Consider the following 57026-nt stretch of genomic DNA (forward strand, 5'->3'; position numbering starts at 1 on the left):
GTCTATTACAACGAGAAGTGGGAGCAACAAAAGAATAGCGTGAAGGAGAAGCTTTCAGACGAGAAAACGGGTGAAATCTACGGAAAACGTAAGGTAGACGTAGAGCCAGTTTTTGGATTTTTGAAGGCTAATTTGCGTTTCACTCGAATGTCCGTGAGGGGCAAAGAGTGTGTGGAAAATGAATTAGGATTTGCCTTCCTGGCCGTGAACTTGAGAAAGTACACGGCCAGAAACGGAAACCGTCTAACCAATGATAAGATAAACTCAGTAAAAAAGGGTTCCGGTCATCAAAATTCGATGACCGGAACCCTTTTTTACGTTTTCGACTGGTTATGTCCCAGCCTCTTTTTTATCTATTAGACCCATTTTACTACATCGTCAAGAGAGCGGCGTGATTTCTCAGGCTGTTCTTGGGCACGGTATCCAAAGGCGCACATGACCGAAATGCCGAAGCTCCCGTCTTCGAGAAGACCCTCTTCTTCCAGAAGATTGTTCATCTTCTCCATGTTAAAGCCTTCAATCGGGCAGGAGTCGATGCCGATTTCAGCTGCGGCTGTCATCATGTTGGATAGAGCAATGTACGTTTGTTTTCCAGCCCAGTCATAAAGAGGGCGGTTGCCTTCAAGAAGTTTAAAGTCTTCCTTTTGGAATTCTTCGATCCGGCTCAAATATTTTTCCAGGAAATCATCAGGTAGTTGTTTGACGTTTTTGAAGTGATCTTGCAAGTATTCGGAATCATACTGGGTATCTTTCCTCGTCCTTGCGAGGAAAATAACGAAGTGACTGGCATCCGGAAGTTTCCCATACGCACCCCAGGCTGTGTCTTTGATTTTTTGTCTCAGTTCAGGGTTCTGAACGACGACAAACCGCCATGGTTCGAAACCGAACGAACTCGGAGATAAGCGGCCGACTTCCAGAATGAATTTGAAATCATCTTCTGGAATGGTTTGATTCGGGTCGAATTGCTTGGTCGCATGCCTGAACTTGGCCGCGTCTAAAATTTCCTGCTTTTTCGTTTCTTTGTCACTCATCTTTCTTTCCCTCCTTCTTTGATTTCCAAAATAATATACCACAGGGGAGGGAGAGAATTCATGATTTATGCTTTACACAGCTTCCTGATAAGCGGCTTCTCCACCAGGATGTAAACGATAATAGATCGGATATGCCCTTGTGTAGAAGTATTGAATCACGGGTCCAAGAAAGAGCATCGGTGCAAGGGTTCCTAGTCCGACCGGTCCACCAATGGCAAGAGCAAAGCTTGTCATGACCACCGCGACCAACGTTTGACCTGTCTGAAGACTCAATTGAAACCTGGAACTTACGGCAAGGAACAGCTGATCGACTGGAGCTCTCGGGAACTGAGGGAGGATGTAGATCGCGACTCCCAATCCGATGAACCCGACTCCTGCAAGCAGCGCCAAGACTTGCAAAGCGAAAGGGGCGCTTGATAAGTTGATCGGAGTAAAAACAATTTCCAGCCAGAAGTCCAAGATCAAGCTTTCCAGAAACACAGGTACGACCGCCCTCGATTCAGGGAGTGTATTCATCAACTTGGCATTGATGAAGATGATGATCAATTGAAAAGCTCCGTACCAAAAACCGACGGTATAACCGAAGTGATCGGAGACTCCGATGAAAAACGAAGTCCAAAATCCAGCTCCGAGCGTCGCGTTGATAAGAAGGGCGACCCCGAAGAAATTGATGAACATCCCGACAAGGTAAACCGTGGCACGATAAAGCATGACAAATGCCTCCTTTCCATAAAAAAGTGGTCACGAGTAGAGGATTCCTCTAAATCGTGACCACATTTTATTAGCGATTATTTTATAGGTCAATCAAAAAAATTTGGAAAGAAAATGGACGCCCACCATAGGAGGATTTCCTCTTTTAAAAGACTTTTGTCGTCCAGTCTTCGCAGTTCCACACATCTGTGACGACATCTTCATAAAATTCAGGTTCGTGTGAGATGAGCAGGACGCTTTCTTTGTACTCTTTCAACGCACGCTTCAACTCAGCCTTGGCATCTACATCCAAGTGGTTCGTCGGCTCATCGAGTACGAGCAGGTTCGTTTCTTTGTTGATCAATTTACAGAGGCGCACTTTCGCCTTTTCCCCTCCGCTCAATACTTGGACTTTACTCTCGATATGTTTACGAGTCAATCCGCATTTCGCTAGCGCCGCTCGCACCTCGTATTGGGTGAAGTGACGGAACTCTTCCCATACTTCCTCGATACACGTGTTGTCACCGATTTCCTTCAACTCTTGCTCGAAGTAACCGATGTGCAAATGTTCCCCAAGTTCGACGGATCCTGAAACCGGCTGGATTTCACCGAGAATACTTTTCAGCAAAGTCGTTTTACCGATTCCGTTCGCCCCGGACAAGGCGATTTTCTGACCGCGTTCCATCGATAGGTTCAAAGGCCTGGACAGAGGCTCATCATAACCGATGACAAGGTCTTTCGTTTCAAACAAATATTTTCCGGGTGTCCGGGCTTGTTTAAAGTTGAATTGCGGTTTTGGTTTTTCGGCATCCAGTTCGATGACGTCCATCTTATCAAGTTTCTTCTGACGGCTCATCGCCATTTTACTTGTCGCAGCATTGGCTTTGTTGCGGGCGACGAAATCCTTCAGGTTGGCGATTTCTTTCTGCTGCTTCTTATAAGCGGCTTCCAACTGCTGTTTCTTCATATCATAAACGCGGAGGAATTCATCATAGTCGCCAGGGTAGCGGCTCAGCTCCTGGTTTTCCATGTGATAGATCAAGTTGACGACACTGTTCAGGAACGGAATGTCATGGGAAATGAGGATGAAGGCATTCTCATATTCCTGAAGATACGTTCTCAGCCATTCGATATGCTCGACATCCAAGTAGTTGGTCGGCTCATCGAGAAGCAGAATTTCCGGTTTTTCCAGTAACAGTTTTGCAAGTAAGACTTTCGTACGCTGCCCGCCACTAAGGTCATGCACATCACGCTCGAGTCCGATTTCATTCAGACCGAGTCCGTTCGCCACTTCTTCCACTTTGGCATCAATCGTATAGAAGTCATTATTCGTCAGCATATCCTGAAGGACACCTGTCTCTTCCAATAGATCCTGAAGTTCATCCGGATCGACTTCGCCCATCTTTGCAAAAAGATCGTTCATCTCCTGTTCCATATCGAACAAGTATTGGAATGCTGTACGCAAAACATCACGGATGGTCATGCCCTGTTTTAAATCAGCATGCTGATCGAGGTAACCGATACGGATCCGCTTCGACCAGGTGATCTTCCCGGCATCCGGCTCAAGTTTTCCTGTAATGATATTCATGAATGTCGACTTGCCTTCACCATTCGCTCCGATCAAGCCGATGTGTTCTCCTTTTAACAAACGAAAAGACACGTCATCAAAGATCGCACGATCCCCGAAGCCGTGGCTCAAGTTTTTCACTGTGAGTAAGCTCATTTTAGTTAACACCTTTTCTATCGTTAGATTCGTCCTTCTATATTATAAAGGGGAATGAGGGGAAACGATAGGGGAAAAGTAGGAAGAGTTGAGGAAAGGAGTGGGTGGGTTTGTCTTATGATTGCATCATCATCGGTGGAGGAATCGCAGGTTTGCAGGCAGGAATCATGCTCGGAAGGTACCAGCATAGGGTGTTAATGATCGATAGTGGCCAAGGGCGGTCCAGTCTGTGCCACAGGTATAACAATATCATCGGGTTTCCTGATGGAGTCAGTGGCCAACAGCTCCGTCATGACGGTAAAAAACAAGCGGAATCCTTTGGGGTGGAAACACTGGAAGGGAAAGTCGTCGATGTCCATTCAAATTTCATCGTTGAAACAGAAGAGGGGGAAGCAATCCCGACTCGAACGGTCTTGTTTGCTACAGGGATTGATGAAAAGTTCCCACCTATTCCCGGCATCAAAGAATGCTTAGGCTTATCCATTTATGTTTGTCCGGACTGTGATGGGTATGAAATCACAGGCAAAAAGACCGCAGTTGTGGGGAGTGGAGAAGCGGGGGCGCAACTGGCGCTTACGTTAAAAGACTGGAGCGACGATATCATTTTCTTTAATCATAGCGGGGCGCCTTTATCTCTTGAGATGCAAGGGAAGCTTCGAGACCGCCGAATCCTTGTTCAGCAGGTGGAAGTCAGCAAGTTCGAGCACAACCAAGGCTTACTAGAAGCCGTTCTGACAGCGGACGACCATCGCTGGGAGATCAAAAAAGCTTTTCTTGCTTTCAGTGGGAATCGGGTGCAATCGGATCTAGCGGTCAAACTCGGAGCTGATGCAACAGAGAAAGGACACCTCGTTGTGCATCCAAGGACAAAAATGACCAGTATGGAAGGCGTATGGGCAGCGGGGGATGTGGTAGACCATTCTCAATTCGTGACGACAGCTATGGGGGACGGGGCACAGGCTAGTGTATGGATACACAAATGGTTAAAAGAGAGAAGGTGATTTCTTTGATTTCAACTCATGGATATAGGATAATGATGGATATATCATTTACATTTCCTATCATGAACATTCTACTTTTGTTTCATCTACCCACGCTCCATCTACTGTTTTCAAAGACAGAAACCCAAATCATTCAAATTAAATTGAGTGCATAAGGAGAATCGAAACCTACATGTTTTTTGACGCTTTTGGGACGGATTCATTTTTATTACTTACTGCATTATTATTGTTCAGCGGTGTGCTTGTAGCGAAGTTTTCCAGCCGTTGGGGCATCCCTGCATTGATCTTGTTCATCATGGTCGGCATGGCTTTTGGCAGTGAAGGACTCGGAATCGTTTATTTCAGTGATGCCGGCACGGCCCAGGTCATCGGTGTATTTGCCCTCGTTATCATTTTATTCGAAGGTGGTCTACATACGAAATGGGGGACGGTGCGCTCCGTTGCTGTACCTTCGTTATCCCTCGCTACTTTTGGGGTGTTGATCACTTCGCTTATCGTGGGGCTTGCCGCCTATTTATTGTTCGAATTGAGTTGGTTGGAATCGTTCTTATTCGGTGCCATCGTTGGATCAACCGACGCAGCGGCCGTTTTTGCGGCATTGAAAGAAAGAAACATCAAGGCGAAAATGGGGGCCACCCTCGAGGCGGAGTCTGGAACGAACGACCCGATGGCCGTCTTTTTGACATTGTCTCTCATTGAATTGATTACCTCAGAACAATCATCGTTCTGGATGCTCATCCCGACGTTTTTCATTCAAATGGGCCTTGGCATCATTATTGGTCTAGCATTAGGGAGATTGGCATCTGCATCCATCAATCGCATCAAATTGGATTCAAGTGCCTTGTATCCGATTTTTTCCGTTGCTTTTGCTTTGGCGACCTACAGCATCACCGCTTTTAGTGGAGGTAGTGGATTCTTAGGCGTTTACGTAGCGGCACTTGTAATCGGAAATAGTGAACTGACGTATCGTTATTCGATCTTCCAGTTCAATGAAGGATTTGCCTGGATGGCGCAAATTCTCATGTTCGTTATCCTAGGGCTTTATGTATTCCCAAGTGAATTGTTTACAGCTTCTATCATGGTCAACGGGATATTGCTATCGATCGTGCTTATTTTAATCGCAAGACCGATTGCTGTTTTCTTATCGATGATTAAGATGAACTATTCAACGAAAGAAAAACTGTTCATATCTTGGGCAGGCTTGCGCGGGGCTGTACCGATCGTCCTTGCAACCTTTCCTATTGTGGAGGGGCTGCAGAACAGTCAGGCCTTATTCAATCTCGTCTTCTTCGTTGTGCTGACCTCAGCACTCGTCCAGGGATCTACGATTTCGCTTGTGGCGAAAAAAATGAACCTGGTCGGACCGAAAAAAGACATCCCGCACCACAGCATTGAATTGATTTCCATGGGGAATGCCAAGGCGGAAATGATTCAATATCAAACAAATGACGAATCAGCCGTCGTCGGCAAAAAGCTTCACGAAGTCAGCTTCCCGAATCGCGCCAACATCAGTGCCATTATCCGGAACAATGAAGTCATCACGCCTTATGGAGAAACGGAAATCAAAGCCGGAGACTTCCTGTACATTCTTGTGGAAGATAAGTACAAGGAACAGCTGAAGAAAACGTTGGAGCAGCGTGTACAAAAAAGTGAACAGCTCATGAAAGAAAAAGACGCTTCTTCCTAAAGCGTCTTTTTCTTATGGATGCATCTTTTCCACTAAAGGTCCCTTTTGTGAAGGGTCAGTTTCGAGACTTTTGTTGAGTGGATAGGGGCTGCGGGGAATGGCTCGCTTTCCGCGGGAGCGCGGTGAGCCTCCTCGGACTGCGTCCTGTGGGGTCTCACCAAGCACTTTTTTCCCGCAGGAGTCTCGCCATTCTCCTCCGCCCCTCTGCCAATATAATTATCTCGAAACCACTTCCGGAATAAGCTGCCTTTATACACATGGTATTTGGTGGGGAATGACCTCCTAAGGAAGCTATTCTTCATGCGAAAAGCTTGTTATAGAGCGCTGTACAGGAAAGGGGTTCGTTTCTCACATAAATTGGATGGGGTGGTTGGGAAGCTGCGAGACTCCCGTGGGAGAAGGAGACAGGCGAGATCCCGCAGGACGCAGTCCGAGGAAGCTCGGCGCTCCCCCACAGGAAAGCGAGCTGCTTCCCAGCCACCCCTTATGCTCAACACGGCAAACGAACCCCGGAACATCTCAAAATCGAGTCTTCCACAACCCTGGGATTTTGTTGAATATGTGATGAATTTAAGGCTTTAGGACATATGTCCTTTCCGAAATCGCCTTCATCCTTTTAAATGGATTTCAGAACAGGAGGATGAACGATGAAAGGTGCTTTATTTTCACTACTCGGAGGCTTGTGCATCACGATGCAGGGCATCTTCAATGCGAGGATGAGTGATTCTATAGGAGGCTGGCATACCACTTCGATGGTCCATCTGGTCGCCTTCACGATATCCATTCTCGTTTATTTTTATGTCAGAGATGGAAAAGGGAAAAGCTTTAAAAGAGTGCCCTTCCTTTATTTGATTGGAGGGACGTTTGGAGTTGTCGTCGTTTTTGCAGAATTGACGGCAATCAAAATGATCGGCCCGGCGAGTGCCATCGCCATTCTACTCGTGGCACAAATCGGCACGGCTTTTGTCATCGAATCCAAAGGCTGGTTCGGTGAGAACAAAATTCCTGTGACGAAAAGGCAGGGAATCGGTATCGCTATGATGCTCGTGGGTGTCATCCTTTTCCAGTTGTAAAAAGGAGTTCGTTTTTTATGAAAGAAAACAAAAAAATCAATCCACATCCATATATCGAAAAGTACGATCTGGCACGGATCTTTCCTGAAGAATTCGTTCCAAAAATCAACGTGTTCACATTTACAAAAGGTGATGTTCTTTTTGCACCTGGGGAAACGTTGAATGACATGTATCTACTCGTTGAGGGGAAGATCAAAATTTTCACCCTGACGCCGGAAGGGAAGTCTTTAATCAACCGGTTCAAACGTCCGCTTGGAGTCATCGGTGATGTCGAATATGTAAAAGGTAGCTCGGTCATCAATTCTGTCGAGGCTGTATCTGATGGAGTGATGATTGCTGCATCCTTTGAGGACTTGAAGGATCTCGAAAGGAATCATCCTCCATTCATTCGGTTTTTACTGGAGACGGTGGCGCACAAGTTTTATTCCGAATCCCAAGCGTCTAGCCTGCATATGCTCTATCCTGTCGAAGTGCGGCTGGCCAGTTATTTCTTATCGATTTCTTCAGATGGGGAAGGGACACTTTTTCATCAGGAGATGCGGACGGCGAATCTGACAGAACTCGCCGAATGGGTGGGGACGAGTTACCGCCATTTGAACAGAGTGCTGAAAAAAATGGTCTCAGATGAGATTATCGTACGAGCGAATGGGTCGATTAAGATTAAAGATTTGGAAAAACTCCGAAACTTGGCAAACGGAAATATCTATGAATAAGGAGGGATATAATGCTTGGCGTATTATTTTCTGTCGTGGCAGGTATTTTGATCAGTATGCAGAATGTGTTCAATGCGCGCGTCAGTGAAAAAACAGGAGCGTGGGCGACGACATCACTTGTACTCGGTTTAGGGCTTGTCTGTTCTCTGCCCGTCTTTTATGCTATGGAACAAAGGAGCTTGTTTGAATTCGGAGATGTGAACAAAATCTTTCTGTTCAGTGGCGTTTTCGGAGTAGGGATCGTGTTCTGCCTCATGCGCGGGGTTACACTGATCGGCCCTGCCTATGCGATTTCTATAGCTCTCATATCACAAATCGTCATCGCTTTTGCCGTCAATACGGGAGGATGGTTTGGCTTCGATGCTGCTCCTCTTTCGGTGACGAAGCTTGTGGGAATCGCTTTGTTGATCGGTGGGGTGCTAGTGTATAAATTGGAAAAACCACCTGTGGAAGAAGAAGAGGAAATGGAACAAATGAGAGCGTGACCTCAAATGGAGGATCACGCTTTTTTTTCGTTACATATTCTCCATCAGTTTCTTGGCAATCCGCTCATAATCATCCCGGTCGATGCCAGGTGCGAATTCTTCCGGCAGGTCATCGAGATCCGGAATCGGAGCGCCTTTTGGAGTACCTTGAATGACTTGAAGCGGCTCACCGTTCTCAGGGTTCGTCCCTTTCCATATCTTTTTGATTTCCTGGTAATCATAGTCGCTCCATGTGTACAGGATGTTATCCAGTCCCTGGTCGATGTAGGGGCGGGCATAATCGAACTTAGAGTTGTCGAGATCAGGAACAGGGAGCATTTTTTTTACATCGACACCTGTGGCGATCTCTAAAGCTTTCGCATAAGCAAGGGCATGCGTACCTCCTCGGACAAGTAAGTAGCCGATCATTTCACGTGCCGTCGGGTGATCGGTCATTTCATAGACACGCATCTTATGTGTTCGTGCACCGAGCTCGAGAAAAAAGTTGTGTAATAGATCCAGCACCAGGTTACCACTTGAAAAAACATTGTCTCCTGTCCAGGCCCGTCCCATTGAATCGCCTGGGAGGGCCGTTTGTGCTGTAGCAATGAATTGATACGAATTCCTTTTGTTCAAGCCGTTTTGAAGGGGAGCGATATTAGGATCCCCGGTAAAAGTCACTCCGCGAGTGAGCAGGTTGATGGAATTGTTTACGAGTTCGACATGCCCGAATTCTTCCGCTGTAATACTTGCAACTAGATCGTAAAATGGACGGTGTTTTTTCTTTTGGCGAAAAGCGAAGGACTGGAACATGTAGTTATTCAACGTAGACATTTCGCCGAACTTTCCACCTAAAAGTTCTTGAACAGCAGCCGCCGCATTCGCGTCGCCGTGTTCAGGAATGGTTAGAGCAATCTGCATCCGGTCGAGTCGCTTAAACATGACATCCTCCTTTTACTTGTAGCGTTGATCAGGAAACACCCAGACGATCTGCTGGGTCCGTACGAAAAATGGGGTCCCACTCACCTCGACGACAATATGATCCGGCATGACCGTCTTCAATCCTCCGCGTACTGACCCTTGCGTCGTCTGGACGACGACAGGGGTGCCTTGAATGGACATGAGCGTCTGGTACACATATGGATCAATGGCGGAATTCATAGACACGTTTTGAGAATTCATTCATTCTGCTCCCTTCGCAGGTAGTCTCACTTAATGATGTATATGTACAAACCTCCGTTTTAGGCATCATTCGTTGGAAAAAGAGGCGAAGGTTTGTATGCCCAATAATGGTTTGCGGTATATTAGCAACTTTTCTGAATCGCTCACCTCCCAGTAACTAAGGACTGAGCGATAAGTATTTCTTCAATACGAGGAGCGGCCAAATATAGTTGTAGCTGTGATAGTAGATGTAAAAGTTTCCTGGAAGACCTGCTCCTGTGGGGTATTCATACGTCCAATCCTGCTCTTCCAGTTTTCGAAGCAAACGAGCGATTCCTCTATCAATGCTCGGTACCCGTCTTTCGTACACCGCCATCAGGACATCCAGAGCCCAGGAGGTTTGCGAAAGGGTACTATCTCCTAAAGGAATGTAGATTTTCTCCTGATCACTTTTACACGATTCTCCCCATCCACCGTCTTCATTCTGAATGCTTTCAATAAACTGAACGCCTCTTTTGATGGAACGGTCATCCTTGCTTACTCCGACGGCACGCATACCCGTGAGGGCGGCCCAGGTTCCGTAAATGTAAGTGATTCCCCAGCGTCCATACCAGGACCCATCATTTTCCTGATGGGAGCGCAGCCAGTTCAGAGCTTTTTGCACACGAGGTTCCGTTAGAGGGAAACGTGCGTCGGTACCGAGAAATTCGAGTGTCCGTCCCGTCAAGTCCGCTGTCGAAGGGTCGATGCTTGCGTACTCCGCCCCGTCCATGGGAACAAACGTCATGAGAGGGTTCGTCTTCCCTCTCTCAAAAGCAGGCCAACCGCCGTCATCATTCTGCATCGCGAGTACCCACTTCAAGCCTCTCGTGTAGTGGCTCTGGAGGGATGGGTCTTTACTAAGGGCTCGTAAAGCTGCTGTGGTGTCATCGACATCCGGATGAATCCTGTTGCTTTTAGAAAATCCCCATCCGCCGGGTTCTGTATGACTGGTCGTTACCATCCAGTCTCCGAATTTGGTCTGTTGGTGCTTCAAAAGAAATTGTTCTGCTTCATGTAAAGGGACATCGGATGCGGGAGGCCCTTGAAGGGCATGGCTCAACAATGCCGTATCCCATATATCAGAAGGTGAGTTTTGAATATGGAGACCACGCTCCGTGGAACAAGCATGATGGATCAGCCCCTGGATGGCTTGTTTGATTATAGGGTCATGCTTTTGATAACCACAACTCACCAAAGCATAAATCATATAAAAAGTCGAAGAGAAATAGCTGTATAGTGTTCCGTCCGACTCGATGCGCTGCAGCATGTAGGTGAGCAGGCGCTGCCTTGAGAGCAGATAGAGTTTATGAGGAAGTCCAGCCAGGGATTTGACGGCATCCTGGACACTTGTCAATAACGACCGGCTTTCCTCAGGAAGCAGCTCTTGATCCTCCCGAATGAAGCAGTCACTCATATCAGGGATTTGTTTGTTTTTCATCACAAAGGGTTGATCGGATAAGAGGAGAATCGGTGCCATGTGAATGCGAGCGTAACTACTGAAATCAAAGAAAGAAATGGGAGAAGAAGGAGGTAGTAAAATGATGTGAACAGGCAAATGGAATAGATTCGGCCATGGATACTGTCCGTGGATGGCCAATGTGATTTTGGTCAAAGAATGAGCACGGTTCAGCCCGCCGTGCTTCCGGATAAATGCTTTGGCTTTCTTGATCTGGAGGTCATCACTTGTATAGTATCCAGCGTAAAGAAGAGCGAAAACCGCTTCAATCGTTGCGGAAAGGTTCCCTTCATCGTCCGCATAGAGCTTCCAGTACCCTTCTTCGTTTTGAAGAGAAGAGAGACGTGCGCACAACCGTTTGATGAGCTCTTTTTCTTTCGTAAACGTTTGGAGCAGAAGAATCATATTGGCATCGGTCATCAGACTGTTTTCAAAACAAAAATGAAAAATCCCGTCGTCCGTCTGGTGTGCATGAATCTCAGCAGTCAGTTGAGCAATTGCTTCATGGATCCTTTCGTCCACAATGATTCACCCTCTTTTATTCCATCCTACTTTTTTATATGAAGCGGATGCTTGATTCAGAAGGAGCTCTTTACGCATAAAAAACGAGCTTCCAAGATAGAAGCTCGCTCTTCATTATTTCATATTCTCTCGGATATACTTGATGATCTTTCTGATTTCATCCGGATGCGGACGGCCGAACGGACTTGTCTGTCGCTGCTGGTAAAGGACGCGCCCTTGTTCATCTGTTAAAAAGTAAGCAGGCTCTCCATGCGTTCCGTGATCTTCATAGGGTGCATGCTCATCATGGTAATGAACCTGGTAGTTGGAGAGAAACTCAAGGTTCTCATCCATTAGAATCGGAAAGGTGAAGTCATGTTCACTCACCATTTTTTCCAAACTATCCTTGCTTTCATGTGTAATCGCGGCGAATTTGATGTCGTGTTCTTCAAAGTAACTTAACGTATTCTGGAACTCGTCCAGCTCACTCATGCACACAGGGCACCACGAACCGCGAAAATATACGAATAAGTACCAATGGTTATTTCCTTTTAAGTCCTCGGAAAAATGGAACTCTTCTCCCTGGACGGAAGACAGTTTGAAGTCCGGGGCATGCTGATATAATTTAAAGCTCATGGAATGACACTCCCTTTTCATTTTTATCGCTCATACATCCCCATACCCTTTTCTAGTTAAAAGTAATTATTTTTTTCGACATCCAATGATATGGTTTCGTTCATCTAGTGTACTTAGGAGAGACATGTAGGAGTAATGGGTTGTTTTCTTATTAAAGGATTTACAAGTGTTGTATTGAATTCATTAGGAAGGGCGTGACATACCTAATGGATTTGTTGTAACGAAAAAACTGACATACCCTTTCTTTCCTTGAAAATGCAAAAGGAGCTCAGCCTTTCATTCTATGAAAAGGAGCAAGGTGGATAACCGTTTAGATGAATAAGAGAAAAAGATACCCATATTTTGGTATAATTGAGAAAGGGTGGTGAGAAGGTGAAAGCAATTCTTTGGATCATCGGGAGTATCGGAACCATCGTAATAGCGATCATCTTACTTTTCATTTATGAAATGGCCCCAAATGCGAGTATGGAAACGAAGGCGAAAGAGCTTGGAGAAGATTATATACAAAAACATTTTGATGGACAGGCGGAAGTCTACGACGTGCTCTATGACAATATGGGAAATCACGAATTCGATTACGCTGCAAAAGTAACGCATAAGAAAACAGGGGTCAATTTTCTAATCTATGAAACAAGGGATTCCCAAGTCATGAAGGATACCTATGCAAGTAGTTATTATGAAGAACAACTAGAGAGGGATCTTCAACCATTTGTTAAGGATATGGAAGATGTGGTGTCCCATTTGGTACATATCTCTGATGTACCTGGCAAGTACCAGGGGGAGGATTCGCTGCCTGATTTCAAAGACTTGAACCTTGTTCCAAATGTCATTATAGACTTGGACCGGGCTGCATTGGATGATGATGAAGAAAAGATGGAAGAACTCTTCGTTTTTATGAAAGAGAACCTGCGGATTGAACGAGGGGGTGGGCGTTTTGTGTACAGTCCGTCTTCTGGGGATGAGATGCTTCAAATGAGTTATTGAATGGCAGTTAAGAAAAGAAGGCCTTTGATTAGAGTCCTTTAAAATTCCTTCTTCGGGGGTCACTTCAGTCATTAAGAAAGAGTTTCCTTTCTTAGGGAATATTGCAGAGGAGGATGTTATGAAAAAAATTATATGGATGGCTTTATTCATGATGTTTGTAGGCTGTCAGCAGACCGGAAATGAAGAGTCTCCCGTTACCACAAAAACCGAAGAGTTCGAAGCCGGATCCTACACGATGAGAGGAATTCCTGACAGAGTCGCTTTCATCGATGCCCCATGGATCGAAGGTGAAACGCAAAAGTACATGTGGCACTTTTGGGGAAGTGAAGAAGAACTAGAGGGTGCATTCAAAGTAACAGGCACACATACGGAAACGGGGAAAACAGTCACCGTTCTGGAAGCTTCAGAAATCGCGGGGCCGGTGAATGGAGCAGATGCGTCTCTTCCATCGAATATGTCTCTACCAAAGAGCGGAGAATGGAAGTTGAATACGAGAATTGACGGGGAGTCGTTCGGGACAATCCTTGTGCATGTGAAGGAATAAAGGAGGGTTTCATGTGGAAACGGCAGGGTTCGTAATCATTTTAGCGATCGCCATTCTTCTAGATTACCTTTGGTTCGATCATGATCGGAAGCGGTGGGGATGGATGAAAAATTGGACACGCATCCAAAGAGGATTGTTCCTGGCAAGCTTTTTCGTCGCGGCGATGGTCATCTACATCGGTATGAGTCTTTAAGTTTATTTAGAAAGGTTTTTATTTTATGAGAGTCTTATTAGAGTTGGTGCGGATCGTTTTCCTGTTCATTTTCGGAGGTGCGCTGGTCTGGGTCGTTCTTGGTCCTTTCTATAACGTCCATCCTTTATCCGGAGAGTACCAATGGCTTGGCGCCGTCGGTGTGTATGGAATTCTATTCGTGCTTTACAGAAACCGCTGGCAGTTTTCTGGTTGGTACAAGGGGAAAGGAAAAAAGAAACTCTCCAGAAGTATGACTAGAATCATTGTGTTCGGATCGGTGCTGCTTCTAGCATCTCCATGGGTAATAGCCATCATCAATCATTGAGGAGGGAAAAGGTATGACAGGTAGTGAAGTGATCGAGTTGAAGACTACAGAAGAAATTAAATCTGCGTATCCGGTAATGAAGGAATTGAGGTCACATTTAAGTGAAGAGCAGTATGTGGAATTGGTGGAAGAGGCGATGGACGTGGACCGCTATCATCTTTTTGCTCTATATGCGGGGGAAGAGGTGGTTGCCGTTACGGGTTTCAAAGAGATGACCACCTTATATTATGGTCGTTTCGTCTGGGTTTGTGATTTAGTTACATCTTCTGCGCATCGTTCTCAAGGATACGGGGAGGAGTTGCTGACTTTCGTTGAAGATTGGGCACAAGAACATGGACTGGGAAGTGTCGCTCTTTCTTCTGGGATCAGCAGGCTGATGGCTCATCGGTTTTATGAAGGAAAAGTGGATTACGACCGGGTCAGTTATGTTTATAAAAAGTCCTTTCCTGAAGGATGAGATAGATGAAAGGTGAGGAGTTTGATCGAAGATGGCGGTGGTGGAGAGTAAGAGAGAACGGGATGGGGGTTTTCTTGTTGTGCGGCTTGATCGCCAACTATCCTTTGTTATACGGCATCGAACACATATGGGAAATACAGGTGCCGCTGGTGCTTATGATCTTTTGGCTGGCGTTGCTCTGTGCACCTGTTGTGATTTACATAAGAAGGGCCGTGAAACATGGGAGGGCCACCGTGGTTTTTTCCTTAGCTACTTTCATGCTTTATTTGTTCTTCGGTTCGCTTCAATATGTGTACGGATAGGGAGTTTTATCCTGTGCAAACCATAACGACATTCCCGTCCGGGTCTTGAATGTTAAAAAAAGAAATGTCGTCAAACCTTTGAATATCACTCTTGATGATGTAACCAAGCTGCTCGACGAAGCGGTAGGATGCATCGATATCATCTGTATGAAGATTGAAAAGGGGATGCGGCGATGGTTCAACATTTTCTGACCCTGCATCAAGGATGACGCCTGTATGAGTCGTCATCGGGAGATGGTAAACAGGGGGATGGACATTTTCCTCAGTATAAGGTTCTCCAATCAATGCACTGTACCATTGAGCGGAGTGTTTGATGTCAGTGACAGGGATGAATGTCGTATTGAGGCGGTTGTCGATCGGACTTTTCAAATCGATCCCTCCTATAAAAAGTTTATATTACTACCATACCATGAAAGGATGTCATTTTTTTGAAAATGAATAACAAGGTGGAAGAAAAAGAAGCCTTCACTCTCATAGGTTACAGAGTTGTGTGTGATGGAGAAGATTACATTTTAGAAATTCCAAAAGCAGCTGAAAAACTTCGCCGGCGTTTTCCTGATGCGGACGTCCAAGTGGGAGCTTTTATCCCGGGAGAGTGTAAGGAAGAGGATGATGGGTATTGGATCGGAGTCCCTATGGATCAGGACGCAACCATTCCAGATGATATGGACCATTTGAAAATAGAAAAACAAACGTATGTTATGACTACATATAAAGGTTCAAACGATGGAATACGAGAAGCTTATGCCTCGCTGCACGAATGGATGGAGCGGGAGGGATATCCCCGAGACCTGGAGGCTTGGCATGTGGAAGTTTACCATTCATGGCAGGACAAGGAACAGCTCCACATGGAACTTTGGGAAACGGTACGGACTTGACTCTGTGGTGCACCCCACGGTTTACTATAGGAAGTGGGAGGGCACACCGTGTATAAAATCAGCGAATTCTCAGAACTGACCGGGCTCAGTAAAGAAACGCTCCGGTACTATGCAGAGGTCGGATTGCTTGAGCCTGCGTACATTCATCCAGATAACCGTTACAGGTATTATGATGATGGCAGTTACTTTTTAGCGCTCATGCTCGGGAAGCTCCGGGCGCTTGGTTTCACCATTCAGGAAATGGTAAAAGTGATGGAGGATGAATCCTTTTTACACATGGAAGAACTTCTGCTCGAAAAACGCAGAAAGATCCATGAAGAGATTCATGATCTCCAAGAAAGACTTGCTGATATTGATGCATTTTTAGAATCTGGCAGGGAGGAAGATGAATGATCCAATGGGAAAATGATAGAGTGATTGCATCACCCATCGATGAAGTGTGGGAGCTTTTCAGAGACTACAACATCAAACGAATCATGCCAAAAGTGGAAGAGCATGAACTGATTGAAAAAACGGAAACAGAAGTAGGGGCCAAACACCGCCAAACGTATCGGGAAGGAAAGCGCCTGGAAACCTATACGGTAGAGACGCTTGCCTATGAAGAATCTCCTGAGAGCAAGCATAAGAAAATCGCTTTCGTCATCGGACGAGCTTTTGAAGTGACCGCCTCTTTTTTACTGGAGAAAGTGGATGAAGAACATACAAGGCTCACTTATTCCGGCCAAAACAAAGGTGTAAACTTCGTCGGAAAGGCCATGATGAAACTGGCGAATAAAAAGGGGAATGAGCGTGTCGTAGAAGAATTTCTCGATCGTGTTGAAAAAGAAGCGACGCATACGAACGTTTAAGAACCCGTGTGAGGACGGGTTTTGTTATGCCTTGTCCATGATATGGAAATGTGTACACGTATGATTTCCTCTTTCCCTGCATAGAAATGTTTATAGTTTGGAGAAGGGGATGAGGTGTATGAGTCACATTCCGTATGGGTATGGATACCCGAATGCTGGGTCGTTTAGAAGTGCTGAGCAAAACACCGAAGATATTTTAGAAGGAATCAAAAAGAAAGATTCTGCCATTCAAATCTTCAGTCAATTGGTTGATGTAGCACCAGATGAGTCGTATAAAAGCGAAATCCGTCAAGCATTAGAGAATGAGAAAAGGCACTTGGACCATTTTAAGAATTTATATACATCATTCACTGGCGAGCAACCGGAATATGAAAGAGAAGAAGCGAACTTCCGCACGTTTGAAGAAGGGTTGAGAGCCGGGTATGACCAAGGGGTCGAAGAATTTGAAAAGTATCAAAAAGCGTATATGGAAAACCAGGGGAATCAGCTGGGGGATGTATTCTACAGAGCCTGTCACGATAAGGCTGTTACGACCAACCGAATCGTAGCACTGTCTCGGGGAGAAGGCCGGATTGTAATCAAAGATTATGGCGGGCAGCCATTCGTCCTCGATATCGAAGAAGCGACGACACAAAATCGTACATTCCGGACAGCTCTATGGACGGGAGACCATTTACAGGTGACGTTGATGAGTATCGCGGTGGGGGATGATATCGGTTTAGAACTCCATCCTGACGTGGATCAGTTTTTGAGGATTGAAGAAGGGCAAGGACTCGTCCAAATGGGGGATACCAAAGATCAGTTGAATTTCCAGCAGCAAGTGTCTGATGATTTCGCTATCATGGTACCTGCAGGTAAGTGGCATAATCTGACAAATACAGGTCAACAGCCGTTGAAACTTTATTCCATCTATGCACCGCCTGAGCATCCTTTCGGCACGGTTCATAAAACGAAAGCCGACGCTATGGCTGCTGAAGAGTAAAAAGAAGGACCTTCTGTAACGGAGGTCCTTCTTTTATGTTTTAAGGAATAGATAGAAAGATGGGTATAGGAGGTTCATCGCAAGACTCTTAGGTCCCGCATTGCCTTGGAATCTTTCAATCAAATACTTTTAAGTTACACAGGTTTCTGGAGGAAATGGCTTCAGGCATGGAGAATCTAATGAATAAAGGAGGTCATGTCGTGGAAGTCAACATTGTTGCTTTACCTGCGTTCAAGGTAAGAGGACGTAAATGGGAAGGAAGTTATGAACAAATCCCTGGATTAAAAGAAGTGATTAAAAAGGTGGGGAGCGAAAAAGAAGAAATAAAACCTGTGGATCCGGATTACCAATGGGGGTTATCTTTTCATACGATTGAAAATGGCTTTGTCCATTTTAGCGGTTTCGAGGTGGAAAATGAGAAGAGTCATGCAGAGTATGAGGAAATGAACGTACCGCATCATACATATATGAACGTTCATCATCCCAAAGGCAGAGAGATCGGTGAAACCTATGCATCGATTTACCAATGGTTCCGAGATGGAAATGGGGAGCCGTACCTTGAATCTGACACGGAATATTACGATGGGCTGCCATTGAAATTCGAAAAGTATCCGATTGACCGGGATTTTGATGACCCTCATTTTGAAATTTATATTCCGATCAAAACTTAAAGAGCCCTGGGAGGGCTCTTTTTTAATAGACTTTATCTCCATTGAAAATGGAATTTTTGACGATGACATAATCGACGTGGCGGATGCTGTCAAGATCAGTTCCGCCTGCGTAACTGATGGCGGATTGCAGGTCCTGCTCCATTTCCGTCAACGTATCTTGGAGGGCCCCTTTATGTTCCACAAACATTTTCTTACCTTCCACGTTCTTCTTTTCCCCTTTTTGGTACTCAGAAGCGGAGCCGAAGTATTCCTTGTAAAGCTTACCGTCTCTTTCAACCGTATCACCAGGGGACTCTTCGTGGCCTGCGAAAAGAGATCCGATCATGACCATCCTCGCTCCAAAACGGATGGATTTGGCGATGTCTCCATGTGTGCGGATGCCTCCATCAGCGATGACGGGTTTGCTTGCTGCTTTTGCACACCAGCGCAACGCTGCCAGCTGCCAGCCACCTGTACCAAAGCCGGTTTTAATTTTTGTGATGCATACTTTCCCCGGGCCGATTCCGACCTTTGTGGCATCGGCGCCTGCATTTTCAAGTTCACGCACAGCTTCAGGTGTTCCGACATTTCCGGCGATCACAAACGTTTCCGGTAACTGTTGTTTGATGTGTTGAATCATATCAATAACAGCCGTCGAATGTCCGTGAGCGATATCGATCGTGATGTATTCCGGCGCCAGTTCCTTCGCTGCTAACATCTGGACTAACTCGTATTCCTCTGGCTTCACACCGACACTGATGGAAGCAATCAATCCTTGTGCATGCATCTTTTCGACGAAAGACAAACGAGTTTCCGGCTCAAAGCGGTGCATGACATAGAAATAACCGTCCTGTGCTAATTGAGTAGCGATCGTTTCATCAATGATCGTCTGCATGTTCGCTGGTACGACAGGAAGTTTGAATGTATGGTTGCCGAGCTTTACGGATGGATCACAAGCCGAACGGCTGTTTACGACACATTTTGCGGGAATCAGTTGAATATCTTCATAATCAAATACATTTTCCATGGATGTCACTCCTAAAACCGAATATTTTTATGGTTAATTAATTTTATTGTTCGTACATTTGTAATTTACCTTATCTTTGTTCCGTTGTCAAAGGTTCATGGTAAAATGATGAAAAAGGGGGAGAAAGTATGTTTGTACATAAGGTTGATCGTGAGCTTTCACTCAAACTTGCAGGTCCAGAAGATGCGGATGCATTATTTCAACTGACAGATGGATCTCGCGAGTATTTGCGTGAGTGGCTGCCATGGCTTGATTTTACGAAAACAGTGGAAGACACGAAATCATTTATTGAATCTGGAAGGCGAGGCTTTTCAGAAAACAAAAGCATGACAACTATGGTAATCTATAATGGTGACATTGCTGGTACGGCAGGGTTCAATGAAATCGACCACACCAATAAAATCGTGAAAATCGGTTACTGGCTCGGGCAAGAGTTCCAGGGAAAGGGAATCATGACACGAGTGGCCAAAGCGTTGACTGATTACGCCTTATTGGAATTGAACATGAACCGAGTGGAGATTCGTGTGGCAAGTGGAAATGAAAAAAGCGCTGCGATCCCCAAACGGCTTGGGTTCAAGGAGGAAGGCACAATCAGGTGTGCAGAATGGTTGTATGACCATTATGTCGACCACACGATCTATGGAATTCTAGCAGACGAATGGAAGAAGTAGAATGTTCGGATTTTAAATAAAGAGAAGTAGAGGGATAGAGATGGAAAAGCACTACAATAGAAAAATCATACTCGCTACATTCATGATCGGCGCATTTTTTGCCGTTTTGAATGAGACGTTACTTAATATTGCACTCACAGAACTAATGGAAGTTTTCGGGCTGGAAGCGCCCACGGTCCAATGGATGGCCACCGGCTTCATGCTGGTCATGGGTGTGTTGATGCCGGTTTCTGCATTACTCATCCAATGGTTCACGACGAGACAAATGTTCATCGGTGTCATGACGGTTTTCTTAGCAGGGACGATCATTGCAGCATCTGCCTTTAATTTTCCGATGCTGTTGACAGGACGGATGATTCAGGCGGTAGGAACAGGGTTATTGATTCCTGTCATCATGAACGCATTGTTACTGCTTTATGAACCGGAAGTACGTGGTCGGATCATGGGGACGTTCGGTCTTGTCATCATGTTCGCCCCAGCCATTGGGCCAACACTTTCCGGTGTTATCGTAGACGTGCTGGGTTGGAGATGGTTGTTCATTACCGTCATTCCGTTTGCATTGTTTTCGATTCTGTTCGCCATCAAGTATTTGGAAAATGTAGGTGAAGTGACGCGTCCGAAAGCGGATGTCCTTTCGATCGTCTTGTCCTCCATTGGAATTGGTGGGATCGTCTATGGGTTCAGCAGCGCCGGGGAAAGTGGAGAAGGGTTCTCTTCTGTTAATATCCTTATCATTTTAGGCGTCGCCTTTCTTAGTTTGATTCTATTTGTTCTGAGACAATTGAAATTGGAAGAACCTTTGTTGGATGTGCGCGTATTTACGTATAAAAGCTATGCGAGAGGCATCACCATTTTCGTTATCGTGATTATGGCGATGTTCGCGTCAGAAATCGTCATGCCGATGTATCTGCAGGGCCCATTAGGGTTTTCAGCCAAGACCGCCGGGTTGTTGCTGCTTCCTGGAGCTCTATTAAATGGTTTGATGTCGCCGGTGATGGGGACACTTTTTGATAAATTCGGTCCAAGGAAATTAATTATTCCGGGTACATTAGTCCTTGTAGGTGTCATGATTTTCTTCAGCAATATCGGACCTTCCATTCCTGTTTGGTCCTTTATTCTTGCCTATGTGTTATTGATGCTGGCGGTTTCAGCGGTGCTTATGCCTTCTCAAACCAATGCTTTGAATGAGCTTCCAAAGCATTTGTACCCTCACGGAACGGCTATTGCCAATACATTGCAGCCAATCGGTGGGGCCCTCGGTGTTTCTATTTTCGTAAGCATCATGAGTCAGGGAGAAAGAAGCTATTTGAACAACGTATCAGGAGAAGTGACAGGTGAAGTCATGGACCAGGCTATGACAGCAGGGGTGCACCAGGCGTATTGGTTCGCTTTAGGTCTTGCCGTCCTCACATTTATCGTTTCTTTGTTCATTAGAAAAGCCGTGGCTCCGGATTATTCCCCGGAACAGCAATCATAAAGAAGCAGAACCTTTCCAAGAGGAAAGGTTCTGCTTCTTTTTATGCTTTCATTCGTTTTATAAAGGATTCGAGAGGTTCACGGGACTGGATGTTTTCATTGCATTTCTTACTGTCATGGCAAATATAGTTGCCGCGGCTGATCGTTTCTTCATTGTTTTTTCCCTTGAAGGTAGCGGTGAACATGCCTACTTTTTCATGCTCGTGGCAAATCGAGCAAATGCTTTTTTGCTGGAGCGGTTTGTAATGACCGTACAACCCTGTAAGGTTACCATCCACTGTCGTTATGATGTATTTTCGATTCGCTGACGCATCGTTCCATCCGATATAGGAAAGCTCCGTCCATTCTTCATCAGGGATGGTAGGGACTCTCAGTTTCTTCACTTTCGGAAACAACGTTTGGATATCAGCTTCTGTGAGTTTAGGAAAAGGAACCACATATTGCTTCAATCTGGAGAAGTAAAGAATCGCATCGGTTTCATCTTTGACTTCACTCGCTTGGGCTATCAATTGTTCCTGATTTGGTGAAAGATCCGTAAATAATTCCAACACTTTTTCGTTCGTGATCGATTTGAGTGCCTGTGTCACAGAGGCATCGTTCGTTGTCATATGGCCATTCAGCAGGTTGTGAGCCTGATTTTTTATGAAATGATACTGATCAGTGCGGATGAATCGTTCCATGATCGAACCCCCGTTCAATGGTTTTCATCTTATTATTTCAGAGCATGTCTTTTCTATCAAACGTTTCGCCTTCCATGTTCATGACTGAGCAGCAAACCTGGCACCTGGACTCTTCGGGGTGGTTCCAGGTACACATCCCTTACGTTGGTGTACCGGGTACAATTATTGGGAAGTGGGTACCTGGTACCCGCTCTCGGATTTCTGTACCCGGTACCAAAAAATCGGTCAAAAAAAGCATTCCATCAAAAAATGAAACGCTTACATGTATGGTATCGTAAAGGTACTTGTAAAGTCGGGGAGGGATAGGAAAATGACTTGGAAACGAACAATGGTAGAAACAAGCCGCGGTACCTTCGAAGTTTTTGAAAAAGGACAAGGTTCCCCGCTTGCTGTCACCCATTTATATTCAGAGTTCAACGAAACGGGAGATTATTTTGCAGAAGCTTTCGTGGAGACTCACAAGGTCTATTTAATCAATTTGAAAGAGTGTGGCAGGTCTGAGAAGGTATCATCCCCTCATGAACTGACAATGCTTGAGAGCGTCCTTGACCTTGAAGCCATCCGGATAGAGTTAGGGTATGAATGTTGGAATTTTGCCGGTCATTCTACGGGAGGAATGCTTGCCGTCGTTTACGGGATCTATATTTCGGAAAGCCTTGATACACTAGTCATTGCGAATGCCGCGGCGCGGGAGTATATGACTTTTTCAAAGGATTGCATCTATAATGAGTCGCACCCGAAATTCGATAGGATGCAATCACTGATCGAGCAGTTAAAAAAGCAGGACCTGTCTGATGAAGAAAGAAAGGAATTAACGGTCGAACGGACAAAGCTTTCTTTATGGAATCCTCAAAATTATGACCACTATTTTCATACATCGATTGAAAAGAAGATGTCAGCCGTCCGGATGAACTTCTTTGCACGGGAGCTTCACACCTTTGATGTGACGAGGAAGCTAGCTCTCATAACTGCAAAAACGATAGTCATATCCGGTTCATATGATGTTCAATGCCCGCCTACTTATTCTGAGGAAATCGCCGAAGGAATCTCAGGTGCTGTTCTTCACAGGTTCCTTCAAAGCAATCACTACCCTCATCTGGAAGAGGGGCAGAAGTTTAAACAAGTAATCAAAGCCCACTTTGACTAGCATAAACTGGAAGTGGTAAAGTTACTCATGATGACAGCGTTTTAACAAGGAAGGAGATTACTGATGCAGCAGGAAAAACAACAGAGAAAAAGTGACTTTACGAAGTTCAAAGAACTATGGTTTCTTTTGTTCATGCTTTTGTTCACCCTTTTTCATAACACGATGGTCATCCTCATCGGTGAGGGCTGGAGCTTTATTGGCTACAGCATCTTGTTTCTGGTGATGTATGCCTTGTTCCGGTGGTTACGGAAAGTCGTTGATTTCATGAGAAAACCATTATCCTGGGGGTCGCTGATCGGTTTTTACATTGCAGGTGTCTTCGTGCTCGGCGCGTTATTGATTCCATGAACGAAAAGGGAGAGGGGATCATATCACCATTCTCTACCCTTCGAAAAGATGATTATGTACAATATGGCCCAGTTTATATATTGGGTGGGGCAAATCTACATAAACGATGATTCGCTTTGAATAATGAAACGATATAGGGGGAGTTGGAAAGTAACGAAATCAAGACTTCCTAATTAGTAGGGGGGCTGGACCTAGATTAGAATGATTCATTAAGGAGAGGGAATTTAGATGAATTATGTCAAAGAGCTCAGAAAAGAAGTCGGAACAAGACCGTTAATTCTGCCCGGGGCTGTCGTGATCATCGAGAATGAACAGCGGAAAATTCTTCTTCAACACCGCAAGGACGGCGGGTGGGGACTTCCTGGTGGTTTAATGGAACTCGGAGAAAGTTTGGAGGAAACAGCGCGGCGTGAAGTGAAAGAAGAAACAGGTCTCCAGTTAGGTGAACTTAGGCTCTTGGATATCTTTTCAGGTGAGGACTACTTCTTTAAAGTTTCCAATGGGGATGAATTGTACTCAGTTACGGCGGTCTATAGGGCGGATGATTACGAAGGGAAAGTAGAAGTTGATGGGGATGAATCTCGTGAAGTCACTTTCTTTTCTATGAACCAACTCCCCGCCGGTTTAACGAAGGAATATCGTGATTATCTACAACCATTTTTGAAAAAACATGAGTGACGGGGGATTCGATGCTGGAATTTTTCATGCTGACCATAACGGCAGTCTTAGTAGCAGGATATATTTATGTGATCTATACGAAGAGGAAAAAGTTAAAAAAAGATTATGGATGGAAGAGTTATGTGACGCCAGGGGCTTTTGTTGTGGCACCATTAGTGGCCTTGTTTTCCTATCTATTTGAGTTTGGTGGCATGATCACCTGGTTCATCCTTGGTATTTGCTTTATCACAGGAGCATTTTTCACAAAATATTTGCCTGAGCCAAGAGAAGGCTGAGTCATAGAGAGCAGTAACCATTCAAGGGTTACTGTTTTTTTATTGGTACAGCGGAAGCGTTTCAATTAAGTTTTCCATTTCAACATAAATGTGACTGGAAAAGAAATAATAAGAGGAGAGGAGGCGGGAGCTTATGGATGAGTGGTTGGAGTTCGTTGGAACAGGAGTCACCGTTTTTATTCTATTGTATGTTTTAGCAAGGATTCTAAGCAAAAAGCTGATTTCACAAATGACGCTTTTCGACTTTATCGCTGGCATCACGCTTGGATCAATGACAGCAACGACTTTCCTTTCCGATAATGTTACGCTCTCAAAAGGGGCTCTTGGATTACTTACCTTCGCTGCCCTTGTGCTTCTCATCGACTATCTTACACTCAAGAGTTTGACGATAAGAAAACTTGTGAACAGCCAGCCCACTCTATTAATGGACAATGGGAAAATTCTTATAACAAATATGAAAAAAGTTCGTTTTAACGTCGACGAACTGATTGCTGAATTAAGGAAAGCGGGGGTGTTCCAGTTCAGTGATGTACAGACAGCGATTTTGGAAACGGACGGAACGGTAAGCGTTTTAAGAAAGTCAGATGCTTCTCCTGTTACCACCCGTGATATGAAGCTCGAAACCGCTCCTGTTTCGTATTCGCATGTGGTTATGGTGCAGGGGAAAATTCTACAGAAACAGTTGAATGCCAGTGGTTACAGTGAAGCCTGGTTGCTGGATCGATTGCAGTCGTATGGAGTGTCAAATCTGAAAGATGTCCTCGTTGCACAAGTCAATCATGACGGGACTTTATTTGTCGAAAAAACGGAATAGGTAGAAAATTGGAGAAATACGTCGAAATATGGAGTTTACCATATGGTGAAAGCGTTTTATTGAACTTTGTACAGGTTATTCTGTACAAAGTTTTATTTGTGTATAAACTTTTTTATGTGTAACATAGATAGCGTTTGCTAAAGAATGACTGATGAAACGTCATAGATTTAGGAGGTGCTCATCACATATGACCGATTTTTTAAATTATGTCCAACGAGAGTGGGGAACCATTTTTTCCTATACGTTGGAACACTTGCAGCTCGTAGGAATTGCAATCGTCATCGCGATTTTGATTGGTGTTCCACTAGGAATTTATCTGACAACGAATAAGTATTTGGCAGAAACCATTTTGCAAGTGGCATCCATCATCATCACGATTCCGAGTATCGCTCTTTTTGGGATCATGATTCCTGTCCTTTCTATGATCGGACAAGGGATAGGATTTTTACCGGCGTTGATCGCTTTAGTCTTATATTCCCAATTGCCGATTATCAGAAACACATATACAGCCATTCAAAACGTAGACCCGAATATCAGAGATGCAGCGAAGGGAATCGGAATGACGACATTCCAACGTTTGACGAAGGTCGAAATCCCGAACGCTCTGCCATTGATCATGGCTGGTGTACGAACAGCTACGGTTTTGAATATTGGGATTGGTGCCATTGCAGCCTTTATCGGCTCTGGTGGCCTAGGGGTATTGATCAACTCCGGAATCAGCCGTGGGAATAGCAACATGGTGTTGGCTGGTGCGGTTTTCGTATCGTTACTCGCCTTAGTCGCTGATTTCATACTTAAATTTATTCAAGCGCGGATTACGCCAAAAGGAATCAAATAAAAGAAAGAGGTGGACGTATGATTGAATTCAATGATGTAACGAAAATTTACGGTGGCGATGTAAAAGCCATCGATGACATTTCGATGACCGTGGAGGACGGAGAATTCGTCATCCTGCTTGGGCCTTCCGGTTGTGGAAAAACGACATTGCTTCGAATGGTCAACCAGTTGGAGTCGATTTCCCAAGGAGATATTAAAATTCAAGGTCAGAATGTACGAGAGATGGACAAAATCAAAATGCGCCGGAATACAGGCTATGTCATTCAAAGCAATGGTCTGTTTCCAAACATGACGATTGAAGACAATACGATGATCGTTCCTGATCTGCTCGGCTGGGACCGGAAAAAGAAAAAAGATCGCTTCAATTACTTAATGGACCTTGTTGGTCTGAACCCTGATGATTACCGCAAACGATTTCCTCATGAACTCTCCGGTGGTCAGCAGCAGCGTGTAGGTGTCGCCCGTGCGATGGCTGCCGACCCACCAGTCATGCTTATGGACGAACCATTCGGAGCTCTGGATCCGATCATCCGTGAAAAAGTCCAGGACGAATTTTTAGCGATTCAGAAAGAAGTGAAGAAGACGATTTTATTCGTCAGTCATGACATTGATGAAGCGGTTCGTATGGGGGATAAAATCGCGCTTCTTCGTGACGGAAAGGTGCAGCAATTCGATCGTCCATCTGAGCTGTTGATCCGTCCAAATAATGATTTCGTATCCGACTTCGTAGGGAAAGATCGTGTTCTTCGCAGCATGTCCCTTTACAGCGTAGAAGATCTTGTCACGACTTTCGGACTGAAAAATAAGGAAGACACGATTACGGATACGAAAGAGATTTCCATTGATACTTCCCTTAGGATTGCGATCAGCATGCTGCTCAATCAGGAAGCGGATCAATTGGTGATCGTCGACCGCCAGGGGCAGGCGAAAGGGAGCCTGACTTTCGATTTGATTGAGAAATTTCTGCACCAAGAAGTGAAAGGCGCATAAAGGAGGAAAAAAGATGAACGCAAAAAAAGTGACATCCTATGTCATCCGGCTCATCCTTTGGACCCTCGTCATCGCCTTCTTCTTTTGGGCGATCAGTGAGAACATGTTCGGCAAAATTTTCGAAGAGCCCGGCAAGTTCATGGAGCTGCTTGGCAGACACTTGGAGCTCGTATCCATTTCCGCAGGGCTTGCGATTTTGACATCCGTGCCGCTCGGAATATTGATTACACGACCTTCGTTCCGTCGCTCAGAATGGCTCATCGTAAACATTGCCAACTTGGGCCAGACGATTCCGAGTCTGGCCGTTCTTGCCCTTGCTATGGGTTTCTTAGGAATTGGACTGAAAGCTGCCATCGTGGCGCTTTATATTTATTCATTATTGCCGATTCTGCAAAACACGATTGCCGGACTTGATTCCGTCCGTCCGGAAATGAAGGATGCAGCCAAAGGGATGGGGCTGACACCGGCACAGGTTTTATTCAAAATCGAATTGCCGGCGGCCGCTTCATCCATCATTGCAGGCATCCGTACGGCCGTCGTCTTGAACATAGGTACGGCCGCTCTCGCTTATTTGATCGGTGGCGGCGGTCTAGGTGTCTGGATTTTTACAGGAATCCAATTGTTCGATAACCAGACACTGATCAGTGGAGCTGTCCCTGTAACGCTGCTCGCCGTCTTAGTTGACCTATTGTTCAGAGGTATCGAGTACTTGCTCGTTCCAAAAGGAATTCGCTTAGCACGTAAATCAGCAATGGAATCTGTTTAATCAGGAGGAATATTATATGAAAAAATTATGGATCGTTGTGACCGCACTCATTCTAAGTGCATTCGTTTTGACAGCTTGTGGTGGAGATGAGAAAAAAGTGACAGTAGGTGCGAAGAACTTCACAGAGCAATTCCTACTTGCTCAAATGTCTACCATCATGCTTGAAGACAATGGATATACCGTTGAAGAAAAAAGTAATCTAGGAAGCTCAGCTTTACGTCAGGCGCTGACAAATGGGCAGGTTGACGTCTCTTGGGATTACACAGGGACAGGTCTTGTCACGTACTTAGGAGAAGAGCCGATTGCAGATAAGCAGGAAGCCTTTGAAACTGTGAAAAAAATGGACATGGAACGTAACGACGTTTATTGGACGAACCTATCTGATGTCAACAATACCTATACACTCGTCATGCAGCAAGATCAGGCAGAAGAGTTGGGCATTCAGTCCATCAGTGACCTCGCCACATACATCAATGAAAATCCAGGAGAATTGAAATTCGGTACGGATGCAGAGTTCGCTGAGCGTGAAGACGGTCTCCCAGGCGTCGAAGAACTTTACGGATTTGAATTCGGGGACGAAAACGTTTCAGAAATGACATACGGTTTGCAGTACGATGCCATTGCCAATGATGAAGTGGATGTCGCTGTCGGTTTCTCTACAGACAGCCGTATCGAAGAATTGGACTTGATGAACTTGGAAGATGATAAGAGCTTTTTCCCTTCTTATAATGCCGCTCTTGTCATGACGAACGAAACGCACGAAAACAAATCAGAAATTGAAGAAATCCTTGCACCTTTGACAGAACTCGATAGTGAAACGATGCGTAAATTGAACTATCAAGTAGATGTTGAGGAACGTTCGGTGAGAGAAGTGGCTGAGACGTTCCTAAGCGAGAATGGTTACTTGAGTGGAGAATAATGGGAAGAAAGCAGACAACGATGCGTTGTCTGTTTTTTTTGTATGGGAAACTTATTTCTTTTATTGTAAAGTTTCACAAATCCTTTGATGTAATTTGGAAAAATGTGTTTATTTTTGTAGGAGAAAGGTTATAGAAGCCTAGGTGGAAAATAGTGGGATGTACAAGTCAGCTTCTGTCTCTACATAAACCAGCCTCTTTTTTTACCGAATACAATTCGGGAGTGTTTGGATGTTAAAAAAGTGTAACCTGCTGTTTTTGAGTCTTTTGGTGTTGTTCCTGTTTCCGCTTCAAGTATTCGCGGCGGACATGTCGGCAGAGGAAGTGTTGAAGAAATCGAATGAAGCGATGAAGAATCTGGATAGCTATTCTATGAAACAAGTATCAAAATCGAAAATGCCGATGATGAATGAAGGAGAGGGAATGGAAACAAAAACCATGGCCGATGTTACTATGGATCCCTTCGCCTTTTATTTGAAGACAGAATTGGCGGGTGAGACGACGGAGTCTTATTTTACAGAAGAAGGGTACTATAGTGAACTTTCAGGGCAAGGCTGGGTTCAGCTATCCGATGACTCCAGCCAGGAAATGATGATGTCGATGCTTGCTGAAGGTCAAATGGCGCAGGCGCTACCTCTAGCCAAGGATATGAGTGTGGAAGAAAGTGATGGTTCCTATGTTCTTCAATATGAAGGAGATGGAGAGCAGCTTTTGGAAATGTCGATGAAGATGCTTCAGCAGGGAATGGGTTCTAGTGAAGGTGAAAGTGGTCTAAAGGAATTGGGTGAAGAACTGCTTGATAAAATCACAATCAATGACGTGACCTATAAAATGACGATAGACAAAGAGAACCACTATTTAACGTCCACCCACGTTCAATTGGAAATGGAAATAGAAACGGAAGAAGGACCGCCGATGCCTGTCACTCAAGAGACAGAAATGACATTGGATAATTTTAATGGCGTCGGAGAAATCGAAATCCCTCAAGAAGTGTTGGATAAGGCTCAACCGATTGAAGATGCAATCGGAGGCGAACTTCCTGATACAGCAAGCCCGCATTCAATGTATGCATTACTTGGCGCAACACTGGTGCTGTTTGCTGGAAGTGTTTTATTCATGAGAAAAAGATCTGTACAATAAAATAAGAGCTGGGCTTAGGCCTGGCTCTTTCATCCTTCAATTGACAAGGAGGCCATTATGCTAAATAAAGTTCTGTTCATGCTTGTCGTTATAGGGTTTTCTTGTGCCGCTTACTTCACATTTCAATGGTGGGACTCCACCCAGGCTGTTGAAAAGGTGACAGAAGAGGAAATAAATGAATGGGAATCCCATGATCAGGGAGAGGAACCGCCTCAAGTGGTGGTGAAAAATCATGACAAACCGAAACAACCTAGATATTCAAATGAACTACATAAGTTTGACAATGGGGAGAAAGTGGGGCGATTGATTATTCCACTTTTGAATAAAGGCTATTCCACCTATTGGGGCACGGATGAACAGTCGCTTCATCAAGGGGTCGGAATGTTCATTAGTAAATGGACGACGACACCTGATGAAAAGCGTCATACGGTCCTTAGCGGTCACCGGGAGACCGTTTTTACACAGCTTGGGGAAATTGAGAAAGGAGCACCGCTTTTTTATGAATATGAGGGAAAACGGTACAAGTATGAAGTTGAGAAAACCTGGGTCACGGACGAAGACGATCGATCCGTCATCGTCGACCACGAGGACCCGACTCTTACACTTACTACATGTTACCCTTTCGATTTCATAGGAAGTGCCCCGGAAAGGTTTATTGTACAGTCAAGGTTAGTCGATGTGCAGGAAATAGAATGAAACAGTGTTGAACGGAAGAACTTTGGCTCCTCTGTTCTTACTGAATCCTGCACAGGCACGGATCCAGGCTCTTTTACTGGTGAATCCCCACCCTTTAAATGTCAAAGGGCATAAAACCTTTTATACTACTGGTGAAGAAAGAGGGTCTGTGAATGTCTGCTTTATTTCTTTTAGTAGGAATTCTAGGGTTGATTGTTTACGTATATTTCACAAGAAAAAGCTTTTTTTCTGATGAGCGGAATGTGAAATTGTGGATCATGTTGTTTGTTTTTTTGCCTCTGTTAGTTATGGGGTTGTGTATCTCCTTATCATTTAATTGAATCTTTATCTTGTCATCATTCTTATAGGACAGATGCGATTTTACTCTGGCACCGACTGAAAAATGATACGTGGATGAGAGAGTTGGAAAAAGGAGTTTCTACATAAGGAAGTGCTTTTTGTGCAAACTAAGGGAAAACAGGGAGTAGGTGGAAACGATGACGTTGTACCGGCTCGGTTATGTAGCGATGAGTGTGAATCTGCAGAACGCTTCACCATCTCAAACGATGACCTACAAACGATTTTCCGAAATTCGTGATGTTGAGGCAGCCAAGCGGAAGCTGGAACGGATTGCGAAATCAAACCTTCACAACTGTCTACGGTTATTAAAACATAATAAAGCTCATGATATTCATTTTTTCAGACTGAGTTCCCGACTTGTCCCCCTTGCTACGCATGAAGAGTTGCAAGGATGGGATTATTTGAATCCGATCAAGGAAGAACTTGCAGAATTAGGTGCTTTTGCGAAAGAAAACAAAATGAGGTTGGATTTTCACCCCGATCACTTTGTGGTCATCAATTCTCCGACTCAAGGAATTTTTAAGACCTCGATGGGAGTGCTCAAATATCATTATCTGCTCCTCCATCATATGGGACTTGATCCGACTCATCGATGTGTTTTCCACCTTGGAGGAAGGTATAAGGACAAAGAAAAGTCGCTGGAGCGGTTCATCGAAAATTGGGCAATGGTCCCATCCGGCATTCAAAAAACTGTAATGATTGAAAATGATGATACGTCCTACACGTTAGCAGATGGTCTTTATGTCTGTGAAAAATTGAACATTCCGCTTGTCTTTGACCTCCACCATCATTATGCGAACAATGAGGGAGAGAACTGGGAAGAACACTGGCCGCGGGTTGTCGGTACGTGGAGCCATTCCCCCCATCCTGTGAAAATGCATATTTCAAGCCCCAAGAGCGAAAAGGACTTTAAAAGTCATGCCGATTTCGTCGAGCTTGATATGTTTCTTGAATTTGTAAAGAAAACGAATGGCTCAACAGAGCAAATCGATTGCATGATTGAAGCGAAACAAAAAGATGAAGCCCTGTTCCGTCTTGTAGAAGAGCTGAAGCAGCACCCGAACGTAGAGATGCAGGATGACAGTTCGTTTATTTGGAAAGATTAGGTATCTATTGGAGCAGGCTCACTTATGAAAATCTCCTTGTTTCGCACGTTCAAGGCCTCTTTTGATCAATTTTTTCAGACGACGTTTGATTCTTAGAAAAGGGATGAGTCTGTCTTCTTTCATCAGTTCATAAGTCAGATGAGCGAATTCCTGTCTTTCTTCTGGCGTCAGAACGATGACTTCTGCAGGTTCTTTTTTAGGAAAAGGAATTAAATCTCCCACACGCATCGCCTCCTTCTTAAACATTTATGCAGAAGGCTACATAAAATGCTCCAAATTAAATGTGGACAGAAAGGAAAGATGCCCCACTTCTACTGAGTATGCGCTTGGTAGGAGGTGGGGCATTTTTTTATGGGAGTAAGAGTGTAGAATGCTCATTCCATCTAAGAGAATACGGTTATAGAGAACGGGTTGCCGGACATGGTGTCATAGATTCAGCATGGTATAATGGAAAGGAATGGTTATTGTATCGGAATTTATCAACTAGGTTCTAAGGGAGGTTGCTATGTCTGATTTTAGGTTAACCATAGAGATCCGAAAGCCTTCTTATGCGCAGAATAAAACGGTAAGGGATTCAATTCCTCGTTCCTTATGGAATTCTGTACGGTACCATGTCCTTAAGAAAAGCGATTTTAAATGCCGAATATGTGGCTTTCATGATGAAGAGAAACTGCATGCGCATGAAGTCTGGGAATATGACGAAGAAAAGTTCCTGCTGATTCTAAAAGATATACAGTCTTTGTGCAGGTCCTGCCATGATTTAAAGCATATTCACCATGTTGGACATAGAAGTAAGAAAAATAACTTTGTCATGCGAAATTTAAAGAAACATTTTATAAAGGTCAATGAATGTACAGAGAAAGATTTTCGAAGGCATTATCGAAATCAGTTAGCAAAGAGTACGGCGGAACCAGTGAAAAGGTCTGTGGAAGACTTAATAGAAGTAAGGGAAATAAGGGAAAGAGAAGCGTTTCTGAAGGAACAAGATTGGAAATTTATGATTGGAAGAGATGTTCCATTAGCTAACGAGATTGAGTCGAAACTCGATAAAAAAGGGTTACTCTATGTGAGAGAAAGTCAATAGCTCGAATTTAATTCATACACGATAGAGAACGATACAACAACAAGCAAAACAAACGTGCGTTGATATACGCACGTTTGTTTTTTTAGTGAGACTTACCCTTCCCAAGCCGGAAGCATTTGACTAAGCGGTTTATCTTTCCTATAACCGAGCACATATTCCGCCTGCATAATCGTGTGGATCTCACGAGTTCCTTCATAGATGACAGGAGCTTTGGAATTCCTTAAATAACGCTCGACCGGATATTCATTGGAATACCCATACGCGCCGTGAATCTGCACAGCATCGTCTGCCGCCTGATTGGCAAAATCACACGCCTGCCATTTAGCTAGTGAGGTTTCCCTCGTGTTTCTCACGCCTTTGTTTTTCAACGCACCTGCCCGGTACACGAGGAGGCGGCTCATGTGGAGGCCTGCTTCCATTTTCGCAATCATCTGCTGGACGAGCTGGTGTTTACCGATTTCTTTTCCAAACGTTTCTCTTTCTTGACAATAGTCCACACTCGCTTCAAGACAAGCCATGATCTGCCCGCAGGCTCCTGCAGCCACCGTGAACCGTCCGCTATCCAGGGCTGACATGGCGATCTTGAAGCCGTCTCCTTCGTTTCCGAGCAGGTTTTCTTTCGGTACCTTCATCCCGTCAAAAAACAACTCGCCCGTGTTACCTGCACGGATCCCCAGCTTTCCTTTCGTCGCTTTCGATGAGAATCCTTCATAAGTTCTTTCAACAATAAAACAGGAGATGCCGTGGTGTTTCTTGCTTTTATCCGTATAAGCAAATACTAAAAAGTGATCGGCCACATCACATAGGGAAATCCATGTTTTCTGTCCGTTCAAGACATAATGATCACCGTCGAGTGTCGCGGTCGTCTGCAATGCCGCAACGTCAGATCCGGCCGCAGGTTCCGTCAGGCCGAAAGCTCCGATTTTTTCTCCTTTCGCCTGCGGAACTAAGTATTTCTGCTTCTGTGATTCTGTCGCCCACTGAAGGAGTGTCATGCTGTTCAAGCCGGTATGGACGGAAACGGCTGTCCGGAAAGCGGTGTCTCCACGTTCGAGTTCTTCACAAACAATCGCAAGGGAATTGTAATCCATTCCACTCCCGCCATAAGTTTCAGGAATGCACACACCCATAAGCCCAAGCTCCGCAAGCTTCTTCAACGTCTGCTGATCGAAGTGTCCTTTCGCGTCCCATTCTCCGATATAGGGCATGATTTCATGGTCGACGAAACTTCGGACCGCTTTCCTTAACATCACTTGCTCATCACTGAAATCAAAGTTCATTTCGTTCACTCCTTAAACCTTGTGATCCTTTTTCCATTCTTGGATCGTAGTTTTGTCATACCCGAGTCTCGTAAGGATTTCTTCTGTATGTTCACCTGCCTCCGGTGGGTGCTGCTTGTAATCTACCGGCGTGCGGGATAATTTCAATGGACTGCCGATCATTCCAACATCACCTGCTTTTGGATGTTTGCAGGTGAGGAACATTTCGCGGGCTTTCAGCTGCTCATCTTTACAAACCTCTTCGAGCGATTGAATCGGGCCGAAGGGGATTTGTTTTTCCTGACACCGGCTTTGCCAGTAAGCGGTATCTTCTTTTAAAAGCAGCTCCTGTAAAATCCTCGAGAGTTCTGCTCTGTTTTCCACCCTTCCTGCATTCGTAGAAAATAGAGGATCCGCAGCAAGCGAAGGTTGTCCGACGATCGCGCATAGTTGAGCGAATTGACGGTCATTCCCGACAGCGATGACCATTTCACCGTCAAGGGAGCGGAACGTTTGGTATGGCACGATGTTGGCGTGATGATTTCCGAGCCGCTCAGGTACTTTTCCGGTCATTAAAAAATTGCTCCCGATGTTGATGAGGGAACTGACGGCAGAATCATATAGAGATAGATCGATTTTCTGACCTTTTCCGGATCGTTCCCGTTCTAAGAGAGCTGTTTGAATTCCGATACAGGCATACAGCCCTGTGAGGATATCCGTGATCGCCACACCAAGTTTCTGCGGACCGGACTGGTCATCCCCCGTAATGCTCATCAAGCCGCTCATCGCCTGAATGATGAAGTCATAGCCGGGAAGGTGCTGGTAAGGGCCTGTCTCTCCGAAACCCGTAATCGAGCAGAACACGATTTGTGGGTTAATCTCTTTCAAATGGTCATACCCGAATCCGAGCCGCTCCATCGTTCCTGTCTTGAAATTGTTGATGACGACATCACTATCTTTAACGAGTTTTTCCATCACTTCTTTTCCTTCAGGAGATTTCAAATCCAGCGTCAAGCTCTTCTTATTCCGGTTGGCACATAAATAATAGGCACTCATCCCTTCTTTGAAGGGAGGTCCCCACGTACGGGTTTCGTCACTGCCCCCGGGGGCTTCGACTTTAATGATGTCAGCTCCGAGATCTCCGAGGATCATCGAACAATAAGGTCCCGCGAGAACCCGGGTCAAATCGAGGACGCGGATGCCTTCCAATGCGGCGGTCACCACTCATCACACCCTTTCACGATAGAAAAAGCCAGAAGAACCCATACGACGTATGAATCCAACTGGCTTGGGAAACACGGATCAATTCAGATAGGGGAGTTGTCCTTGACGGGCTATATCACACTATATGCAGCGATTTGGAAAAGATGACCTGGAAACTTTGTATCATAGAATGAGAAATGAATTAATAGGATAGAGCGATGGGACAACCAGAACGTTTGAAGGGGGTCTTTCTATGATCCAAAGCTCGAAGCAGGTGCGAAGCCTGCCACCTTATCTGTTTTCGATTTTTCATAAAAAGAAACTCGCGTTGACCGCTCAAGGGGTCGATGTCATCGATCTTGGCATCGGGGCCCCGGATTTGCCGACCCCGCCATTCATCATCGATCGTTTGACAGAAGAAGTGCGCAAACCGAAGAATCACAAATATTCCCCGTACGGCGGCTGCCGGGAGTTCAGAGAAGCCGTTGCGGATTTCTATAGATCTCACTATGACGTGGATGTGGACCCAGAGACGGAAGTCCTGACACTGATCGGATCGAAAGAGGGCATCGCCCATTTGATCAGTGCCGTCCTCGACCCGGGTGACGGGGTACTTGCTCCGGATCCGGGCTATCCGGTCTATCAATCGGGGATCCACCTTGCCCATGGCGTCACGGTCCGCTTTCCGCTCGATGAGGAAAACAGCTATGCACCACTTTTTGATCAAATCTCTCCAAGGGATGTTTCCAGGTCGAAAATGATGCTGCTCAACTATCCGAACAATCCGACAGGCGGAACAGTCGAATTAGACACGTTCGAGGAAGCCGTCCGCTTTGCTAAAGAACATAAACTCTCACTCATCCATGATGCCGCATATGATCTAGTGACTTTTGGAGATTACAAAGCTCCTAGTCTACTGCAGGTGCCGGGGGCGAAAGAAATAGGCGTCGAATTTGGTTCGCTGTCAAAAACGTTCAACATGTCTGGCTGGCGGCTTGGCTACATCGTCGGCAATAAAGAATTGATCCGCTCGCTCAGCGTGTACAAGAGCAATATGGATACAAGTCAGTTTTTACCGATTCAATTAGCAGGTGTCACAGCGTTGCGAAGTGATTTTTCATCGGTCAGAGCGAAAAACCGCACCTACGAACAGCGGCTCGATCTTATGATGAATGCTTTCAACGGAATGAATATCCACGCTGAAAAACCGAAGGGTACTTTTTTCATTTGGGCTGAAGTTCCTGAAGGATATACGTCTCAAGGATTCTCTGAAAAAATGCTCGACGAAGCTGGCATCATCTTGACTCCTGGAACAGCCTTCGGTCAAAAAGGAGAGGGCTATTTCCGGATGAGCCTTTCTGTTCCGATCGAGCGGCTGCATGAAGCTTCGATCCGTATGAAAAAAGCGATGAAAGGAGGCTGAATTCCATGGACGAACGTCATATGACGAGCGCGGAAGCCATCGTATCCTGTCTTCAAAGACAAGGCATCTCCAAAGTGTTTTGTGTCCCAGGGGAGAGCTATCTTCCCGTGATGGATGCCATTTTGAAAGAACCGGACATTGAGCTCATTTCGGCCAGACACGAAGGCGGTGCCGCTTTCATGGCGGAAGGGTACGCCAAAGCGAGCGGCACCCCGGGTGTTGTGATGGCGACGAGGGGCGTCGGTGCGGGCAACCTTGCGATCGGTGTTCATACGGCGTACCAGGACTCCACACCCATGGTCGTCCTCCTCGGGCAGGTGCACACGAACTTCAGTGGACGTGAAGGCTTCCAGGAAGTCGATCTTGAAGCTTTCTTCCGACCGATCGCTAAATGGGTGGCTGAAATCCGTGAACCGCCCCGGACGCCGGAACTCATCCAACGGGCGATCAGGATCGCCATGTCAGGAAGACCGGGGCCTGTCGTCATTGCTCTGCCCGAAGATGTTTTGAAAAAAGAAGCACTCATGTCATTCGGTCCTGTAATAAAAAGGCCGGCACCAAAGCCTTCGGATCAAGAAGTCATCGAGGTGGTCGACCGTCTCCGTTTAGCTGAGCGTCCGCTGATTTTAGCAGGTGGGGGAGTGAAGCTTGCGGGTGCAGAAATGGCTTTGAAAAGGCTCGCTTATAAATGGGGCGCGCCGATTGTGAGTGCATTCAGACGTCATGATGTTTTTCCGAACGATGATATCCACTATTGCGGACACCTAGGTTTGGGAATCCATCCGAACATTCTCGAGACGGTAGCTAAAGCGGATACGGTGCTCGCTGTCGGGACAAGACTTTCTGAAGTGACGACACAGGACTATTCGCTCTTCAAAGGGCAGACGCTGATCCACTGTGATATCGATGACAGCGTCCTTGGCAAAGTCTACCCTCCGGATGTGGGTATCGTAGCGGATGCCAACGAAATGCTGGAAGCTTTAGCTGATGCCGCCTACGGAAGAGATTTGACTTCATGGACAAGCGCGAGACGGAAAGCCTACGAGGCGACGCTCGTGACAGAAGGTCGCAAAACATTGAACGGGGAAGTGATTTCACTTCTTCAGGAAAACCTGCCGGAAGACAGTATTTTGACGAATGATGCTGGAAACTTCGCCGGCTGGCTGCACACGTATTTTCAATTTAAGAAACATCGATATATAGGACCAACTTCAGGGGCGATGGGGTACGGTATGCCGGCAGCGTTGGGAGCGAAACTTGCGAATCCTGATAAGAGTGTCGTCTCTCTATCTGGCGATGGTGGTTTCATGATGACTCTGCAGGAGCTAGAGACGGCGGTCCGATATGACATTCCGGTCATTAGCATCGTTTTCAACAACCGCATGTACGGAACGATCCGCATGCATCAGGAAATCCATTATCCGGGCGAAGTCATCGGTACGGATTTAGGGGAAGTCGCTTTTTGGAAAGTGGCAGAGAACCTAGGTGCTGCAGGTTTTCATGTGAAAACGGCAGAAGAGTTCAGACATGCTCTGGATCAGTCGCTGGTTTTGGACAAGCCTGTGGTGATTGAAGTGGAAACAGATCCTGAACGAATATCATTATCAAAAACGATCACTCAATTAAGAAAAAAAGGGGGAGAATCAAAGTGACATTGATTCATGAGGAGCAGTTAAAGAATTTCATTGATGGAAAATGGGTGGAGCCTTCTTCTGGCAAGGCGACAGCCGTCATTAATCCGGCGACATCTGAAACGTTGGTAAACGTCCCGTTATCGGCGGCTTCTGATGTGGAGGAAGCGACAAGTGCCGCAAAAAAAGCGCAGAAAACCTGGGCCCTCGTTCCAGCACCGCAAAGAGCAGAAGTGTTGTACCGCGTCGGTTTGATCATGAAAGAACGTAAAGAAAGACTCTCGCAGCTTTTGACGATGGAAAACGGGAAAGTCATTGAAGAAGCGCGTGGTGAAGTACAGGAAGGCATCGACATGGCTTTCTATATGGCAGGGGAAGGGCGCCGATTATTCGGGCAGACGACACCTTCAGAGCTGAAGGATAAATTTGCGATGAGCGTCCGCGCACCGGTCGGCGTCGTCGGCATCATCACTCCGTGGAATTTTCCGATTGCGATTGCGACATGGAAGTCTTTCCCTGCGATCGTTGCCGGAAACGCTGTCGTTTGGAAGCCCGCAACAGAAACCCCGATCATGGCGTATGAACTGGCGAAAATTTTTGAAGAAGCCGGGTTGCCAAAAGGGGTCATCAATGTCGTGTTCGGCTCAGGTTCCACGGTTGGAGAAGCAATGATCGAGCAAGAAGATATCCGCGTCATTTCTTTTACAGGATCGAATGAAGTCGGTCGCGGTATTGCAGGTAAATGCGGCCAACGCCTGAAAAAAGTTTCACTCGAAATGGGTGGAAAGAACGGCGTAATCGTCATGGATGATGCTGACTTGTCTCTCGCCGTCGAAGGTATTCTTTGGAGTGCCTATGGAACGAGTGGCCAGCGCTGCACCGCCTGCAGCCGTGTCATGGTCCACGAAAAGGTCAAAGATGAACTGGAAGAACGCCTTCAGAAGGAAATCGCCAAACTTTCAATCGGAAACGGACTGGATGAATCGATCAAAGTCGGTCCGATCATCAATCGTGCGGGTCTTGAAAAAGTGAAAAGCTATATCAGCATCGGCAAAGAAGAAGGAGCCAAACTTCTGACCGGCGGTTATATCATGGAAAACGGGAATCACAAAAAGGGAAATTACTTCGCTCCGACTTTGTTTACGGATGTGAAACCGGACATGCGCATCGCCCAGGAAGAAATTTTCGGTCCGGTCGTTTCCTTGATCCCTGTGAAAAGTTTTGAGGAAGCTGTTGAAATCAACAATAGTGTGGAATTCGGCTTGTCGAGTTCGATTTTCACACAGAACGTGAACCAAGTATTCGCCGCTCAGCGGGATTTAGATACAGGCATCGTATATGTGAATGCAGGGACGACAGGGGCTGAAATTCACCTTCCTTTCGGCGGTACGAAGGGGACCGGAAATGGCCACAGAGATTCTGGAGTGGCTGCCCTTGATGTGTTCACCGAATGGAAAGCCGTGTACGTCGATTTCAGTGGGAAACTGCAGCGTGCACAAATCGATGTCGAGTAATTTTATAGAGAAAAAGGAGTGCGGACTATGAAAGTAGCTGTTCTAGGGTCTGGATTGATGGGAAAAGAAGCCGCGCGCGATCTCGTCCACAGTTCGGGGGTCGAGAAAGTCGGTCTCGCAGACATCGACCTCGACCGTTCACAGCGCGTCTCTGATTCATTGAACTCTTCAAAAATACAGGGATTCAAAGTGGATGCCGGAAACCAGACCGAACTTGCTGAGTTCATCCAACAATATGATGTCGTCATCAATGCCCTTTTCTACTCTTTCAATGAAATCGTCGCGAAAACAGCGATTGAAGTCGGGGTCCATTCCGTCGATTTGGGCGGACACATCGGTCACATTACCGATAAAGTGTTAGAGCTCGATGAACAGGCGAAAGCAGCAGGAGTCACGGTCATCCCGGATCTCGGTGTCGCTCCCGGCATGATCAACATTTTGTCAGGATACGGTGCAGGGAAACTGGATAAACTTGAATCGATCCGCCTGTTTGTGGGCGGCATTCCGGTAAGGCCGGATCCGCCACTTGAGTACAATCACGTCTTTTCTATGGAAGGATTGCTGGACCATTACTCCGATCCTTCTACAATTATCAGAGATGGAAAACTACGTGAAGTCGAGTCATTGACGGAAATTGAAAACATCTATTTTGAACGATTCGGTCCACTTGAGGCTTTTCATACCTCCGGCGGGACGTCGACGCTGCTGAAATCGTACCCGCACATTGATAGTCTGGAATACAAGACGATCCGTTATCCCGGACATGCAGAGAAAATGAAGCTGCTCGTTGATCTCAACCTGACCGGAGCGAATCAAGTCGTAAATATCCGAGGAACGGAAATCAAGACGAGGGAAGTGCTGCTGAAGAGCATCGATCCTCTTCTTGAGCTGAAGGATAAAGACGATGCTGTCCTGCTCCGCGTCATCGTCGGCGGAGAGAAAGCGGGGGTGCGGAAAACATGTGAATATGAAATGGTCACCTATAAAGACAGGGCGACCAACGTCACAGCGATGGCCCGCGCAACAGCCAACACCATCTCTGTCGTCGCACAATTGATCGGCGGAGGAACGATTACGAAACGAGGGGTATGCCCACCGGAAACGATCGTCCCAGGTGATGTTTATATTGATGAAATGATGAGGCGTGGGGTTGTGATAAGAGAACAGGCGTAGGTTTTTGGAGAAGGCCGGACATTTGTCTGGTCTTTTTTGTTTTTGTGGTTCCTCTCTTTGTGGTTCCAGGTACAGTTTCCTGTTTGTTGGGTACCGGGTACGAAAAATAACTTTGCCGTACCCGGTACCCACACACGAGCGCCTCGTGCCGGGTTTGATGCTCAGTGTTTCACATGGATGTAGAAATTTTTACATGTAGTTTAGGAACTAACGAATGAAAACGGTTATCCTAGGTGTAAGCTGGACGGTTTGTTAAAGCTTTGTGAAAAAAGCAACAAACGACAGATAATGGGTTTAAAAGAACGTATGATTAGGTATGTATAATGAAAAACGGGGAGTGCGGTATATTTGCATATAAAAGGGATCGAACATTTGAAGTTTCATAGTCAGTTAAGCTTGAAGCAAGTGGAAGATCGTATCATCATAACGGCAGACTTTCCGAAAGAATTACGGGTAGCATTAGGGATGAGAGAGCCATTTTTGTACGTCACCCTTTATGTCAGGGGAGGCGCACGAATCAAAATCATTGATGAAGACAATGCTACGTTACACATTCCATCCAAAAAGGATTTTGAACAGAAAACCTATAATAAGATCATCAATTTTGCCAAGGAGCATGCGAAGCAATTCCGTTCTTAATGGAAGGAAGTGCACAGCATGACATGCTAAGGACAAAACCCTGATTTTTCAACAATTGCAGCATAAAAACAAAGAGGACCTTTCCATTTATTATGGAAAAGTTGAAACCAGTAACGTTCTCTTCTAAAGAGGGGAAAATGTTACTGGTTATTTAATTTATCTCGAAACTGAGTCTTCCACTAAAGGGCAGGTTTGTGGAAGACTCAGTTTCGAAATAATTTTAGATTTGAAACTAAATTTGATTAGTATCGTATACGTAATAAAAGATTGTTAAGTAACATTAGAGTTGAAGAAGAAAATATGAGTAGCATATGGGTGGGGAGATATATTGAGTACAGTGGTTTATATGGTGAGGCATGGTGAATCGCCGAAAGAGGGAAATGAAAGAACAAGAGGTTTGACAGAAAAAGGTTATATGGATGCTCAACGAGTAACTGATATTTTGAAGAAAGATGAAAGAATTGACGTAGTTGTTTCAAGTCCATACATACGTTCAATTTCTACTGTTAAAGAGATAGCAAAACAGATAGGGCAGGAAGTTTTAGTTTTTGAGGATTTACGAGAGAGGAATTTTTCATCTAAAGACAGAAGATTAACTGATTCGGAACTACGACCAATATTGGAAGAGTCGTTTCTAGATACGAATTATTTTTTCGAAGGAGGAGAATCAAATGCTGATTGTCAAAAAAGATCAATAAAAGTTTTAAAAGAACTATTAGACACTTATAGAGAAAAGGAAATAGTGATAGGTACCCACGGTGCTGTTATGACCCTGATGATGAGGTATTTCGACAGCACTTATGACTTGGATTTTTTACATAGTACGTCCAAACCTGATATTTATAGAATGGAATTCAACGAACAGCAATTGGTGAATGTTGAAAGAATATGGGGGAAAGTTTAAATCACAAAAAGAATGAGCAGTTACTGTGAAATAAGATCAGACGTATTAATGGTCTAATAAATTGTCACTTCATTTAAATAATATGCAATTATTAAGTTGAACTTCATGTATAACTAACGGGGGTTTTAGCTGCACATTGGCTATCGCTCATTGTATTAAGTTTAAAAAAGAACTGTTTTTATTTCGCAAACCAGACTAGTAGGAGGAAGTTTGATGTGAAGAAGTTGTTACTGTTATTTCATTTAGCTTTTTGTAGTATTACCTTAATTGCTTGTCAGTCTCATATGGAAGAGAGTACTTTATTAGATAGTGTATCTGATATTTCAATTTCCAAATCTAATGGTTATGGGGGATTAAATGAAAATTATTCTGTTTCCATTAACCAATCAAAAGATATATCGACTTTTAATGGTATTTTAAAAAATGCAAAAAGAGTAAATAGGAAGGTTGATGTGAATAACGAAAAACCTGACTACGACATATTAGTTCGTTATGAAAATGGGGAAACTCATGGATTACATCTTGTGCTTGGAAACGAAGGGGAAGAAAGTATAGTTATGCATATTGGACACGAAAAGAATGGATTCAATGTTTCTTCAGAAGATACAAAAGTGCTAAAAAGCATAATTGATATTCAATAAACCTTATTCAACAAACAGTTGAGGTAGTTTAAGATCTACTTCAAGATATCTCGAATTCAAGTCTTACATAAACGGGGGCGTTTGCTTAATACGGACGCTCTAAATACATAAGCTTTAGGGACTATGGTGTGGTATTTAGCTGGCATGGCAAATTAGTGCAATGAAAATTGAAAGAGAGGTGTTTATCTTTGTGGGAGATTATTAGAGGTAATGAAAATTTTTATATTCTTACGTACTCCCTAATTGCATTGATAATTAACCTTGATTACTTAAGGGATTTTAAAAATATCAAAAAAGGACTTAGCGATATTTCCTCTGATGAAGAGTTGGAAGTCGACACCAAATCTATGTCCTTACTTATTATTGTATTGATATTTAACTTCTTTCGAAGATGGTTCATTTATTTACTGCGCGGTAAAATCCCTTGTACCTGGCTGTTATTGATGTAATTTACATCTCCATTTTTGTTATTTATCTATTTAGCTTCTAAATTTTTATTGTAATAAGGAAAAGTGAAAGATTTGCTTCAATACATCTCGAATTCGAGTCTTCAAGTAACAGGGGCTTTCACGAAATACAGAAGGCGCCTATTATTGCTTTCTGAGGCAACATTGAGAATATTGTGGCTGTTACAAGAAAACAGGATGAGTAACTAAGGAAATTATTATTTACATTTTTCTACGGGGGTACTTATGAAAATTCACTATTATTTAGGTTGGTTTAGAAACTTTTTTCCAGAGAATCTAGAAAGGGTTTTACAGGAGGACATAACAGATAGAAAATCAATTGTTATGATTAGCTCAAATCCATCTCTGTATGAAGATGATGGTGCTACTGAACGGTCGTGGCTTGATCAGGCTGGCATTATGTTTGATGAATATCATTTAATTAATTATCGCGTCCAGAAGGAAGATGCCCAAAGGTTAATTCACAATGCTTCAGTTATTTTCTTATTGGGTGGAAATATTCTTAAACAAAATGATTTTTTGATGGAATATGAATTATCGGATTGGATTAAAAAAAGCAGAGCAGTTGTGATGGGGGCAAGTGCTGGTGCAATCAACATGTCCGCTAAATGGTTATGCTCGAAAAACTTCGGAGATGAAGTTGAAGTAAGCTCTGTTTACGAAGGAATCGGCCTTGACGAGTTTTCCGTCTTATCTCATTTTGATCTTGAAAATAACATGGAGCTTGTTCAAAGAGAACTGTCTCCCTTGTCAGAAGAAATAAATATTTATGCATCGAACAAAGATTGCGCTGTTCGTATAAAGGGGGACAAAATTGACATTATTGGCAATGTATATTTAATTTCTAAATCAAAAATTCAGAAATTGGATAAGACGCTCTAGTTAAGATGAATGGCTAAAGATTATTTGTATTAATTTCTTTTAGCAGATCTCTATTTTTGCATTTAGTGAAGGAAAACACGCAAATGTACTACATATGCTACGGCAACTGAGTAGGTTGAAAGTATAAGAGTATCTCGGAATCAAGTTTTATAAAAACGGGGGCAATTCCTCAATAAAGGAAATCGTCATTGAGAAAGCTCGGTTATTAGCTGGTTATTAAGTTTGTACTATTTGAGGAGGTATAAATTAGTTGGATATTTGGGTTACACATTATGATGCTGATCCTTATAAATTAGAGGATATTGATGAACAAACAATTAATGCTTATGAGAGAAATCTTAACCTTAAGTTGCCACTTAGCTATAAGAGGATACTACAAAATTAAAACGGCGGAATTATTAAATATAACTCAATTCATGCAAGTGGCTTTCCAGAAGAGGACGTTTACTTAGAAATTAACCACATTTATGGAATTTGCCATCCTGGGTTATTAGACAGTCCATATTTGATTAAGGAGTGGGACCTTCTTCAAAATATTTTAGTCTTTAATGGAGAAGGAAACGCTTGGTTTGTTTTAGATTATTCCTCTGAACCACCCCATGTCATATATATTGAAGCAGATAGTAAAGAAGTAATAAAAGTAGCTGCCAGCTTTGAAGAGTTTCTGAAAAAACTTACTTATAAAGAATTGAGCCAAGAATATGAGAAAGACAGTTGGTCGAAGGAAGAAGCTGAAACAATATTTTTAGGTCAAGAGGAATTTCTGATAGAAGAGGTGCTTCTTAGCTATCAGGACACGGAAGATATTGAGTGGTATTTAGCCAAGCTATTGCAACTTACTGAGCATTCAAGTTTATTAGTTAGGGAAGCAGTGGCAAGTGTCATAGGAGTTAAAACAGAATATTTCCTTTATGAATCTCCAGAGCCTTCTTTGAAAATTCTTAACGGGATTATAAACAATTTGTCTAGGGATAAAAGCAAAGATATAAGGAGGGAGATGAAGGAAGTAAAAGAACAGTATGACCTATAGATTATCTTGAAACTGAGTCTTATGTAAACGGGGACGATTGTTAAGATAGGGGCATAGAGTATATACCCCGCATTCAGGGAGAAAAGTCTCTCTGAATGCGGTTTCTCTTATATGTTTTAGGATTGGTAAGAAGGAAAAATGTTTACCTGTAAGATTTTATCTTAAGTACAGTAAATGAAAAAAATGTCTTTCAAGTAAATGCAGCCACTTTAAAATACCTTCAGCAACTTACTGGCCAGGTCATCTGAAAAAAATCCAAAATCATTAATTTTTTGCTTTTTAGATATGTAATGAAACAGACTTCAAAAACATTTAAGATTAAAAAGGACCCTGCTATGTTATAAAATTCATAAAAAAAGGGGCATATAGCCCCTTATCAATCCTGTGTTTATGGTGATGTACCCTTTATACAAAAATATAAACATAAATTTTGTATATTTTGAATTGATACCAAAAATATCCTCTTTGGCTTTAAATATTTTTAAGAATAATGGACCTAATCAATTTTCCAAACACTATTCCAATAGGTAAGAATAGTATAGGTAGCCACATTGAACCCAAAAGAACACCACCAATTTCAAACGTTGATGAATAGATCAAACCAATTGTTATAAAAAATGCAGAAAAGGCAAAGGGAATAAATGCATATGGTTCCTTTCCGCCCCCAGCATCATTAAATGCATCCCACATAACAAATATATACAAACAAGGATAAAACATTAACCACTGATAATTTGTTTGTACAATAGCTTCCTCTATTTTTCCATGAAAGCTTAAATAAATAACTTCATTAAAGTTTGATTTAACATTAATGAAAATTTCTAAAACAATAAATATAAAACCCTTTATTATCTTTCCGTTTAGGATTTGTGCAATGCCAGGCAATGCAATACTCCAAAAAATTACTTCAAGAACTTTGCTTTTATCCTCTACTATTTCATTTTTTGGATAGTTCATCACGGTCTAATGCCCGTGGCGGTTCTTCCATCCACCCATTTTTAATCATGATTTTAGCCCCGTCATCAGCATATTTTAATATTTCCGCAACTAACCTGCTATACATAACGCCAATATCCCTTCTTGGACTCATGGACATGCTTCCTCCGTAATATCCTATACTAAGTGCAATTAAACTTGTTGTATAAAACATCATTTTCCTGTCAGAAAAAGTGTACGTAATAGAATCAGTAACCTCTGTATCCCATGTCATAGGACAAGGTAAATCACTTTCTTTTAGAAATGAACCAAATATTTCACAATGCTTATTTGCGATTTGCTTTCCTCTTAATAGGAATTGTGTTACTTCTTCATCCTGGGCAACTTGGCTATAACCAATTAAGGTGGCTGCCCCTAATGCGTTCCTTTGAAAGTTGGTATATAGGTTTGTGATTTCGGTACCTATAAGGGGTCTTTTTTCTCCAAAAAAGCCTGCCAAAAAACTTTTCTGTTTTACAAAATCATATGATTCAGGTTTCGGGAGGTAGGGTGACCTGATATACAGTCCTTTCGCCAATAATATATCATTCGTTTGTTTGATAAGGTTATCTGATTCACTTATACATTGACTAAAAAAGCTATAAACATCTTCCCTTACTGCAACAGGTAAAGCAGTGCTATATGCATTTAAACCAATCTTACCCATTTGATTAACATTATTTAAATAATATGTATCAGAAAACAACCTTGGTGCATTCACATCAACGTCTTCATTTAATTTAAAACCATGAGGAACAGGGTAACCTTCCCGAGTAAATATCTCTGTTATTGTGTTAACGTGCGATTGTGAAATGTCTAATGCATATTGAATAACAGATTTAATTTCAGTATCTTCTACTGTATTGAGATAATATTTTAAATGGCAAAGGGAACCACTGTCATTCATGTATGTAGCCCATAAATTTGTTATCTCGGCCGATGTTAACTTGACGTTTTGTTGAATGAACTCCATTGTCTTCACTCCAAATCAAATGTTGTCTAACCTTCAGTTTATCCATTATGTAACTATATATGTATAGTCGTCTTATGAGAATATGGAGAAGATTAGGAATTTAATAAAAAGTATCCATCCATTTGAGGAGCCTGTAATAAATGTTGTGCCATTAATTACGTAGCTTATGAAATAATATCTTGATTTCGAATCTTCTTGTATCAGGGGCGATTACTCAATATGAGTGGTCGCTCTTTCTTTACTTATGAAATAAACAGTTAAAGCGGGTAACCAAAATAATTAATGACTTTAAAATAGGGGATACTAGCCAAAACAAATTGGTTGAGGTGTTTTATGAGACGATTTATTTTGGTTCCAATGATTATTTGTTTACTTATTATATCTCCAAGTCAAGTAAATGCAATTTCTATGCCCTGCAGTATGGTTTTAGAACCTGTTGATCAAAATTTAATAAATGCAAAGGGAACGGCATTAGTATACAAAGTCCAGCTATTCCCACCAAGTTTTGCTCGCACTAATATCAGCATTCTTGCTGTACATCTTCCAGAACCCTCAAACTATGGGGCTTTTGATAGTTACGAAGGATTTGCCTATATTCGCGAAGAAATAAGTTGGAGGTTTAGACTATTCCCTACTCCTGAAGAAATTAGTCCAACATGGGCAGGAAGATTTGATCTAATTACAGCGGAAATGAAAAACGTGGAGGTACAAGTGAGACTCTCGAATACCAAAACCAAAAAGTTAGGTCCAATTGTATTAAAAAATAATATCGATCAGTGCAAATAGGGTAATTAGAGTTATATAACGTTTCAAGAATACCTTAAAACTGAGTCTTAAACAAATTGGGGCGGTTGTTACATAAGGTACTGTTTTAATAAGTCGGAATTATTGTATAAGCTCTATAAGAATTCAGAAAAAGAATAAAGTTTTCTTCAATGTGGACATACACTCACAGTACAGGGGTGTTTACATTGAAAAAAATTTGGACGGGAATTCTGTTAATTGGTATCGTCACTGCTGGTTTTTTGGTTTCTTTATCTGTTTTCGAAAATGAGGAAAATCAAGTGTCAAAAAATCCCCAAAGTGAAGTAACCGGAGAAGACTCAGAAGAAGTTGCTGAAATCATTAGCTATATTAAAGATGGATTTTCAAATCACGACAAAATAAAGAATGTTTATTTTGACAAAGATCAAAAGGCTATTTCTATTGAATCAACCTTGACAAAAGACGATCTTCAGGAAGGCTTGCGATTTGAAAAAGAACTTGTGAAACAACTTCAATTGTACAATCAATCAGGTGATAGAATTTCATATCTGGTTGTAATTAATTTTAGTGACGGAACGGCATTTTCAAGTTCAGCCTTTATGAATTAATTACGTTATTAAGAAAAATAGTTCGGTCATTTTTATTTACTAATTTTATCTTGAATTCGAGTATTAATGAAACGGTGGCTAATCTTGAACAATAGTTGGTTTTTTAAAAAAATTGAACTAAACAAGGTTGGTGTAATAGGTATATAAGGGGTGATTAGTTGAAGAATTGGTGGAGATGGTTTTACATTTCTTTTGTGATGTTGATTACATTTACGATATTGCAGTATAGATTTTTAATTTGGATTACTCAAGAAAAACCAGATACCATTTATTTAATAGGGTGGGGGATATCTTTATTAGTCGTAGTTGGGTTACTAATTTACAAAAGGAAACAAGAGAGTAACATACAAGAACTTAAGCAGGAAAATGAACGATTGAGAGAAGCGGTAGAGTATTACCGTAGTAATGCTAGTATTTGAACGGATGTAAAAATGCTCTAATACATATTGTATGGTGCTAAATAAAAAAAGAGTAAAAGATATCTCGAATCTGTGTCTGACAGAAACGGGGGCGATTATTCAATAAGAATGGTCGCCTTTTTTAGTGAAGAGTTGGAAAGGATTGTGGAGGAATCAACTACAAAATAATTAGTATGAAACGAGATAGGGTCTTCTTTCGTAGATATATTAGAAACGAAATGAAAATATCGAAGTAGGACTGTTAACGAATCTTCGTGTAAAGATTAGAGGTGGTCAAAGTGATAAGTTATATTAAATTCTTCCTCTGCATGATTGTCGGCCTTTTGCTATGGAATGTATTGTCCTCATCTGATAACCAGACACTCGTTGACATTATTGGGATCTCTTTTTTTACTACATTTTTCAAATGGTTATATGAGGTGTCTTTCGAAGGGGCAGAGGGTACTGAAAAAATTTAAATTAAGGTCATTAATGGAGATGGATATAATATGAGATGTTTATGTAAACAAAAAGAAACGAATGAATTAAAAGTTGAAGGAGATGTGGGCGCAGAACCTATCTGGTGTAATCGCTGTAATTGTAACCTTGACATAGAAGAAATTCCAATAAAACTCGATTTGAAGCTGGAGTTATTTGAATGGGTTAAGAAGTATGGGGAATGGATTGATTGGGATAAAGATGGAATAGTTCCTAACGGCGTTGAACTTGAAGAAGAGCATAATAAAGAAGGATTGAAATTAACAGAAAAAGTACAGAAAGAACTTGAAGGAAAATATAAAGTTTCATTTTCACCTTCAACATTTGCGAAAACATAATACATAGGGAAAAGTCATCTTTACTGTATTAACGGGTGCTAAAGTAAATGATTCCACAAGATATATCTCGAACTTGAGTCTTCACGAAACGGAGGCGTCTGTTCAATATAGAATATGTTCACTAATAGAACAGGAGAGAGGGAGGAGAGTTTTTTATGAAAAGAATCGTAATTGGCGGATTCATAATGTTAGGTGGATTATTAATAACACTAACAATTATTTTATCTGGAGCTATATATGCAACCCAAATTACGTCATGGTCTGGAAAGTCAAAGTTATGGCACGCAATTTTTGGTGATAAACAATATGGTGATGAAGTCGTACAGTCATTATTCTTAGGGTTTCCATTCATATTAGGAGTAATCATTACAGTCTTGGGTTTAGTTATTTTAGGTATTGAATATTACAAAACTATTGAAAAGAAGATTAAGTGAACTTTTGATCAACTAAAGTGGGAGTTAGTGTGAGATCTACTTCAAGATATCTTTAAAGCAAGTCTTCAACAATCGGAGACGATTATTCAATAAGAATGATCGCCTTTTTTTATTAAAGAGTTGGGCAGGATGGTGGAAGACTTAGTTTCGAGATAAATTAGAAAACACTCTATAATGAAAGCTTGCTATCAAAGCAGAGGATTAATAGCAAGATTCCAAATACATAGAAGAAAAATTTCATATTAATCCATCTCTTCATCCGTATTTTTGTTGCAAATACAACAAAAGTAAGTTAAGTTGAGTATATGATGATAAATGTTGCATTTGCAACAAAAATAATCACAGAGGGGTTCAATATGAAGGAAATACTACGTGAAATTGGAATGATAGCGAGGGCGTTAGATTCAATAAGTAATATAGAATTCAAAGAATATGACCTCACAAGAGGGCAGTATTTATATCTTGTGCGAATCTGTGAAAACCCAGGAAGCATTCAAGAAAAAGTAGCTGAGCTGATAAAAGTAGATCGTACCACAGCAGCCCGCTCTATTAAGAAACTTGAAATGAATGGGTTTATTGTGAAGAAAGAAGACGAACATAACAAAAAAATCAAAAAGCTTTATCCAACCGAGAAAGGGAAAAAGATTTTTCCTATTATAAAAAGAGAAAATGACTATTCCAATGCTGTAGCCCTAGATGGGTTGTCCGAAGAAGAAATAGAAATCCTTTTCGACCTTCTTCAAAGAGTAAGAAGAAATATAGAAAAAGACTGGGAATTTGTTAAAAAAGGAAACAAGAGAAGTTATTGAGTATAGAGAGGAGCGAAAGGTTTAAATGAATATAAATATGACAAGGTGTACTTTGGAAGATGCAGAAACACTTCAAGAAATTGGTTCTAAAACATTTAAAGAAACGTTTGAGGACCAAAATTCAAATAAAAATATGAAGGCCTATTTGGAAGAGGCATTCAACATAAAGCAAGTAGAAAAAGAGTTATCCAATCCTTCATCGCAATTCTTTTTTGTAACTTTTCATGATGAGATCGCTGGATATTTAAAGGTTAATACTGGCGATGCTCAGTCTGAAGAAATGGATGATGACTCTCTTGAAATCGAACGGATTTATATTCTCAATAAATTTCAAAAGCATGGACTTGGTAAATATCTGTTTAATAAAGCTGTGGAAATGGCTATGGAACAGAATAATAATAAAATCTGGCTGGGCGTGTGGGAAAAGAATGAAAATGCCATTTCTTTCTACAAGAGATTGGGGTTTGTTCAAACTGGAGCGCACTCTTTTTTTATGGGCGATGAAGAACAAACGGACTTAATAATGGTTAAAAGACTCCAATACTAAGGAAAGAGGTGATTGATGATGTATATCCCTAAGCATTTTAAAGTCACAGACTTCGATGAAATCAAAGATTTTATTCAGAGGAACTCTTTTGGAACGATCGTAACGACCAACCAAGGAAAACCTATAGCGACTCACTTACCTTTGGAGTTACATAAACAAAAGGATGATTACTATCTTACTGGACATTTGGCTTATGCGAATCCGCAGTGGAAAACTTTCGGGGATGACCCTGTTCTTGTTATGTATCAAGGACCTCATGCTTACATTTCATCCTCATGGTATAAGACTGAAAATGTGCCTACATGGAATTATCAGGCTGTCCATGTATATGGAACGGCTAGTCTTATGAGTGAACAAGAATTACAGGATGACCTGAAAGCTCTACTGCAAAAATATGAGCAAAACCGTGAAAATGCAGCGTTATGGGAGAACTTCTCTCCAAAAACGAAAAACCAAACCAAAGGCATTGTTGGATTTAAAGTAAAAGTGCAAGAGGTTCAAGCCGCATATAAATTGAGTCAAAATCGAAATGAAGAGGATTATGACAACATTATTCATAAACTATATAAGGAGAAAGATTTAAACTCTCAACAATTGGCTGAAGTGATGAAAGCTAGAAAAAACAAGTGATGCATTCTTTGTATAAAGATATTTAAAGTTTGAAATCGATTCTTAAATAATCGGGGCTTTAGTTTAATAAGCCCAATACTAAAAACGAACTTCCAATCGCATGGAAGTTCGTTACTTTATAAGATAATATCATCACTATTAGGGGGGATCATTTGGTTACTCACCTAATACTCTTATATTATGTGCCTAAGTTTACTGTATCCCTTATAAAAAAAGCGTATGAAATCAAGAATGTAAAATCTGATTTCATACGCTTTTTCATTTTAGTTTAGAACCGTGAACAGTTTATACTTATATCCGAGCTGCAGTTGAGTATTATTGAACAGCAGCCTGTACGTCGATCACTCCGTTTCCATAATAGAAGGAATCACCAAGAGGAACAGCTGTGTCAATTAATGTTTGACGGATCTGATCATTCGTCAATGCAGGATCATCGGCTAATAGTAAAGCAGCTGCCCCTGCGACATGCGGGCTTGCCATGGAAGTACCGTTAAAGCGCTCATAATCATTGCCTGGTACAGAACTTAAAATATCAACACCAGGAGCCATTACTTCAAGTTCATCCCCGACACTGGAAAATGATGCTCTATTATTGGCACTATCTACAGCACCAACAGCCATGGCTGCTTCATATTTTGCAGGATAACCGATGGTGTTTTTCTTCCCTCTAGATCCTTCATTTCCAGCAGCAGCTACGACTAATAGACCCTGAGCATCAGCATTGTTTACCGCTTGTTCTAGAGTGGCCGAACCGCGGCTTCCGCCGAGACTCATATTAATAATGTCCATGTCATTGCTAATGGCCCACTCAATTCCTTGAGCAATTCCACTGTAAGAACCGCTGCCTTCGCTGCTTAATACTTTAACGGCGTAGAGCTCAGTAGATGGTGCTACACCAAGCACACCTAGTGTATTATTTACACCTGCAACCGTTCCAGCTACGTGGGTACCATGACCATTTCCATCCACTAAGGCGTTCGGTTCACCGCTAACAAAACTCTCTCCGCCAGCTACGTTCAAGTCTTCATGTGTTCCATCAATACCAGAGTCAAGAATAGCTACCTTTACGCCATGTCCAGTCGTTCCTTGAGCTTGGACATCATCCGCATTAATTTGGGAGATTCCATAGGGCGTCGTTTGACTTGTTGCTTGTGCGGTATGATCTTTCTCTACATAAGCTACATTAGGGTTGTTGGATAAGGCTTTTACTGCTTGTTCCGGCAGCTTGGCATGTACAACATTCATATATTTATATTCATGAAGTACTTTCCCTCCTGCGCCTTTGACGGCATTCTGGTTCACTTTTGATTTAAAGCCAATTAAGTATTCTTCCACCTGTGCCTTTTGCTCAGCCGCTTTTTCAACGGAAGCTTGGGCTATGTTATTGAATGAAAAGACTAAAGCTAAAGCAAACACTAACATAAACCCGGCTACTTTCCACATGTGTTTATGCATCCAATTCCTCCTTTAATTTTTATCCAGAATTAATTTTAAATTCTGAATAGTGTTAACATTATGATAACATGTGTGGTGTGACTGGTGTTTGGGAAATGGATAGGTGAAAAAGGCCGCTTAAAGGCTGATTGAAGGATCAACTTGGGCAAGTTTAATCATGGGATTGTACTTGCATCGGCATTGCCTGGAAATAGAGTTTTGCCCTCCACAAACTATGTGTAAGTCTATTAATAAAGTATTCTAATTCATTGCCGAATTCTAAATAATGGACATCGAATATGAGTTGATTTGGTACGTCTGCTTATGTATAGGGGGAGAGACTAATGAATCTTTCAAAAGTCCTATTTTTACTGTGTTTTTTATTCTTACTTTTAGCTGGCTGTAATAGCAGCATTAATGAGAGCGAGACTCTAGGCAATCCAACACCAAAAGATTTCTTGAAGAATGAAAATGCAGATATTTTTCTTCTTGGGGGGATTGTTTATTCAAATGCTCAGGATGTGGAATGGGTTGGAGAACTAGATTATAGATTAGGTGAACAAATAGGAGAAGTAACTAAGCAAACAGATAAGGCTAGTAGTTTTTCTAACGGTACAGCAAATAAATTACCAGTTGGAGTTAAAATATACGACACAAACACACCAGTAAGCATAGCAATTGTGGATGACAAGCATATACCATATCTTAAAATGATTGAAGGGTAATCCAGAGTTGGGTCGGTCTTTAATGAAAAAACGGTATAATTTCGAGATCATGTTTTCAGGTATAGAGGGCGATAATTCCATAAAAACTGTGTCCTTTTCATTACTTAAGAATTGGCAGGAGAGCCAAGGACTCGATTTAGTGATCGTACATAACTAATATTGAGTTAATCGATTCAATTTGAAATAATTGGTATGTGAACATTTTTGACTATTTAGGAGGATTATATGGAAGAAAAGTTTTTTGACACTTCTTTCTTTGAAAGAGAAACTTTGCAGGAAGTTGCTAATTTGTATTGTCGTACTTTTATGGGTAATGAGTATTCTAATGTAGAATTAGCTGCTGCAGAAGAGAATATTCAAAAGCATACGAAGTATGAAGGATTTATTGGTTTAACAGCAAAAGATTTAAAAGGTAAATTGATAGGCTTTTCTTATGGCTATAAGAGTCTACCAGGTCAATTTTATAGAGGGAAATTAGAAAAACAGTTAAATTATAAAGAAGTTGCTTACTGGTTAAGTGATTGTTTCGAATTTGTAGAATTAGCTATTGATCCATTACATAAAAGAATGGGCATCGGAAGCTCACTCCACAATAAGATTCTTGATAGAGTTCCATATACGACTTCTGTTCTGACCACAGCGGTAGGTAACAGACCAGCTATCAACCTATATAAAAACAAGGGATGGAAAGTAATCAAAGAAAATGCCCCTGTTATTTCGTCGCATCACCCTCAAGTTATTCTAGGGTTAGATAGTAAGAATTTTTTTACCTATAGAAAGTGAAGAGAGCACTTCCACTTTCGATAAATTCAGGTGAGAAATATCTTTTATGAATTTAGGAATGCATCAAAACATTGTAATAATCCGAGAAGGAGAGATTGAATGGACAGTCAGAAAGAACTTAAAGAACATTTATATACTTTAGAAACAACTTTACTAAAGGATGACGTTAGAAAGTCTGCTGATACATTAAATGAGTTATTAGCCGATGATTTTGTTGAGTACTCAAGCACAGGAGAAATATACGACAAAGAGAACATTTTGAATCGTTTACCAAGTGAAAACGATCCTGGGATAACAATGCGTGATTTTGAAATTAAGTACCTATCGCCAAAAGCCGTACTAACTACGTTCAAGGTATTTATAGAAAGTAAACAGAAACACTCTTTAAGAAGCTCTGTGTGGAAGTTTAATGATGGAAGGTGGCAAATGACATTTCACCAAGGAACTGTCACAGACTTAAGTCAAGGCAAACCATCGTAATAAGTGTAAAGGAACGTCTCATTTCATCAATATGGTTGTATTAATGTGGTTCATATAATTACTACGAAAAGAGGGGTTCCATGAAGGTTACGGATTACTCAAAAGTAGCGAAAGTTTATGATAACAACTCTTATAGATCCAAAGAAATGAAGCTAGATACCGACTTAGAAGCATACATACAAAATAACCCTAAAACATCCTACAAATTTTTGGATCTAGCTTGTGGAACAGGTATTTACCTCAATTACCAATCCATCTCACTCAAGGAGTTTAACATTAACTGGCATGGTCTTGATGCCTCACAAGCCATGCTTAATAAAGCGAAAGACAAAGTTGAAGGTGCAGCATTTGAGAAAGGGTTTGCGGAGAGCATGCCTTATGAAGATGAGAACTTTGATGTCATAACCAATAATTATGCTTTTCATCACTTTGTTGGGAAAGAGAAAGGACTGGACGAAATTCATCGAGTTTTAAAAAGAGATGGAGTTTTTAAATTGCATACGATCGATATATACGGAATGAAAAATTGGT

At 42.7% G+C, this 57026-nt stretch carries 68 protein-coding genes and 1 pseudogene (1 of these 69 running past the window's edge); 53 read left to right on the forward strand and 16 right to left on the reverse strand.

All coding sequences use genetic code 11. The features are described from left to right. Nucleotides 1–395: pseudogene (locus BLS23_RS22005) on the forward strand (transposase); the annotation flags it as partial. On the opposite strand, the gene BLS23_RS08250 reads toward BLS23_RS22005, so the two are convergent. From BLS23_RS08250 to BLS23_RS08260, 3 genes are all read right to left on the reverse strand, one after another. Continuing rightward, nucleotides 357–1031, reverse strand: a complete 675-nt coding sequence (locus tag BLS23_RS08250; RefSeq protein ID WP_089652079.1) for an NAD(P)H-dependent oxidoreductase — start codon at nt 1029–1031, stop codon at nt 357–359. The pseudogene BLS23_RS22005 and the gene BLS23_RS08250 sit on opposite strands and share 39 nt — an antisense overlap. A gap of 72 nt (nt 1032–1103) precedes the next feature. Further along, nucleotides 1104–1742: a YczE/YyaS/YitT family protein gene (locus BLS23_RS08255; protein ID WP_089652080.1), complete on the reverse strand. Its 639-nt coding sequence runs from the start codon at nt 1740–1742 to the stop codon at nt 1104–1106. A 145-nt stretch (nt 1743–1887) separates the two neighbouring features. Further along, nucleotides 1888–3444 (reverse strand): ABC-F family ATP-binding cassette domain-containing protein, encoded by a 1557-nt coding sequence (locus tag BLS23_RS08260; protein ID WP_089652081.1) that lies wholly within the window; start codon nt 3442–3444, stop codon nt 1888–1890. A gap of 110 nt (nt 3445–3554) precedes the next feature. Here BLS23_RS08260 and BLS23_RS08265 point away from each other — a divergent pair, with 110 nt between their 5' ends. From BLS23_RS08265 to BLS23_RS08295, 5 genes are all read left to right on the forward strand, one after another. Next, nucleotides 3555–4445: an NAD(P)/FAD-dependent oxidoreductase gene (locus BLS23_RS08265; protein WP_089652082.1), complete on the forward strand. Its 891-nt coding sequence runs from the start codon at nt 3555–3557 to the stop codon at nt 4443–4445. 172 nt (nt 4446–4617) lie between these two features. Then, the gene (locus BLS23_RS08270; RefSeq protein WP_089652083.1) at nt 4618–6132 is read left to right on the forward strand and encodes a potassium/proton antiporter; all 1515 of its coding nucleotides are present in this window, start codon (nt 4618–4620) and stop codon (nt 6130–6132) included. 647 nt (nt 6133–6779) lie between these two features. After that, a complete protein-coding gene (locus BLS23_RS08285; RefSeq protein WP_089652086.1) occupies nt 6780–7205 on the forward strand; it encodes a DMT family transporter in 426 nt (141 codons plus the stop codon). Between the two features lie 17 nt (nt 7206–7222). Then, a complete protein-coding gene (locus BLS23_RS08290; RefSeq protein ID WP_089652087.1) occupies nt 7223–7918 on the forward strand; it encodes a Crp/Fnr family transcriptional regulator in 696 nt (231 codons plus the stop codon). A gap of 11 nt (nt 7919–7929) precedes the next feature. After that, nucleotides 7930–8403, forward strand: a complete 474-nt coding sequence (locus BLS23_RS08295; RefSeq protein WP_089652088.1) for a DMT family transporter — start codon at nt 7930–7932, stop codon at nt 8401–8403. A gap of 30 nt (nt 8404–8433) precedes the next feature. On the opposite strand, the gene BLS23_RS08300 is transcribed toward BLS23_RS08295, so the two are convergent. From BLS23_RS08300 to BLS23_RS08315, 4 genes are all read right to left on the reverse strand, one after another. Then, nucleotides 8434–9324 (reverse strand): manganese catalase family protein, encoded by an 891-nt coding sequence (locus BLS23_RS08300; protein ID WP_089652089.1) that lies wholly within the window; start codon nt 9322–9324, stop codon nt 8434–8436. A 12-nt stretch (nt 9325–9336) separates the two neighbouring features. Beyond that, nucleotides 9337–9564 carry a YuzF family protein gene (locus BLS23_RS08305; RefSeq protein ID WP_089652090.1) on the reverse strand — a complete coding sequence of 76 codons (228 nt, stop codon included), beginning with the start codon at nt 9562–9564 and terminating at the stop codon, nt 9337–9339. Nucleotides 9565–9721: 157 nt separating this feature from the next. Continuing rightward, complete coding sequence (locus tag BLS23_RS08310) at nt 9722–11563, reverse strand: terpene cyclase/mutase family protein (protein ID WP_089652091.1); 1842 nt, start codon at nt 11561–11563, stop codon at nt 9722–9724. Between the two features lie 114 nt (nt 11564–11677). Further along, on the reverse strand, nt 11678–12178 hold the full coding sequence (locus BLS23_RS08315; RefSeq protein ID WP_089652092.1) for a peroxiredoxin family protein: 501 nt from the start codon (nt 12176–12178) through the stop codon (nt 11678–11680). Between the two features lie 372 nt (nt 12179–12550). Here BLS23_RS08315 and BLS23_RS08320 point away from each other — a divergent pair, with 372 nt between their 5' ends. From BLS23_RS08320 to BLS23_RS08345, 6 genes are all read left to right on the forward strand, one after another. Next, complete coding sequence (locus BLS23_RS08320) at nt 12551–13162, forward strand: hypothetical protein (protein WP_089652093.1); 612 nt, start codon at nt 12551–12553, stop codon at nt 13160–13162. 118 nt (nt 13163–13280) lie between these two features. After that, nucleotides 13281–13706, forward strand: a complete 426-nt coding sequence (locus BLS23_RS08325; protein ID WP_089652094.1) for a DUF4871 domain-containing protein — start codon at nt 13281–13283, stop codon at nt 13704–13706. A 13-nt stretch (nt 13707–13719) separates the two neighbouring features. Further along, the gene (locus BLS23_RS08330; protein ID WP_089652095.1) at nt 13720–13899 is read left to right on the forward strand and encodes a hypothetical protein; all 180 of its coding nucleotides are present in this window, start codon (nt 13720–13722) and stop codon (nt 13897–13899) included. Nucleotides 13900–13924: 25 nt separating this feature from the next. Further along, nucleotides 13925–14224, forward strand: a complete 300-nt coding sequence (locus BLS23_RS08335; protein ID WP_089652096.1) for a hypothetical protein — start codon at nt 13925–13927, stop codon at nt 14222–14224. A 13-nt stretch (nt 14225–14237) separates the two neighbouring features. Then, nucleotides 14238–14681, forward strand: a complete 444-nt coding sequence (locus tag BLS23_RS08340) for a GNAT family N-acetyltransferase (protein ID WP_089652097.1) — start codon at nt 14238–14240, stop codon at nt 14679–14681. 5 nt (nt 14682–14686) lie between these two features. Continuing rightward, complete coding sequence (locus BLS23_RS08345) at nt 14687–14983, forward strand: hypothetical protein (RefSeq protein WP_089652098.1); 297 nt, start codon at nt 14687–14689, stop codon at nt 14981–14983. A 6-nt stretch (nt 14984–14989) separates the two neighbouring features. On the opposite strand, the gene BLS23_RS08350 is transcribed toward BLS23_RS08345, so the two are convergent. Beyond that, entirely contained in the window at nt 14990–15352 is a 363-nt protein-coding gene (locus BLS23_RS08350) for a VOC family protein (protein WP_089652099.1), read from the reverse strand. 65 nt (nt 15353–15417) lie between these two features. On the opposite strand from BLS23_RS08350, the gene BLS23_RS08355 reads away from it, so the two are divergent. From BLS23_RS08355 to BLS23_RS08375, 5 genes are all read left to right on the forward strand, one after another. Next, nucleotides 15418–15861: a GyrI-like domain-containing protein gene (locus tag BLS23_RS08355; RefSeq protein ID WP_244157153.1), complete on the forward strand. Its 444-nt coding sequence runs from the start codon at nt 15418–15420 to the stop codon at nt 15859–15861. A gap of 48 nt (nt 15862–15909) precedes the next feature. Beyond that, a complete protein-coding gene (locus BLS23_RS08360; protein ID WP_089652101.1) occupies nt 15910–16254 on the forward strand; it encodes a MerR family transcriptional regulator in 345 nt (114 codons plus the stop codon). Further along, complete coding sequence (locus tag BLS23_RS08365; RefSeq protein ID WP_089652102.1) at nt 16251–16709, forward strand: SRPBCC family protein; 459 nt, start codon at nt 16251–16253, stop codon at nt 16707–16709. The genes BLS23_RS08360 and BLS23_RS08365 overlap by 4 nt, the downstream gene beginning before the upstream one ends. 118 nt (nt 16710–16827) lie before the next feature. After that, the gene (locus BLS23_RS08370) at nt 16828–17691 is read left to right on the forward strand and encodes a cupin domain-containing protein (RefSeq protein WP_089652103.1); all 864 of its coding nucleotides are present in this window, start codon (nt 16828–16830) and stop codon (nt 17689–17691) included. 200 nt (nt 17692–17891) lie between these two features. Continuing rightward, nucleotides 17892–18362, forward strand: coding sequence for a GyrI-like domain-containing protein (locus BLS23_RS08375; protein WP_244157133.1), 471 nt, complete (start codon nt 17892–17894; stop codon nt 18360–18362). A 22-nt stretch (nt 18363–18384) separates the two neighbouring features. Here the strand turns inward: BLS23_RS08375 and guaC are convergent, their stop codons facing one another. Further along, nucleotides 18385–19368 carry a GMP reductase gene (guaC, locus tag BLS23_RS08380; RefSeq protein ID WP_089652104.1) on the reverse strand — a complete coding sequence of 328 codons (984 nt, stop codon included), beginning with the start codon at nt 19366–19368 and terminating at the stop codon, nt 18385–18387. A gap of 128 nt (nt 19369–19496) precedes the next feature. Here guaC and BLS23_RS08385 point away from each other — a divergent pair, with 128 nt between their 5' ends. Then, nucleotides 19497–20039 (forward strand): GNAT family N-acetyltransferase, encoded by a 543-nt coding sequence (locus BLS23_RS08385; RefSeq protein WP_089652105.1) that lies wholly within the window; start codon nt 19497–19499, stop codon nt 20037–20039. Nucleotides 20040–20079: 40 nt separating this feature from the next. Continuing rightward, nucleotides 20080–21516: an MDR family MFS transporter gene (locus BLS23_RS08390; RefSeq protein WP_089652106.1), complete on the forward strand. Its 1437-nt coding sequence runs from the start codon at nt 20080–20082 to the stop codon at nt 21514–21516. Between the two features lie 40 nt (nt 21517–21556). Here BLS23_RS08390 and BLS23_RS08395 read toward each other — a convergent pair whose 3' ends face one another. After that, on the reverse strand, nt 21557–22195 hold the full coding sequence (locus BLS23_RS08395; protein WP_089652107.1) for a FusB/FusC family EF-G-binding protein: 639 nt from the start codon (nt 22193–22195) through the stop codon (nt 21557–21559). 310 nt (nt 22196–22505) lie between these two features. On the opposite strand from BLS23_RS08395, the gene BLS23_RS08400 reads away from it, so the two are divergent. From BLS23_RS08400 to uvsE, 12 genes are all read left to right on the forward strand, one after another. Then, the gene (locus BLS23_RS08400; protein ID WP_089652108.1) at nt 22506–23342 is read left to right on the forward strand and encodes an alpha/beta fold hydrolase; all 837 of its coding nucleotides are present in this window, start codon (nt 22506–22508) and stop codon (nt 23340–23342) included. Between the two features lie 63 nt (nt 23343–23405). Next, nucleotides 23406–23690, forward strand: coding sequence for a hypothetical protein (locus tag BLS23_RS08405; protein WP_089652109.1), 285 nt, complete (start codon nt 23406–23408; stop codon nt 23688–23690). Between the two features lie 228 nt (nt 23691–23918). After that, nucleotides 23919–24368, forward strand: coding sequence for an NUDIX hydrolase (locus BLS23_RS08410; RefSeq protein ID WP_089652110.1), 450 nt, complete (start codon nt 23919–23921; stop codon nt 24366–24368). 11 nt (nt 24369–24379) lie between these two features. Then, nucleotides 24380–24643 (forward strand): hypothetical protein, encoded by a 264-nt coding sequence (locus BLS23_RS08415; protein WP_089652111.1) that lies wholly within the window; start codon nt 24380–24382, stop codon nt 24641–24643. 133 nt (nt 24644–24776) lie between these two features. Then, nucleotides 24777–25457 (forward strand): DUF421 domain-containing protein, encoded by a 681-nt coding sequence (locus tag BLS23_RS08420; RefSeq protein WP_089652112.1) that lies wholly within the window; start codon nt 24777–24779, stop codon nt 25455–25457. A 187-nt stretch (nt 25458–25644) separates the two neighbouring features. After that, the gene (locus BLS23_RS08425) at nt 25645–26295 is read left to right on the forward strand and encodes an ABC transporter permease (protein WP_089652113.1); all 651 of its coding nucleotides are present in this window, start codon (nt 25645–25647) and stop codon (nt 26293–26295) included. A gap of 17 nt (nt 26296–26312) precedes the next feature. Then, a complete protein-coding gene (locus BLS23_RS08430; protein ID WP_089652114.1) occupies nt 26313–27284 on the forward strand; it encodes an ABC transporter ATP-binding protein in 972 nt (323 codons plus the stop codon). Nucleotides 27285–27297: 13 nt separating this feature from the next. Beyond that, entirely contained in the window at nt 27298–28050 is a 753-nt protein-coding gene (locus BLS23_RS08435) for an ABC transporter permease (protein ID WP_089652115.1), read from the forward strand. Nucleotides 28051–28066: 16 nt separating this feature from the next. After that, nucleotides 28067–28969 (forward strand): ABC transporter substrate-binding protein, encoded by a 903-nt coding sequence (locus BLS23_RS08440; RefSeq protein WP_089652116.1) that lies wholly within the window; start codon nt 28067–28069, stop codon nt 28967–28969. A gap of 229 nt (nt 28970–29198) precedes the next feature. After that, complete coding sequence (locus tag BLS23_RS08445; protein ID WP_089652117.1) at nt 29199–30107, forward strand: DUF6612 family protein; 909 nt, start codon at nt 29199–29201, stop codon at nt 30105–30107. Between the two features lie 57 nt (nt 30108–30164). After that, on the forward strand, nt 30165–30803 hold the full coding sequence (locus BLS23_RS08450; RefSeq protein WP_089652118.1) for a class D sortase: 639 nt from the start codon (nt 30165–30167) through the stop codon (nt 30801–30803). Nucleotides 30804–31279: 476 nt separating this feature from the next. Further along, complete coding sequence (gene uvsE / locus BLS23_RS08455) at nt 31280–32248, forward strand: UV DNA damage repair endonuclease UvsE (RefSeq protein ID WP_089652119.1); 969 nt, start codon at nt 31280–31282, stop codon at nt 32246–32248. 18 nt (nt 32249–32266) lie between these two features. Here uvsE and BLS23_RS08460 read toward each other — a convergent pair whose 3' ends face one another. Next, nucleotides 32267–32470 carry a hypothetical protein gene (locus BLS23_RS08460; RefSeq protein ID WP_089652120.1) on the reverse strand — a complete coding sequence of 68 codons (204 nt, stop codon included), beginning with the start codon at nt 32468–32470 and terminating at the stop codon, nt 32267–32269. Nucleotides 32471–32753: 283 nt separating this feature from the next. On the opposite strand from BLS23_RS08460, the gene BLS23_RS08465 reads away from it, so the two are divergent. Next, entirely contained in the window at nt 32754–33332 is a 579-nt protein-coding gene (locus BLS23_RS08465) for a hypothetical protein (RefSeq protein WP_089652121.1), read from the forward strand. A gap of 92 nt (nt 33333–33424) precedes the next feature. Here the strand turns inward: BLS23_RS08465 and BLS23_RS08470 are convergent, their stop codons facing one another. Further along, the gene (locus tag BLS23_RS08470; protein ID WP_089652122.1) at nt 33425–34612 is read right to left on the reverse strand and encodes an acyl-CoA dehydrogenase family protein; all 1188 of its coding nucleotides are present in this window, start codon (nt 34610–34612) and stop codon (nt 33425–33427) included. 12 nt (nt 34613–34624) lie between these two features. After that, complete coding sequence (locus BLS23_RS08475) at nt 34625–35812, reverse strand: CaiB/BaiF CoA transferase family protein (RefSeq protein WP_089652266.1); 1188 nt, start codon at nt 35810–35812, stop codon at nt 34625–34627. A gap of 235 nt (nt 35813–36047) precedes the next feature. On the opposite strand from BLS23_RS08475, the gene BLS23_RS08480 reads away from it, so the two are divergent. The 9 genes from BLS23_RS08480 to BLS23_RS08525 all read left to right on the forward strand — a co-directional run bounded on the left by BLS23_RS08480 (nt 36048) and on the right by BLS23_RS08525 (nt 46098). Further along, on the forward strand, nt 36048–37217 hold the full coding sequence (locus BLS23_RS08480; RefSeq protein ID WP_089652123.1) for an aminotransferase class I/II-fold pyridoxal phosphate-dependent enzyme: 1170 nt from the start codon (nt 36048–36050) through the stop codon (nt 37215–37217). 5 nt (nt 37218–37222) lie between these two features. Further along, complete coding sequence (locus BLS23_RS08485) at nt 37223–38869, forward strand: thiamine pyrophosphate-dependent enzyme (RefSeq protein ID WP_089652124.1); 1647 nt, start codon at nt 37223–37225, stop codon at nt 38867–38869. Then, nucleotides 38866–40362 (forward strand): aldehyde dehydrogenase family protein, encoded by a 1497-nt coding sequence (locus BLS23_RS08490; protein ID WP_089652125.1) that lies wholly within the window; start codon nt 38866–38868, stop codon nt 40360–40362. The genes BLS23_RS08485 and BLS23_RS08490 overlap by 4 nt, the downstream gene beginning before the upstream one ends. Before the next feature lie 18 nt (nt 40363–40380). Then, nucleotides 40381–41535 (forward strand): saccharopine dehydrogenase family protein, encoded by a 1155-nt coding sequence (locus BLS23_RS08495; RefSeq protein ID WP_341845040.1) that lies wholly within the window; start codon nt 40381–40383, stop codon nt 41533–41535. Between the two features lie 348 nt (nt 41536–41883). Beyond that, nucleotides 41884–42174, forward strand: coding sequence for a hypothetical protein (locus BLS23_RS08500; protein WP_244157135.1), 291 nt, complete (start codon nt 41884–41886; stop codon nt 42172–42174). Nucleotides 42175–42502: 328 nt separating this feature from the next. Further along, nucleotides 42503–43078, forward strand: a complete 576-nt coding sequence (locus BLS23_RS08505) for a histidine phosphatase family protein (RefSeq protein ID WP_089652127.1) — start codon at nt 42503–42505, stop codon at nt 43076–43078. A 215-nt stretch (nt 43079–43293) separates the two neighbouring features. Further along, complete coding sequence (locus BLS23_RS08510) at nt 43294–43719, forward strand: YhfM domain-containing protein (RefSeq protein WP_089652128.1); 426 nt, start codon at nt 43294–43296, stop codon at nt 43717–43719. Between the two features lie 692 nt (nt 43720–44411). Next, the gene (locus BLS23_RS08520; RefSeq protein ID WP_089652129.1) at nt 44412–45068 is read left to right on the forward strand and encodes a Type 1 glutamine amidotransferase-like domain-containing protein; all 657 of its coding nucleotides are present in this window, start codon (nt 44412–44414) and stop codon (nt 45066–45068) included. A 412-nt stretch (nt 45069–45480) separates the two neighbouring features. Then, entirely contained in the window at nt 45481–46098 is a 618-nt protein-coding gene (locus BLS23_RS08525; RefSeq protein WP_341845042.1) for an SMI1/KNR4 family protein, read from the forward strand. Between the two features lie 471 nt (nt 46099–46569). Here the strand turns inward: BLS23_RS08525 and BLS23_RS08530 are convergent, their stop codons facing one another. Both BLS23_RS08530 and BLS23_RS08535 read right to left on the reverse strand, forming a co-directional pair. Next, nucleotides 46570–47055 (reverse strand): hypothetical protein, encoded by a 486-nt coding sequence (locus BLS23_RS08530; RefSeq protein ID WP_089652131.1) that lies wholly within the window; start codon nt 47053–47055, stop codon nt 46570–46572. Beyond that, the gene (locus tag BLS23_RS08535; RefSeq protein ID WP_089652132.1) at nt 47036–48046 is read right to left on the reverse strand and encodes a DUF3231 family protein; all 1011 of its coding nucleotides are present in this window, start codon (nt 48044–48046) and stop codon (nt 47036–47038) included. Before BLS23_RS08535 ends, BLS23_RS08530 begins: the two co-directional genes overlap by 20 nt. 333 nt (nt 48047–48379) lie before the next feature. Here BLS23_RS08535 and BLS23_RS08540 point away from each other — a divergent pair, with 333 nt between their 5' ends. From BLS23_RS08540 to BLS23_RS08580, 8 genes are all read left to right on the forward strand, one after another. Then, a complete protein-coding gene (locus BLS23_RS08540) occupies nt 48380–48832 on the forward strand; it encodes a YoqH family protein (RefSeq protein WP_089652133.1) in 453 nt (150 codons plus the stop codon). A gap of 185 nt (nt 48833–49017) precedes the next feature. After that, complete coding sequence (locus BLS23_RS08545) at nt 49018–49419, forward strand: hypothetical protein (RefSeq protein WP_089652134.1); 402 nt, start codon at nt 49018–49020, stop codon at nt 49417–49419. 158 nt (nt 49420–49577) lie between these two features. Beyond that, nucleotides 49578–49838 (forward strand): hypothetical protein, encoded by a 261-nt coding sequence (locus BLS23_RS08550; RefSeq protein WP_089652135.1) that lies wholly within the window; start codon nt 49578–49580, stop codon nt 49836–49838. Nucleotides 49839–50326: 488 nt separating this feature from the next. Then, entirely contained in the window at nt 50327–50653 is a 327-nt protein-coding gene (locus tag BLS23_RS08560) for a hypothetical protein (protein WP_089652137.1), read from the forward strand. A 155-nt stretch (nt 50654–50808) separates the two neighbouring features. Then, nucleotides 50809–51087: a hypothetical protein gene (locus tag BLS23_RS08565; RefSeq protein WP_089652138.1), complete on the forward strand. Its 279-nt coding sequence runs from the start codon at nt 50809–50811 to the stop codon at nt 51085–51087. Between the two features lie 356 nt (nt 51088–51443). Next, entirely contained in the window at nt 51444–51896 is a 453-nt protein-coding gene (locus tag BLS23_RS08570) for a MarR family winged helix-turn-helix transcriptional regulator (protein ID WP_089652139.1), read from the forward strand. A gap of 25 nt (nt 51897–51921) precedes the next feature. Then, the gene (gene paiA / locus BLS23_RS08575; RefSeq protein WP_089652140.1) at nt 51922–52443 is read left to right on the forward strand and encodes a spermidine/spermine N(1)-acetyltransferase; all 522 of its coding nucleotides are present in this window, start codon (nt 51922–51924) and stop codon (nt 52441–52443) included. Between the two features lie 18 nt (nt 52444–52461). Continuing rightward, the gene (locus BLS23_RS08580) at nt 52462–53073 is read left to right on the forward strand and encodes an FMN-binding negative transcriptional regulator (protein ID WP_089652268.1); all 612 of its coding nucleotides are present in this window, start codon (nt 52462–52464) and stop codon (nt 53071–53073) included. Between the two features lie 315 nt (nt 53074–53388). On the opposite strand, the gene BLS23_RS08585 is transcribed toward BLS23_RS08580, so the two are convergent. Continuing rightward, nucleotides 53389–54528 carry a S8 family peptidase gene (locus tag BLS23_RS08585; RefSeq protein WP_279615120.1) on the reverse strand — a complete coding sequence of 380 codons (1140 nt, stop codon included), beginning with the start codon at nt 54526–54528 and terminating at the stop codon, nt 53389–53391. A 323-nt stretch (nt 54529–54851) separates the two neighbouring features. On the opposite strand from BLS23_RS08585, the gene BLS23_RS08590 reads away from it, so the two are divergent. From BLS23_RS08590 to BLS23_RS08605, 4 genes are all read left to right on the forward strand, one after another. Then, nucleotides 54852–55232, forward strand: a complete 381-nt coding sequence (locus BLS23_RS08590) for a hypothetical protein (protein ID WP_089652141.1) — start codon at nt 54852–54854, stop codon at nt 55230–55232. 225 nt (nt 55233–55457) lie between these two features. Continuing rightward, entirely contained in the window at nt 55458–56015 is a 558-nt protein-coding gene (locus tag BLS23_RS08595; RefSeq protein ID WP_089652142.1) for a GNAT family N-acetyltransferase, read from the forward strand. A gap of 99 nt (nt 56016–56114) precedes the next feature. Further along, the gene (locus BLS23_RS08600) at nt 56115–56495 is read left to right on the forward strand and encodes a nuclear transport factor 2 family protein (protein ID WP_089652143.1); all 381 of its coding nucleotides are present in this window, start codon (nt 56115–56117) and stop codon (nt 56493–56495) included. Nucleotides 56496–56575: 80 nt separating this feature from the next. After that, nucleotides 56576–57026, forward strand: partial view of a class I SAM-dependent methyltransferase gene (locus BLS23_RS08605; protein WP_089652144.1) — the 5' portion only. Its footprint extends 311 nt past the window's final position; 451 of the gene's 762 nt are visible here — the first part of the coding sequence; the start codon lies at nt 56576–56578; its stop codon lies off the right edge, out of view.

Source organism: Halobacillus aidingensis, assembly GCF_900104185.1.
Classification (GTDB): domain Bacteria; phylum Bacillota; class Bacilli; order Bacillales; family Halobacillaceae; genus Halobacillus; species Halobacillus aidingensis.

Coding starts and splice junctions, on each gene's coding strand:
- BLS23_RS08340 (WP_089652097.1), top strand. CDS start 14,238: ATGACAGGTAGTGAAGTGATCGAGTTGAAGACTACAGAAGAAATTAAA.
- BLS23_RS08600 (WP_089652143.1), top strand. CDS start 56,115: ATGGACAGTCAGAAAGAACTTAAAGAACATTTATATACTTTAGAAACA.
- BLS23_RS08370 (WP_089652103.1), top strand. CDS start 16,828: ATGAGTCACATTCCGTATGGGTATGGATACCCGAATGCTGGGTCGTTT.
- BLS23_RS08450 (WP_089652118.1), top strand. CDS start 30,165: ATGCTAAATAAAGTTCTGTTCATGCTTGTCGTTATAGGGTTTTCTTGT.
- BLS23_RS08315 (WP_089652092.1), bottom strand. CDS start 12,178: ATGAGCTTTAAATTATATCAGCATGCCCCGGACTTCAAACTGTCTTCC.
- BLS23_RS08285 (WP_089652086.1), top strand. CDS start 6,780: ATGAAAGGTGCTTTATTTTCACTACTCGGAGGCTTGTGCATCACGATG.
- BLS23_RS08305 (WP_089652090.1), bottom strand. CDS start 9,564: ATGAATTCTCAAAACGTGTCTATGAATTCCGCCATTGATCCATATGTG.
- BLS23_RS08325 (WP_089652094.1), top strand. CDS start 13,281: ATGAAAAAAATTATATGGATGGCTTTATTCATGATGTTTGTAGGCTGT.
- BLS23_RS08390 (WP_089652106.1), top strand. CDS start 20,080: ATGGAAAAGCACTACAATAGAAAAATCATACTCGCTACATTCATGATC.
- BLS23_RS08290 (WP_089652087.1), top strand. CDS start 7,223: ATGAAAGAAAACAAAAAAATCAATCCACATCCATATATCGAAAAGTAC.
- BLS23_RS08560 (WP_089652137.1), top strand. CDS start 50,327: ATGAGATGTTTATGTAAACAAAAAGAAACGAATGAATTAAAAGTTGAA.
- BLS23_RS08595 (WP_089652142.1), top strand. CDS start 55,458: ATGGAAGAAAAGTTTTTTGACACTTCTTTCTTTGAAAGAGAAACTTTG.
- BLS23_RS08540 (WP_089652133.1), top strand. CDS start 48,380: ATGAGACGATTTATTTTGGTTCCAATGATTATTTGTTTACTTATTATA.
- BLS23_RS08440 (WP_089652116.1), top strand. CDS start 28,067: ATGAAAAAATTATGGATCGTTGTGACCGCACTCATTCTAAGTGCATTC.
- guaC (WP_089652104.1), bottom strand. CDS start 19,368: ATGGAAAATGTATTTGATTATGAAGATATTCAACTGATTCCCGCAAAA.
- BLS23_RS08260 (WP_089652081.1), bottom strand. CDS start 3,444: ATGAGCTTACTCACAGTGAAAAACTTGAGCCACGGCTTCGGGGATCGT.
- BLS23_RS08570 (WP_089652139.1), top strand. CDS start 51,444: ATGAAGGAAATACTACGTGAAATTGGAATGATAGCGAGGGCGTTAGAT.
- BLS23_RS08355 (WP_244157153.1), top strand. CDS start 15,418: ATGAATAACAAGGTGGAAGAAAAAGAAGCCTTCACTCTCATAGGTTAC.
- BLS23_RS08420 (WP_089652112.1), top strand. CDS start 24,777: ATGGATGAGTGGTTGGAGTTCGTTGGAACAGGAGTCACCGTTTTTATT.
- BLS23_RS08295 (WP_089652088.1), top strand. CDS start 7,930: ATGCTTGGCGTATTATTTTCTGTCGTGGCAGGTATTTTGATCAGTATG.
- BLS23_RS08345 (WP_089652098.1), top strand. CDS start 14,687: ATGAAAGGTGAGGAGTTTGATCGAAGATGGCGGTGGTGGAGAGTAAGA.
- BLS23_RS08255 (WP_089652080.1), bottom strand. CDS start 1,742: ATGCTTTATCGTGCCACGGTTTACCTTGTCGGGATGTTCATCAATTTC.
- BLS23_RS08385 (WP_089652105.1), top strand. CDS start 19,497: ATGTTTGTACATAAGGTTGATCGTGAGCTTTCACTCAAACTTGCAGGT.
- BLS23_RS08485 (WP_089652124.1), top strand. CDS start 37,223: ATGGACGAACGTCATATGACGAGCGCGGAAGCCATCGTATCCTGTCTT.
- BLS23_RS08530 (WP_089652131.1), bottom strand. CDS start 47,055: ATGAACTATCCAAAAAATGAAATAGTAGAGGATAAAAGCAAAGTTCTT.
- BLS23_RS08410 (WP_089652110.1), top strand. CDS start 23,919: ATGAATTATGTCAAAGAGCTCAGAAAAGAAGTCGGAACAAGACCGTTA.
- BLS23_RS08405 (WP_089652109.1), top strand. CDS start 23,406: ATGCAGCAGGAAAAACAACAGAGAAAAAGTGACTTTACGAAGTTCAAA.
- BLS23_RS08565 (WP_089652138.1), top strand. CDS start 50,809: ATGAAAAGAATCGTAATTGGCGGATTCATAATGTTAGGTGGATTATTA.
- BLS23_RS08590 (WP_089652141.1), top strand. CDS start 54,852: ATGAATCTTTCAAAAGTCCTATTTTTACTGTGTTTTTTATTCTTACTT.
- BLS23_RS08445 (WP_089652117.1), top strand. CDS start 29,199: ATGTTAAAAAAGTGTAACCTGCTGTTTTTGAGTCTTTTGGTGTTGTTC.
- BLS23_RS08580 (WP_089652268.1), top strand. CDS start 52,462: ATGTATATCCCTAAGCATTTTAAAGTCACAGACTTCGATGAAATCAAA.
- BLS23_RS08535 (WP_089652132.1), bottom strand. CDS start 48,046: ATGGAGTTCATTCAACAAAACGTCAAGTTAACATCGGCCGAGATAACA.
- BLS23_RS08425 (WP_089652113.1), top strand. CDS start 25,645: ATGACCGATTTTTTAAATTATGTCCAACGAGAGTGGGGAACCATTTTT.
- BLS23_RS08585 (WP_279615120.1), bottom strand. CDS start 54,528: ATGCATAAACACATGTGGAAAGTAGCCGGGTTTATGTTAGTGTTTGCT.
- BLS23_RS08335 (WP_089652096.1), top strand. CDS start 13,925: ATGAGAGTCTTATTAGAGTTGGTGCGGATCGTTTTCCTGTTCATTTTC.
- BLS23_RS08400 (WP_089652108.1), top strand. CDS start 22,506: ATGACTTGGAAACGAACAATGGTAGAAACAAGCCGCGGTACCTTCGAA.
- BLS23_RS08415 (WP_089652111.1), top strand. CDS start 24,380: ATGCTGGAATTTTTCATGCTGACCATAACGGCAGTCTTAGTAGCAGGA.
- BLS23_RS08465 (WP_089652121.1), top strand. CDS start 32,754: ATGTCTGATTTTAGGTTAACCATAGAGATCCGAAAGCCTTCTTATGCG.
- BLS23_RS08430 (WP_089652114.1), top strand. CDS start 26,313: ATGATTGAATTCAATGATGTAACGAAAATTTACGGTGGCGATGTAAAA.
- BLS23_RS08470 (WP_089652122.1), bottom strand. CDS start 34,612: ATGAACTTTGATTTCAGTGATGAGCAAGTGATGTTAAGGAAAGCGGTC.
- BLS23_RS08395 (WP_089652107.1), bottom strand. CDS start 22,195: ATGGAACGATTCATCCGCACTGATCAGTATCATTTCATAAAAAATCAG.
- BLS23_RS08435 (WP_089652115.1), top strand. CDS start 27,298: ATGAACGCAAAAAAAGTGACATCCTATGTCATCCGGCTCATCCTTTGG.
- uvsE (WP_089652119.1), top strand. CDS start 31,280: ATGACGTTGTACCGGCTCGGTTATGTAGCGATGAGTGTGAATCTGCAG.
- BLS23_RS08300 (WP_089652089.1), bottom strand. CDS start 9,324: ATGTTTAAGCGACTCGACCGGATGCAGATTGCTCTAACCATTCCTGAA.
- BLS23_RS08520 (WP_089652129.1), top strand. CDS start 44,412: ATGAAAATTCACTATTATTTAGGTTGGTTTAGAAACTTTTTTCCAGAG.
- BLS23_RS08250 (WP_089652079.1), bottom strand. CDS start 1,031: ATGAGTGACAAAGAAACGAAAAAGCAGGAAATTTTAGACGCGGCCAAG.
- BLS23_RS08480 (WP_089652123.1), top strand. CDS start 36,048: ATGATCCAAAGCTCGAAGCAGGTGCGAAGCCTGCCACCTTATCTGTTT.
- BLS23_RS08365 (WP_089652102.1), top strand. CDS start 16,251: ATGATCCAATGGGAAAATGATAGAGTGATTGCATCACCCATCGATGAA.
- BLS23_RS08270 (WP_089652083.1), top strand. CDS start 4,618: ATGTTTTTTGACGCTTTTGGGACGGATTCATTTTTATTACTTACTGCA.
- paiA (WP_089652140.1), top strand. CDS start 51,922: ATGAATATAAATATGACAAGGTGTACTTTGGAAGATGCAGAAACACTT.